Genomic DNA, 57,671 nt, shown 5'->3' with positions numbered 1-57,671 from the left:
TTGGGTATTATTGATGCAATTTGTCTCGGTGCTCAAGGAACAGTAAAGTTACCTTACTCGGCAAGTATAGGTAACCCAACGCGCTATAGTATTAATTGGGATAATTCGGCAAATGGGAGAGGGTTAGTGGATCAAGCAAATACTACTTTTGCTTTTACAGCTGGGGGGGGGATAATAAATACAATAGCTATTCCTGCAAATTTAGTTGCAGGTACCTACAGTGGTATAATGACAATTGCTAATAGTACTTGCTCCCAAAACCAGACAGTATCATTAACAGTAAATGCCTTACCAAATAGTCCAACGCAAGGAACAATTACGCCAGCAACTTGTGCAGTTCCTACAGGAAGTGTTGTGTTAAACGGGCTTCCAGCAACTGGAACATGGACAATTGTAAGTAATCCTCCTGCAGTAACAAAAACTGATACAGGAACATCTACAACAATTTCAGGGCTTGTTCCTGGAGATTATACCTTTACAGTAAGTAGTCCAACTTCATCATGTACATCTATAGCATCAGCAAAAATTACGATTCCAGGTTTGGTTACTAATACTTGGAACGGTATAGCATGGTCATGGCTTGGTGGTGCGCCAACAATAGATCAGAATGTTATTTTTACTGGAAACTACAACTCCCCAACATTAAATAATCCTAATGTAGATATAAATAGTTGTACTTGCGAGGTAAATGCAAATGTTGTGATTAAATCAGGTCGTACATTAACAGTTATTAATTCACTTAAAGTTGCTCTTACAGCTAGTTTAAGATTTGAAGATCAAGCAAGTTTGTATCAGAAAAATGATAATGCGATTAATACAGGATCAATTACTTATGAACGTCTTACTAAAGGCATGAAAGACCAAGATTATGTTTATTGGTCATCTCCTGTAGTTGATCAAAAATTTAGTAAGCTGTCATTAGGAACGAATTCTTATCATGCTTTTAACATTGACACAAATAGTTGGGTATGGACTGCTGATAACATGGAAACTGGTAGAGGTTACATTATTAAATCTCGTAATGTAGGTCCTTTTCCTTATGAGCAAACAATTGTGTTTAATGGATTTCCTAATAATGGTGCTCTTGTTCTCGGTACCCAAACTAAAGCAGATGAATATATTTTGGTAGGAAATCCATACCCTTCGGCATTATCTGCCGATGAGTTCTTGCGAGGTAATAAGGATGTTTTAGACGGGACGTTATATTTCTGGTCACATATTACACCACTTAAATATGATGGATCCAAATGGGACTATGCCTCTAATGATTATGCGACGTATAATTTAAGTGGAGGAGTTGCTGGAGGTTCAGGAGAAGGTACTGCTTCAGGATCTAAAAGTCCTAAACCATTAGGAAATATAGCAGCAGGTCAATCTTTCTTTGTTAATGCTAAAACTGGAGGAGCAAATGTTACTTTCAAGAATAGTATGCGTGTAGCAGGTAAAAATGGTGAGTTTTTTAAGCCAGGTATAAATAATAAAACAACATCTTTAGAAAAAAACCGCGTGTGGTTAAACCTTACTAATAAAGGCGGTGCTTTTAAACAAATGTTGGTAGGTTATATCGAGGGAGCATCAAATGAGTATGAAAGTATTTACGATGGTCTTTCTTATAATATGAATGCTTATATTGATTTTTATAGCATTAATAAAGGTCAACAGTTCGTTATTCAAGGACGAGCATTACCATTTAAGGAAACCGATCTGGTTCCCTTAGGTTATAGTTCAGAAATAGCAGATAGTTTTACTATAGGCATTGATAATGTCGATGGTTCATTTACAAGTCAGGGTATTTATTTAGAAGATAAAGTTGCTGGTATAATTCATAATTTACGCGAAACAGATTATACATTTACAACTGCAAAAGGTACTTTTAATGATCGTTTCGTGTTGCGATATACGAATAAAACATTAGGTACGGGAGAATTCGAATTTGCAGAAAATGCGGTTTTAGTAGCTGTTGCAAACAAAGAAATTAAAATCAATGCTTTTAGTCAAACTATAGATAAGGTATTTATTTATGATGTATCAGGTAAATTAATTTACAAGAAAGAGAAGGTAGGAAATCCTACATTGACTATCGAAAACTTAAAATCTGCCAATCAGGTTTTAGTGGTAAAAGTTGTCCTTGATAACAAACATATCGAAACCAAGAAGGTGATTTTTTAAATACAATTTAAGTTAATTTTTAAAGACCATTCCACAAAACGGAATGGTTTTTTTATTTTAAGAAGTTTTTTAGAATTTAATAATGTAGCGTAATGTTTACAAAAAATTAAGTTTTAATATTGTGTTTTGTTTTTTAAAGATTAGTTTAGCGATAAATTCCTACTAATTAATCATTTTAGAAATAACTTTTAAAAGAAGATTATCTTGAAAACAAAACAATATTATCTGCTGGTTTTGATAAGTTTTATATTTATTACTATTTGTAATGGGCAACAAGGGAATGTCGATGCTACGTTTAATACCTATGACGATGGGCATTCTGGGGATGGTTTTGATAATATTGTGAGAACAATAGCCTTACAACCAGATGGGAATTTAATTGTTGGTGGAGATTATTTTAATTTTAATGGAACTTCAGCACGTTACTTATGTAGGTTAAAACCAGATGGGAGTATAGACGAGGACTTTAATATAGGTAGTGGATTTAATGGAAAAGTATATGCTTCGCTTATACAAAAAGATGAAAAAATAATTATCGGAGGGGCATTTACAACTTATTCGGGAATAACTTCCAATCGGTTGATTCGCTTAAATCCCGATGGGTCTAGAGATAATAGTTTTAATACAAATGGAGCAGGAAGCGGAATCATATATGATATTGCACAACAAACAGATGGTAAGATTATCGTTGTTGGGAGTTTTACCCAATATAATGGAGTTGTAGTAAATAGAGTGGCTCGAATATTAGAAGACGGAAGTTTAGACACGTCATTTTCAACAGGCACAGGATCTTCAAAAAATATTACAAATATTCAAATTCAATCTGATGGAAAAATTATTCTATCTGGGAATTTTACCGTTTTTAACGGAACAGATTCAAATCATATTGTCCGCTTAAATCCTGATGGTACTATCGATACTACTTTTAATATAGATTCAGGTTTTAACAGCGATGTTGCAGCATTGGCATTACAGACAAATGGAAAAATTTTAGTAGGAGGGAAATTCACAAGTTATAATGAAATACCTGCAAATAGAATAATTCGGCTGAATAATGATGGATCTGTAGATTCTGATTTCTTGTCTGGAACAGCATTTAGTAATGATGGTGTTACAGTTATCAAGACAGATGCAGCTAATAATATAATGGTTGGAGGTTCTTTTACAGGAAAGTATGATGGAGTATCGGTAAATCGGTTGGTTTTTTTAAATTCTGACGGAACAATGAAGCCTGATTTTGATATTGGTTCAGGACCTGCATCAGCATCAGTACTTGATTTAGCAAATGATGAAGATGGTTCTTGGTTTTTTGGCGGTTCATTTGCCGTTTTTGATTCCCAGAATCAAGGAAGATTGGCTAAGATAGATTCAGAAGGAGCATTAGATATAGGATACCTTGCGGCAGGAGTTGGATTTGATAATTCGGTTTCGAAGATAATTTCTTTGGCAGATAATAAATCGATAGCCTTTGGTAATTTTACAAAATTCAATGGAGAATCAGCCCTAAGAATTGCAGGTTTGCTCGAAGATGGAGCTTTGGATGTTACATTTAATCTAAATGGAATTGGAGCAAATAATGCAATTAAAGCAGCTGTTTTACAATCGGATAATAAAATAGTTTTTGCAGGAGCTTTTACAAATTATAATGGAAAAGTTTGTAGCCGAATTACCAGAATTTTACCAAGTGGTAGTATTGATGAAAGTTTTACAATGGGAACAGGATTCAATAATCAAGTTTATGCATTGGCAGTACATTCAGATTCCAAAATTATTGTTGGGGGGAATTTCACGAGTTATAATGGAATGTTATCTGTAGGTAGAATTGTAAGATTAAATCCTGATGGAACTATAGATAAAGGTTTTGTAACAGGTTCAGGAGCCGATGCAATAATAGAGACATTGTTTGTGCAACCAGATGGAAAAATCTTGGTAGGAGGTAGGTTTGATACATTTAATGGACACTTATCTCCAGGTTTAGTTCGTTTAAACTCAAACGGAAGTATAGATACTAGTTTTAACGTAGGTGATGGTTTTGATAAATATGTTTATGCAATTGCATTACAATCTGATGGTAAAATAATCTTAGGAGGTACTTTTTTAACATACAACGGAGTTGCCCAAAAAAGAATTACAAGATTAAATCCCGACGGAAGTTTAGATACTGGTTTTACAATTGGTTCAGGATTTAGTAATGGAGATGTTCGTAGTATTTTGGTTCAAAAGGACAACCGAATTTTGGTTGGAGGAGCATTTTCGGGAACTTATAATGGAGTGCCTTCAATGCGAATGCTTCGATTATTAAAAGACGGTTTATATGACACATCTTTTGCAGTAAACTTAAATAGTACATTATTCAGTATGAGTTTTACACCCGATAATAAACTTCTTATAGGAGGTAATTTTAATTCAGTATCAGGAGAAACTAAACATAGGATTGCACGGTTAAAATTATGTATAGATAGTTCTAGTTGGGATGGGACAAATTGGTCAAACGGATTACCATCCGAAGGAAAAGAATTAATTTTTCATGATAATTATACTTTTTCAGGACAGGTTAATACATGTAATTGTAGTATTGATTCAGGAAAAAAAGTCACGATTTCTAGAGGGAATACTTTAGAATTAAGTTTAAATTATTCAGGATTGGGAACCTTGGTTCTAGAAGATACAGCAGCTTTATATCAATTGGATGATGAGGTGGTAAATACAGGATTTGTTGAGGTAAAAAGAAAGACGACTCCCATCCTAAAACATGATTATACGTATTGGTCATCACCAGTAGAAAGCCAAAACCTATTTGATGTATCGCCAAATACAGCATCCAGCAATTATTTTTCATACAATGCAACCAAAATAGCTTGGAATAAAGAAAATTCATCAACCAATATGATAATTGGTAAAGGCTATATTATAGAAGCTCCTGGAGATTTTTCAAAAAGTACTGCAACAGTTTACGAAGCTGTTTTTAAAGGAATACCAACTAATGGTAAAATTTCGGTTTTATTAGATAATCAAAATGGTTATGATTTAATAGGTAATCCATACCCTTCGGCGATAGATGCAGATGTTTTTATATCAAAAAATAGAGAGAATGTAGACGGAACGCTTTATTTCTGGACACATAATACCCCACTTATTAATAATGATTATAATTCTGATGATTATGCAGTGTATAATTTATTAGGAGGAGTTGCAACAAGACCCGCTTTGTCATCTGGAATTAATGAAACTGAACCCAACGGGATTATTGCTTCCGGACAAGCATTTTTCTTAGGTAGCAAAGGAACAGGAGAAGTTAATTTTGATAATAGTATGCGAATAATTGGTAGTAATTCAAAATTTTTTAAACCGAGTAAAGTTCAAAAACAAAATAGAGAAAGTTCAGTCGAAAGACACCGTATTTGGTTGAATCTAACGAATAAAGAAGGAGCTTTTAAACAAATTTTATTGGGATATATAAAAGGAGCAACCAATTCGTATGACTCTTTTTTTGATGGAGAAAATTTTAACGGAAACAAATTTGTGAATTTTTATAGTATCAAAAAGGGTAAAAATTTAGTGATACAAAGTAAAGGGTTACCATTTGATGAAGCTGATTCTGTACCGTTAGGTTATAGTTCAGAAATAGCAGGAAAATTTACTATAGGTATCGATAAGTCCGATGGGTTATTAGCAAACCAAATGATCTATTTAGAAGATAAATTAATCAATGAGATCCACGATTTGTATAAAACAGATTATACTTTTTCTACAGAAGTTGGAACTTTTAATGATCGTTTTGCATTGCGATATACTAATGAAACATTGAAATCTGGAGAGTTTGAAACAATAGAAAATACAATTTTTGTTTCGGTTGTAAACAAAGAGATTAGAATTAATGCTTTTAACGAAACTATCGATAAGGTATTTGTTTATGATGTATCGGGTAAGAAAATTTACGAAAAGAATAAAGTAAATTCAAATCAGTTAGAAGCAGCAAAAATTAATGTCGCATCACAAATGGTAGTAGTTAAGGTACTATTGCAAAATAAAACTACAGTTGTAAAAAAGATAATGCTTTAGCAAAGGAAGAAATCCCTATTAAAACTAATTAATAGGGATTTTTATATGTCTAAATTCGAATTATTTTGCTTTAACCGAAGCTTCTAAGTTTCTTTCGATAGAGTGTCCAGGTCTTGACCATTTTGGTTTTTCACCAAGAGGTGCAAATTGAGAATCTTCTGCTTCTACAGTTTCTGGTTGAGAAACTTTAGTAAAAGGCTTTTGAGGAATCAAACCTAATAAATCAAACATTTTCATGTCTTCGTGTACATCCGGATTTGGAGTAGTAAGTAATTTATCGCCGGCAAAGATAGAATTTGCTCCAGCAAAAAAGCACATTGCCTGACCTTCGCGACTCATATTAGTTCTTCCTGCCGATAAACGTACTTGAGTTTCTGGCATTATGATTCTAGTTGTTGCAACCATACGAATCATTTCCCAAATCTCAACTGGTTTTTCTTCTTCCATAGGAGTTCCTTCTACAGCAACCAATGCATTAATTGGCACCGATTCAGGTTGAGGGTTTAATGTAGAAAGTGCTACTAACATTCCAGCACGGTCTTCGATACTTTCTCCCATGCCTATAATTCCTCCGCTACAAACAGTAACATTGGTTTTACGAACATTCTCTATAGTTTGCAAACGATCTTCAAAACCACGAGTTGATATAACTTCTTTATAATATTCCTCAGATGTATCTAAGTTATGGTTGTAAGCATATAAACCAGCTTCGGCCAAACGTTGCGCTTGGTTTTCGGTAATCATACCAAGAGTACAACATACTTCCATGTCTAGTTTGTTAATGGTACGTACCATTTCCAGAACCTGGTCAAACTCTGATCCGTCCTTTACATTTCTCCAGGCAGCTCCCATGCATACACGAGATGAACCACTAGATTTTGCTCGTAAAGCTTGAGCTTTTACTTGACTAACTGACATTAAATCATTTCCTTCTACTCCAGTATGGTAACGAGCAGCTTGAGGACAATAGCCACAATCTTCAGGGCAACCACCTGTTTTAATAGATAACAAAGTAGATACCTGAACTACATTTGGGTCATGATTTACTCTGTGAATTGATGCTGCTTCATAAAGCAAATCCATCATTGGTTTATTATAGATAGCGATAATCTCGTCTTTCGTCCAATTGTGTTTTGTACTGTTCATCTATGCGATTTTTTGATGCTCAAAAGTAATTAAATTGTTCTAATGAATCAATGCAGTATTTTAATTTCAGTCTATTAAAAGTTTTTGCGGTTGTATTTTAAGACACAATTTACGAATGTAGGTTCGCAAGGACACCCAAAAAACAGTAATTTATCCTTTTGGAATTCTCAGATTTATTAAAAAAATAATTTTAAAAAAAGTGCTAAAACAAATTAGTCAGCAGCATATTTATTGTTCCAATACAACATTAATAGCATGGTTACAACTACAGATGAAGCGATACCTTCAAACAATAAACAAATACAGTAGGTTGGAACAGATGGGTTACCGCCAAACATAAAAGTGGCGGATAAAGTTTTTACATACGCATCTCCACCGCGAGCATAACTGTAAATAAGTAATCCGAGAATACTAAGAGAAACCCCAATTACAGATGTTGTCATGGCCGAAACAGCATTAGAAACAGCATTGGTTTCGCCTTCAGCAAGATTCATTTTTATAGTTCTGTTTACCCCATAAACAACAAAAGCTACGTTCAGTGCACGTAAGTAAAGTATATGAGAAAGACCTAAAACATTCATTAATAAAAAATAAACACCAATACCTAGGAATATAAGAATCCCATTGTATAATTCTTTTGAAAGTTTCATAACGATTATTTTTAAGAAGTTAATAGTATTTGGTTGATATACAGTATAATGCTTATCAAATTTACTAAAAAAATCACTACGTTATCATTATGAATGGCACAAATAAATTAAAGGAATTATAATTTATTTGTGAAGGCTATAGTTGTTTCTTTATCTTTTTTTAATTGTTCTTTTAAAAAGTCGAAAGAGCCAAATTTTTGTTCCTCACGAATATATTGCAATAAAGAAACGGAAATTTCTAAATCGTAAATATCTTCATCAAAATCTAAGAAATGAATTTCGATAGACTGAGCCTGACCACCCACAGTTGGGTTAAAGCCAATATTCATCATACCATAAACCACTTTTTTATTGATGATAGATTTTACAATATAGACTCCATTTTTAGGAATTAATTTGTATTCCTCCTCAATTTTTAGATTAGCAGTAGGAAAACCAATAGTTCTGCCTAATTGTTTTCCTTTTACAACAGTACCAGTTAAGAAATAATCATAACCCAAATATTCATTGGCAAGATTCATATCGCCATCGGTTAATGCTTTTCTTATTTTGGTAGAACTTACAGATACATCTTTTATTTCTTGTGCCGAAATTTGCTCTACTTCAAAACCATATTGCTCCCCAAATGCAATTAAATCATTAATATCAGCCGTTCTGTTTCTTCCAAAACGGTGATCGTGACCAATGATTATTTTCTGGATATGAAATTGATTTACCAAAATAGAACTCACAAAATCCTCAGCAGTTAATCTAGAAAAACTTTCGTTAAAAGGATGAATGACAAGGTTTTCTATGCCTGTGTTTTCTAGGAGTTTTGTTTTTTCGGCAATTGTATTCAGTAATTTTATTTCTGATTTTTCCTGTAATACCATTCTAGGATGAGGGAAAAAGGTAAGAACCAAACTCTCATATTTTCCGTCCTGAGTATTTTGGGTAATCTTTTCAAGTATTTTTTTATGACCAATATGTACACCATCAAAGGTGCCAAGAGTTAGTATTGTTTTCTTGGTAGATCGAAAATCGGTTATAGAATGAAAGAGCTTCAAAGCAAATAGTTTAAGATGTTGCAAATTTATACTATCTATTTTAAATCTAATAGTAAGGAGAATTGATTTTTTATAAAGTTGGGGATGATTTTGCTAAAAAAGCTTTATTTGACGATTTTATATAATTACTTGACGATTAAATCTTTTTATTCACATTAATTGAATTAATTTTGAACTTTAAATATTTCTCAACATGAAAAAAACTATACTTCTTTTATTAATTATCTTTAGTTCTGTCCAAATTCAGGCACAAAGTAACGAAATGTGGAAAAAAGTTAGTCAAAGTACCACTTCGATTACCGAGAGAGGAAATGTAAAGTCAGACGATAGAGAAAAGATTGTTTATAAACTAAACGAAGTTTTTTTGAAAGAAAAACTCGCTAGTGCACAACTTAAAACTGATAAAAGAACTACAGCCGAAATCACGATTCCTAATATGGATGGTGCTTTCGAAAAATATACTGTGTGGGAATCTTCAAATTTTGATCCTCAATTACAAGCAAAATACCCAGATATTAGAGCTTACGAAGGAATAAGTAGTAAAGATAAAACAGCAAAAATTCATTTTAGTGTTTCTCCAGAAGGAATCCAGACGATGGTTTTAAGAGTTGATAATGCTTCTGAATTTATCGAACCTGTTGCAGCAAATAGTGGAGAGTATTTTTTGTTTACTGCTAAAAGCAGAGATAAAGGAAGTTTACCATTAACATGTAAAACAAAAGATATTGTATTAAATAAAGAATTAAAAGCTAAGACAGCTAAAATAGCAGCAAACAATAAAGTATTTAAAACACTACGATTGGCATTGTCTTGTACAGGCGAATATGCGGCTTATTTTGGAGGTACAAAAGCAAATGCATTAGCAGGAATGAATGCTACGCTGACAAGAGTTAATGGAGTTTTTAATAAAGACTTGGCTTTAAGATTAATCATAATTGCCAATAATGAAGCTGTTATTTATACAAATGCAGCAACAGACCCTTATTCTGATGCAGCCACAGGAGCTAAAGGAGCTTGGAATCAAGAAGTTCAAACTACTTTAACAAATGTTATTGGCGAAAATGCGTATGATATTGGTCATTTATTTGGAGCATCAGGAGGTGGCGGAGATGCGGGTTGTATTGGTTGCGTATGTGTAGATAATTCTAAAGGAAGTGGGTTTACATCTCCATCTGATAGAAAACCGCAAGGAGATACTTTTGATATTGATTTTGTGTCACATGAATTTGGGCATCAATTAGGAGCAACCCATACTTTTTCTTATGCTATAGAAGGGGCAGGGGTAAATGTAGAACCGGGAAGTGGTTCTACAATCATGGGATATGCAGGAGTTATACCCGAGGATCAGTATAATATACAAGATCACTCCGATGATTATTTTACGTATGCTAGTATTTTACAAATTCAAGAAAATCTAGCGACAAAAACATGCCCGGTTAGTACACCTTTAGTAAATAACCCTCCAGTGATTAATGCGGGTGCCAATTACAGCATTCCGGTTAGTACTGCTTTTGTTTTAAAAGGGACGGGGTCTGGTAATGGTGCAGATTCGATTACTTATTGCTGGGAAGAAAACGATTCGGCAACATCAACATCAGGAGGTGCTAGCGTTGCTACCTCAAATAAATCAGATGGTCCTTTGTTTAGATCATTTCCGCCTTCGAGTTCACCGATACGTTATATGCCAAATTTAGACCTTGTTCTTTCAGGTAAAGTAACGAGTACTTGGGAGTCGGCTCCGTCAATCCCCAGAACTTTACATTTTACATTAACAGGTCGTGATAATGCTGCTGCGGGAACTGCACAAACCAATACAGCTGCAATGATTGTAAATGTAATAAAAGATATTGGGCCATTTACAGTAACATCACAAAGCACAAATGATATTGGGTGGCTTCATGGAACGAGTCAGATTATTACTTGGGATGTAAAAAGCACGAATACTTTGCCAGGATCTGCCAATGTAAATATAAAACTTTCTACAGATGGAGGTTTAACCTTTCCGATTGTCTTGGCTGCAAATACACCCAATGATGGTTCTCAAACAGTGGATGTTCCAGAGGATGTAACAGCAACAAATTGCAGAATTTTAATTGAGCCTACAGCCAATATTTATTATGCAGTAAACAGTAGATCATTTGCAATTGGATATAAAGTTGATGCAACATGTACTTCGTATCCACTTGGAGCAGCTTTTGCAATACCTAATGCATTAGCATATACAACAAGAAATATAAATGTTCCAGCCGATGCAGGAATAGTTTCAGATGTAAATGTTTCTGTAGGATTGACACATACAAGATTGTCGGATGTAGAGATGCAACTAGTAAATCCTCAAGGAGCAATTGTACGATTGTTTAATAGAAATTGTGGAGATGTAAACGCCAGTTTGTTATTAAAGTATGATGATTGGGGAACAGCTTTAGATTGCTCAATACCTACTTTACAAACTGTAACTCCTACTGATTTGCTTAACAGTTTTAATAATAAAGATGCTGCAGGAACTTGGGCATTCAAGGTAAGAGATGCTTATGTAGGGAGAGATGGTACAATAGATTCAGGCTCAATTGAGATTTGTACAAAAAAATACACTTTGCAAACAGAAGTTATTGTTATGCCAAAGGAGCTTATAGCTTATCCTAATCCTACTAAAGGAGATCTTGAGATTGCTTTTAGATGTGAATCAACAGATGGAGTTAGAGTTTTTATATACAATGATGCGGGTAAAGAGGTTTACCGTAATACATTTGAAAGTATGGCAAATTTCAAGCAAAAAATTATACTGAATAATCGTTTAGATACAGGGATTTATTTCTTGGTTGTATATGATGGAGATAGAAAAACAGTAAAAAAGATTGGTTTCGAATAAATACTTAAGCTAATTTAAGAGTGTGCCATTGCCATGCAAACAATGCTGATTTTGGCACCTGGAATTTTTAGTAATGCACGAGAACAAGCTTCAAGTGTTGCTCCAGTTGTGATTACATCATCGATAAGTAAAAAATGCTTATCGTGTTTGTCTTCGGTAAACGAGACATCAAATATTTCTTTAAGACCTTCTGATCTTCCTAAAAGATTTTTTTTAGATTGGGTTTTAGAGTATCTGGTTCTAATCAATAAAGTATCGTTGTAATCTATTTGTAAACCTTGAGAAAGAGCGCGGCCAAATGTAGTTACTTGGTTGTAGCCTCTTTCATGAAATTTCTTTCGATGCAAAGGAACTGGAATAATCATATCAAAAGGTATATCTAGTACTAATTCTTTTAAATCCTCGACATGCCATTGGCCAAGCATAGTGCCAATATTTTCGTGCCCTTTATATTTTAAGTTATGGATGAGTTCCTGCACAATTCCTTTCTTATTAAAATAAAGAAAAGCTGAAACATGTTCGACTTCAATTTTCCCGTAAAATTTTTTAAAAGCTTCGTTTTTTGGATTTAAATAATATTGGGTTAGAGGCATTTCATGTCTGCAAATGGTACAAATTATAGTTTCATTTGCCATTAAAAAAGAGTGACATCCAGCACACGCTTTTGGGAAAAACAGGTTAATAATGTAATTAAACACAAATAGAAAGAATTTAGTTACAAAAATAAAGAAATTCAGGCTTCAATCTTTGCAATTTTTCTTTTTTTTACAAGGACTTTTTATATTTTTGCATTACTATGGCAAAACAAGACGATTTATTTAAGAATGTAGTTTCGCACGCAAAAGAGTACGGATTTATTTTTCCGTCGAGCGAAATATACGATGGTTTAAGTGCAGTATATGATTACGCGCAAAACGGAGTAGAGTTAAAGAAAAACATCCGTGAATATTGGTGGAAATCAATGGTTCAGATGAATGAGAATATTGTAGGCTTAGATGCCGCAATATTAATGCATCCAACAACCTGGAAAGCTTCAGGCCACGTTGATGCCTTTAATGATCCGTTAATTGATAATAAAGATTCTAAAAAAAGATATAGAGCTGACGTTCTAGTAGAAGATTATGCTGAAAAGCTAAATCTAAAAGCTAAAAAAGAAATCGAAAAAGCGAGTGCTCGTTTTGGAGATGCTTTCAACGAACAGGAATTTGTAACTACAAATGCCAGAGTAATTGAATATTTAGCTAAAGAAAAAGAAATCAGAGAACGTTTAGGACGCTCTTTAGGTAATGGAGATTTAGAAGATGTTAAAGCTTTAATCGAAGAACTAGAAATTGCAGATCCAGAAACTGGATCTAGAAACTGGACAGATGTAAAGCAATTCAACTTAATGTTTGGTACTAAGTTAGGAGCATCTGCAGAGTCTGCAATGGACTTGTATTTACGTCCAGAAACAGCTCAGGGTATCTTTGTGAATTTCTTGAATGTACAAAAATCAGGAAGAATGAAAGTTCCTTTTGGAATTGCACAAACAGGAAAAGCGTTTAGAAATGAAATCGTTGCAAGACAATTTATTTTCCGTATGCGTGAATTCGAACAAATGGAAATGCAATTTTTTGTACGTCCAGGAGATGAAATGCAATGGTACGAGCACTGGAAAACGACACGTTTAAACTGGCATTTATCTTTAGGTTTAGGAAAAGAAAATTACCGTTTTCATGATCACGAAAAATTAGCACATTATGCTAATGCAGCTGCGGATATCGAGTTTAATTTCCCTTTTGGATTTAAAGAATTAGAAGGAATTCACTCGCGTACAGATTTTGACTTAAAAGCGCATGAAGAATTCTCTGGTAGAAAACTACAGTATTTTGATGCTGAATTAAATCAAAATTATGTTCCTTATGTGGTAGAAACTTCAGTAGGATTAGATAGAATGTTCTTGGCAGTTTTTGCAACTTCATTAAAAGAAGAAACATTAGAAGATGGTTCTACAAGAACAGTCTTGAAACTACCAGCAGTTTTAGCACCTACAAAAGCAGCAGTTTTACCATTGGTAAAGAAAGATGGCTTGCCTGAAATTTCTAAAAAAATCATCGAAGATTTAAAATGGGATTTCAATGTTTCTTATGATGAAAAAGATGCAGTAGGAAGACGTTATAGAAGACAAGATGCGTTAGGAACTCCTTTTTGTATTACAGTTGATCACCAAACTATCGAAGATCAAACAGTTACAATCCGTCATAGAGATACAATGAAACAAGATCGTGTAGCTATTGCCGATTTAAGATCAATTATCGAAAATGAAGTTTCGATGAAAAATTGGTTAATGAAAATGTAAAATAAGAATCGATTATTAGTATAATCGATAATTAAAAATAAGAAAAAAGCTTCTCATTTGAGAAGCTTTTTTTGTTTAGAAAAGGTATGTTTTAAACATGCAAAAAATAGAGATAATATATTAAAGAAGACTTTATTTTGTGCATTTCATCGGATATATTTGCAGTTCGTCTTAATGTGTTAACATTTGTTTAAAATATATTAACAATAAAATCTTTAAAAAAAGGAAATATGTAAATTTAATTGCTTTATTAAAGCTAAAAATAAGATTTTATTGTTGAAATTCCAATGAAGGAGATAAATTTGCATATAATTATCAGTTCGGTTCTTGTAAAACAATACCACTAAATCTACAAAAGCATTGAAAAATTATTCATACATTATTATTGATGATAATCAAGAAAGTGTTCTAAAAACCAAGGAATTAGCAGATGGTTTTTCAGAGCTAATTTTTGTTGCTATTGCAAATACATATCAGCAAGGATTAAATTTAGTTTTAGAGCATAATCCAAATATTATATTTCTTGAGATAGATCCAAATGATAATACAAGTAATCTTTCGTTATCATTTATAAATGAGCTTTATCATTATTTGCGGATAGTTCCTAAAGTTATTATTACAACCACCAAAAAAGATTTTGCTTTTGATGCGATTAAGTATGGCGTAATGGATTATTTGCTAAAACCACTTAAACGGGCAGATTTACTCAAAACGATTTTAAAACTAGATTGGCCTAGTTATGAGGTAAATTTAATTAGTAATCAAACCGTTCAGGATTTTAAAACCTCGCTTAAAGGAGATGCTATCGAGGTACAAAAAATAAATCAATCTTTAGTGTTATGTGTCAAATCGTATGGAGATTATCGATACATTCAAGCAAAAGATATTACCTATATTCAGGCAGATAATAATTCGACAGATATTTATTTGAATACAGGAGAAATGATAACAGCTTTTAAAACATTAAAATATTTTGAAGCTATTTTATTACACCCATTTATACGCATACACAACAGTTATATCATCAACAGAAACCATATTGCGAGGATACATACTGGGAACTCAGTTTGTTACATAAAAAACTCTACAAAAAAACTCCCATTTTCTAAGACTTATAAAAGAAATGTAGAGATAATAATTGCCGAATTTGCTAATGGAAACTATATAGAGGTCTAGCAACTAAGTATTTACACGTATTTGACCTACGTACACTACCATTTGGCAGCATTCCACCATATATGCCTTTTTACAGAGTTGAAAAGGGGATTACAGTACTAATTTTACACCATGATTTAGCAATAAGCGATCATTTAAAACGTAAAAAAATACTAACAATAAAAATCCCCAGATTATGAAAACTTCAATCACAACAATCGCATTATTTTCTTTAGCATTAGTAGCAACATCTTTTACTACTCCAGAAACAACTAAAAACATTTCATTAAATGCAAAAAGTGAGATAATACCACCTATTGATGGCGGTGGATCAGCAGGAGGAGGAAGAAAACAAGATGTCTACATTGATTTATCTATTGATGGTGGTGGGTCAGCAGGAGGAGGTAGAAAACAAGATAATGGTTATATGTTAGATTTGTCAGCAACTAACAGTTATAGACAGCCTATTGATGGTGGTGGATCAGCAGGAGGAGGAAGAAAACAAGACTAGAACAAAGAGTTTATATGTAAAAAAAGGCTGTCAATTTTTTGACAGCCTTTTTTTGTGTCTATAGTTTTAGTATTTTTGATAAAAGCCAAATGTACTATTGAAAAAAATCTACCCTATATTATTGTTATTAGTTTTTGTTTTTTTGGGCTGTACCAAGAAAAGCATTGTCGACAACAATGTGGCTTCCTCTGTAGATAGTTTGTCTCTTTATTTGTCATTGGCAAATGATATCAACGTGCCATTTAAGTCCAAACAAGAGTATAATAAAAAAGCATTCGATATAATTATCAATCAAAAAGATGATTCGGTTAATAGAGTAAATTTATTTAAAGTAGCCAATCGGTATTATAATATGAATGATTGGAATGCCTATCGGGAAACAACAAAACTCATACTAGAACGATCAAAAAGTAACCTTGATACGGTTAGTATGGCTAAGGCCTATGCTTATTTAGGAGATTACTATAGTTTTAAAACAGTTCCTGATAGTGCTTTTAGGAACTACTATAAGGCAGAGAAATTGTATATCCGGATTAATGATGACTATAATCTTGCCAGAACTTTTTTGAGTAAGGCAACTCTACAATATAACATAAGCGATTTTTTTGAGAGTGAAATAATGGTTTTTAAAGCCTTGCGGCTTTTGAAGCGTCAGAAAAAAGTAAGTTATTTATTGCATGAATCCTATAATCTTTTAGGGATTTTATACAAGGAGCGAGAAGAATATGATAAAGCTTTGGAATTTAATAATAAGGCCTTAGTTATTCTTGAAGATAAATCAATCCCATTAGATCTTCAGCTAAAAGCTACTTCGCTAAATAATATTGGCTTTGTTTATTTAAGTATGAATGATTATAAAAAAGCAAAAATATATTTTCAAAAAGGATTAGAACAAAAAAACTTATTTAAGGAGAAACTTATATTATATGCTATGTTATATGATAATTTGGCTTATTCTAAATTTAAGTTGCATGAGTCTGAAGGACTTCCAGATCTATTTTATAAATCTTTGAAAATTAGAGATAGTCTAGATCTTAAGTCGGGGGTCATATCTAGTAAAATACATTTATCTGAGTATTTTGCTTATAAAAAAGATACTTCAAAAGCAATGCAATATTGTAAAGATGCACTTAAGTTATCCCGAAATTCGAATAGATTAAGAAATACACTTGAGGCACTTAAGCAAATGGCTCTTGTAGATCCAACAAATGCATCGGTTTATTCGAAAGAATATATACAGATAAATGAAAAAGCACAAAAAGCAGAAAGAAAGATGGGAGAAAAATTTTCCCGAATAGAATATGAAACGAATGAAATAAAAGATGAAAATACGAGTTTAAATGTTCAGAACCGAACATTGATATATGTTTTTAGTATCTGTGGTTTATTAGGACTCTTTTTTTATGTTTATTTGGCACAAAAAGCCAAAAATAGAGAGCTGCTTTTTAAACAGCAGCAACAGATAGCCAATGAAGATATTTATAACCTGATGATTTCGCAACAAAATACAATTGAAGCTATTCGAATTAAAGAGAAGAAAAAGGTAGCCCAAGATTTACATGATGGTGTTTTAGGGCGAATGTTTGGGGTCAGGATAAGTCTAGACAGCTTAGATAAAGTAGATGATGCAGCAGCAGCTGTAAAGCGCAAAAAATATTTATCAGATTTAAAAGAAATTGAGCAAGATATTCGGGAAATTTCGCATGATTTAAATAAAGAGAAATCAGAATTGATTAATAATTTTGTAATGATTCTTGATAAGTTATTGGAAAATCAAAGAGTTACTTTTAAATCAAAATTAATCTCGAGTATTGATTCAAGTATAAGATGGGATTTAGTAAGTAACTCCATTAAAATAAATCTGTACCGAATTATTCAGGAAGCATTGCAAAATTGTAATAAATATGCACAAGCAGAAACAATAAAAATAGAGCTTAAAAATGAAGTAAATCATTTGGCGTTGTTGATAAGTGATGATGGAGTAGGATTTAATGTAAATAGAACCAAAAAAGGAATTGGTTTGCAAAATATTTTCTATCGAGTAAAAGAATGCGATGGAACCGTTGATATAAAATCTAATAAAGCGGATGGAACAGTTATAGTAATTAAAATTCCAATTGATCAAAAAATAAACCTTCAGCATAATGACAACTGATAAACCTCCAGTAGAAATAATTAAGAATAACATATTTATAGTAGATGATCATCCTTTTATAATTGAAGGGTACAAAAATGCGATTACGAGATATAATCCTAAAGAATATGAATTTTTAATTACTCAGGCCAAAGATTGTAAATCGGGTTACGAGGTAATTATGGATCCTGCAACAACAAGTTTTGATATTGCATTTCTAGACATTAGTATGCCCGCTTATGAAGAAATGGAAATATATTCGGGAGAAGATTTAGCAAAGCTGATTATGGAACATATGCCAAATTGTAAAATAATTTTGCTAACAATGTATACCGAATTACTAAAGATAAAAACAATTATTAGAACAATAAATCCTAGAGGATTAATCATAAAGAATGATTTAACATTTGACGAGTTGTTATTTGCTTTCGATAAAGTGATGAAAAAAAAGACTTACTACAGCCAGTCGGTTGTTGAAATGTTAGAAAAATCACCAAAAGACTCCATCGAAATTGATCAGATTGACGAACAAATTCTGTTTCATTTATCCAAAGGAACTAAAACAGACGAAATGCCACATTACATTCCTATTTCTTTGAAAGCGACAATAAGAAGAATAGAAAATTTAAAAGAATTGCTAAAAGTAACTGACGGTACAGATGATGATTTAGTACACGAAGCCAGGAACAAAGGACTTTTATAAACAGCGCTTCTATATAATAAAAAAAGACATCTGATAAGATGTCTTTTTTTATGGATATATGTAATTATTCGCTTAAAGCATCCCATCCGCGGGCTTTTAAAGCAATTTTTGTATTAGCACGAGTTACTAAATGAATCCCTTCACTTTCTTGCGTCATATGACCAATAATAGAGAAGTTTGGATTTGCTTTTATCTTTTCAAAATCTTCCATTGCAATAGTAAAAAGTAATTCGTAATCTTCTCCACCATTAATAGCAACAGTTGTACTATCGATATTAAATTCTTCGCAAACATTTATGAATTGTGGATCTAGCGGCAATTTATCTTCATATAAGTTACAACCTACTTTAGATTGTTTGCACAAATGAATAATCTCCGATGATAATCCGTCCGAAATATCAATCATAGATGTTGGTTTAATCTCCAAGGCATGTAACAAAGTACGAACGTCTTTGCGGGCTTCAGGTTTTAATTGACGTTCTATTAAATAAGTATAGGCATCTAAATCAGGTTGCGAATTAGGATTTACCTGAAAAACTTGTTTCTCTCTTTCTAGAACCTGTAATCCCATATAAGCAGCTCCAATATCGCCAGTTACAACCAATAAATCAGTTTGTTTAGCGCCATTACGATATACGATTTCATTTTCATCGGCTTCACCAATAGCAGTAATACTAATGATTAATCCTTTTTGGGATGAAGTAGTATCACCACCAATTACATCTACATTATATTCTTTGGCAGCATGCGTGATTCCTGCAAATAATTCTTCTAGAGCTTCTAATGGAAAACGATTAGAAACAGCCACAGAAACGGTTATTTGTGTTGGTTTAGCATTCATGGCACAAATGTCTGAAATGTTTACCACCACAGCTTTGTAACCTAAATGTTTTAAAGGCATATAAGCCAAATCAAAATGCACACCTTCAATTAATAAATCGGTAGAAACGACTACTTTCTTGTCTTTAAAATCTAATACAGCAGCATCATCGCCAATACTTTTTAAAGTAGATTCTTGTGTAACATCAAAGTTTCGTGTTAAGTGCTCAATTAGTCCAAATTCGCCTAATTGTGCTATGCTGGTACGTTGTGGGTTTTTATCTTCAATCATTTTGTTACGGTACTAAATTTCTTAGGTGCAAAGGTACAAAGATGCAAAGGTTTTGACTAATTAAAAAGAAGGCCATTTACGAGAGGTATTTGTTTTAAGTAAAATTTGTTTAGCCTTTTGTGTTTTTATGTCAATATAAATATTTTTTAAAGAAAAATAACATGTAAATTTTTTGTTATATTCTTGAATAGCAATTGTTTATGTTTATTTTTTGAAATAATTTTAAAAAATAAAATCACTACTGACAAACTGTTGTCACCGACTCGATTTACTTTTGAAGTAATAAAAAATCAAAACTTTAAAATTATGAAAACACTAGCGGCACAAGTTATTACTCCAGAAGATTTATTAAAACATTGGCAAGGTCATCGCGCATTGACACGTCATGTAATTGAAGCTTTTCCTGAAAAAGATTTCTTTGAATTTTCTATTGGCGGAATGCGTCCTTTTTCAAAATTGACAGATGAACTTTTGGCGATTGCGGCACCAGCCTTAAAAAGTATCGTAAATCGAGACAGTCAGCCTTTTAAAGAAGGAGAAGAGAAATTAATTTTTAAAGCACAATACCTTGAAAAATGGGATGAATCTACCGATGAGATTAATAAATATTGGGAGCAATTAAAGATAGAAGATTTCAATGAAAATTTTAATTTGTTTGGACAATATGAATTTCCGATTGTTCAGAATATCTTATATTTTATCGATAATGAAGTACACCACCGCGGACAAGGGTATGTTTATCTAAGAGCATTAGGTATTGAGCCTCCTTTTTTCTGGGAAAGATAATTAGAATTAAATAATCCTTTCAATCATCAATCAAATTATATTTTCAAATCAATTCTTATTCAGAAAAACTAAAATAAATTATCATGAGCTTAAAAAAAATAATGACAAATTATGCAGACTATAATTTATGGGTAAATCAGCAATTTGTTAATTGGCTTTCTGTAAAATCAGACGAGCTGCTTCATAAAGAAGTAGCTTCGAGTTATTCTAGTATTATTAGAACACTCAATCATATTTGGGCAACCGAAGAATATTGGTATTCGATAATAGCGGAGACTTCTGAATTTGATAAAAGAGAAAACACAGAATTGATAACTAAGGAAATATTTGAAGGATTAGTAAATAGATCAGCTCGTTTGTCTGAATATATCAAATCACTTTCAGAAGAAGAATTATCCAGAAAAATTAAAATTGAAAGTCCTTGGTTTCAATGTGAGTTGCCAATATGTGATTATTTATTGCAAGTAGTAAATCATGGTACGTATCATCGAGGGCAGATAGTTACAATTGGTCGTAATATTGGTATTACAGATGCATCAAATACAGATTATAATTTTTATAATGTTGTTCATGCTCAGCAATAAAAATTACGAATATTTGATATAGAAAAAACTCCTAAAATGAAATCTCATTTTAGGAGTTTTTTTATAAAAGTCTTTGTCTGTTAATTTCTAATAACTCTAAAGTTCGTGTTTTTAATCGCTCAGGTTCCAGAATTGTAGCGTAATCTCCAAACATTAAGAACCAGCGCGGGAAACCACTTTCAATATCTCGGCTCATAAAAGTCATTTCGATATTCCCATCGATTTCTTTTTCGGAGATGAAACCATGGTATTTTCGTTCGTGCGATAAATATCGCGCTATCTTTTTATCAATCAGAATGCGCACTTTGGTAGTTGGAATAGTTTCATTTTTATTCAAGTAAGTTTCAAGAGAATCATGTTCTAATGTAAAATCTTTTTCTGTTTTTTTTATGCTATGTACGCGGTCCGTTCTAAACTGGCGATAATCGGTGCGCAAATGGCAATATCCTATAACATACCAATTGTTGTGATCATGAAAAATGCCAACTGGTTCAATATTTCTTTCTGTAATTCCGTCTGAAGTAAAAGCTTGATAAGAAAGAATAACTTGTTTTTTTTCGGCAATACTTTCAAAAAGTAAAGCGAGCGTATTTGGAGATTTATCGTTAAAAAGTTTCTCGGTAGATTGCATTAAAACACTCGATTCAATTGTAGAAACCCAATCTTTATCGTCGCTTTTAAGCACAGATTTTAATTTATACATTGCCGAAGCATAATGATTTCCCAAAGTAGTATCAGTAAATTTTTGCATCAATTTTTCAGCAGCAATAAAACTACTAGCTTCTTCTCGGGTAAACATAACTGGCGGTAATCGATAACCATCCATCAAAGCATAACCAACACCAGCTTCGCTATAAATAGGAACGCCAGATGCTTCTAGAGTACGAATGTCACGGTAAATTGTTCTTAAACTTACTTCGAAACGATTGGCTAGTTCTTGTGCTTTAACAATCTTTTTAGATTGTAGCTGAATAAGAATTGCAACAATTCGGTCAAATCGTTTTGGGGATTCATCGAGCATTTTTCTTTTGAGTTTTTATAGGTACAGAGGTTCAAAGATACAAAGGTTTCGTTTTTATTGCTTTAAATTATAAAACTGTTAAACTAAAAAGCCCAATAACGAAAGTTATTGGGCTTTTCTATATGCTGTACTTTATTTTCTAAAACCTAGAGTAGATTTCTAAACTAGTATTAAAATTTATAAAGTAATCCAAATTTAGGTTGTGTAAAAATGTTATTAAACAAGTTGATGTTTAAGTTAAAACTACTAGTTGATGTTCCGTTTTCAGGATTTGCATTATTGTACGTTAAGATGTCGGCTAGAGCAAATGTAGCAGCCCATTTTTTTGTAAAGAAATAGTTTAGTCCTACTGTTATGTTTGCCTTAATTCCATTTGTTGTGTTTTCTACATTTAATACTTCTGTTTTAACATGACTATAACCTAATCCTGCTTCTCCATATACTTTAAGACGTCTAGAATCCAATTCTAAGAAATAGTATCTGGCAAATGCTCCAACGCCAAATCCATTGTTTTTTGTTTCTGCAGGAGTTCCTTTGCTTGTTGTAGATCCAGATACATCCAAGTCTAGCCCGATAGCTATATTGTCGGCAATAAGATATCCAAATTGAGGGTTTACGGCAAATGCGTTTGAATTATCTTTTACAGTGCTAACCGATACACCTCCCTCAATAAACATACTCCCTTTTTCGAACCGTACTCCTTTGGCAGTGCTAACTTCTTCTTCTACTTCTTTCTGTTGTGCGTTTGCAAAACAAAATGTAAATAACGCTACAAGTGTTGTGATTTTTGTTTTCATAATCATTGCTTTTAAATTGTTTAAATAAAATCTGATTAATTCATATATGTAAAAATAATTAAAAACTTACAAATAAATACTTAATAAAGTGAGATTTTATCCATTATTTAATTAACAATGCGTTGATATGTAGTGGTTTATTTAGGTTTTGTGGGCTGTAGGGATTTAAAAGAGCATAAAAAAACCTGATAATTTTCATTATCAGGTTCTATCTATATTCTATTCTCTTTCTTCTATTTTCTAAAAAAAACTAGTCGTTCAATTTTAAAACAGCCATAAATGCTTCTTGAGGAATCTCAACGTTTCCTACCTGACGCATACGTTTTTTACCTTTTTTCTGTTTTTCAAGTAATTTACGCTTACGCGAAATATCTCCACCATAACATTTTGCAGTAACATCTTTACGTAATGCTTTTATAGTTTCACGAGAAATTACTTTTACTCCAATTGCTGCTTGAATCGGAATATCAAACTGCTGACGTGGAATTAATTCTTTTAGTTTTTCACACATTTTTTTACCAATGTGGTAGGCATTATCTACGTGAATTAAAGAAGATAAAGCATCGACAATTGTAGCATTTAATAAAATATCAACTTTTACTAAGCTTGAAGTTCGCATTCCGATAGGTGCGTAATCAAACGAAGCATATCCTTTTGAAACCGTTTTAAGACGATCATAAAAATCAAATACAATTTCGGCAAGAGGCATATCAAAAGTCAACTCAACTCTTTCGGTAGTTAAATATGTTTGGTTGGTAATTAAACCACGTTTTTCTATACACAAAGACATAACATTACCTACGAAATCAGATTTGGTGATAATTGTTGCTTTGATATAAGGTTCTTCTACGTGATCTAATTTTGATGGTTCAGGTAAATCAGAAGGATTGTTTACCACAAATCCTACAGTAGGTTCTTTTTTAGTATAAGCCAAGTAAGAAACGTTAGGAACTGTAGTAATTACAGTCATATTAAACTCACGTTCTAGTCTTTCCTGAATAATCTCCATGTGTAACATTCCTAAGAATCCACAACGGAAACCAAATCCTAAAGCCGCAGAACTTTCAGGTAAAAATACTAATGAAGCATCGTTCAATTGTAGTTTTTCCATCGAGTTACGTAACTCCTCATAATCTTCAGTATCTACAGGATAAATCCCAGCAAATACCATTGGTTTTACATCCTCAAAACCAGTAATCATATTAGTTGTTGGGTTTTTCGCATCCGTTAAGGTATCCCCAACTTTTACTTCTTTAGCTTCCTTAATACCAGAAATTAAATAACCAACATCACCTGCAGAGATAACACTTTTTGGAACTTGATTTAATTTTAAAGTTCCAATTTCATCAGCAAAATATTCATTACCTGTGGCCATGAATTTAATTTTTTGCCCTTTTTTAATTTGTCCGTTTTTCACACGGAAAATAACTTCAATTCCTCTAAATGGATTGTAGTGAGAGTCAAAGATCAAAGCTTGTAAAGGCTCGTCGATTTCTCCTTTTGGAGGAGGAATTCTTTCGATAATTGCTGCTAATATATTTTCGACACCTAAACCTGTTTTACCAGAGGCGTGAATAATTTCTTCTAGTTTACATCCTAATAAATCTACGATATCATCGCTAACTTCTTCAGGATTTGCACTTGGTAAATCGACTTTGTTTAAGATTGGAATAATTTCCAGGTCATTTTCCAGAGCCAAATATAAATTTGAAATTGTTTGAGCTTGTATACTTTGTGCAGCATCAACAATTAAAAGTGCCCCTTCGCAGGCAGCAATTGATCGTGAAACTTCGTATGAAAAGTCAACGTGTCCGGGAGTATCAATTAAATTCAGGATATATTCCTCTCCTTTATAAGTATATTCCATCTGGATGGCGTGACTCTTTATGGTAATTCCGCGTTCACGTTCCAAGTCCATATTATCAAGCAATTGCGCTTTTTCTTCACGTGCAGTAACGGTTTGTGTTGCGCCTAGTAAGCGATCGGCAAGTGTACTTTTTCCGTGATCAATGTGTGCAATAATGCAAAAGTTACGTATATTTTTCATTTTCTTTTATATCAATTCTCTATACGAGTTTAAGTATTTTTTGTTGTGATTTTATAGTATGGCTGTGCCATACAGGCGCGTCATTAATCGGCAAAGATAATGCAAACTTTTGGATTGTAGAATCTTGATGTATTATTGTTGAATCTTTAAGAAATAAAAGATGGATTCGGCTGTTTTTTACACTCTTGAATGCTTATTCTAAAATTTAAGTTTAAAGCAAAACAAGTGTTTTTATAATCTAAGAATAATTATGATTCTTTAGTTGCTGAAGACTCTTTTTCGGCCTCGCTTTTCTTTAACGTATCATACCAGTTTTCTATAGATGGATAAATAAAACCAGCTATTTTTTGTATCGGATTATAAAATATCGATTTGTCTAATGTTTCTTTTTTTGCAAAAGTATGATTGAAATTTATTTTTTCGAAAAGACTAAAAACAATACTCAAAATAAGAATCGTTTTTAGAATTCTAAAAAGACCTCCGCCTAATTTGTTTAACCATCCCAGTTGAGCAAAATCAGCAATTCCGGTTAAAAATTTAGCTAATAAATATACTGCGATAACTACTAGAATAAAGGTTAGGATAAAAGCTGTAATCTGGATTGTATTTGGGTTCCATGAAACATGTTTCATGATGATTTCTTTCATTAAAGACGAAAATTTTATTGCTAGATAAATCCCAAGTAATAAAGAGATAAAAGAAGCAACTTCTACAAAAAGCCCGTTTTTAATACCTTGGTATAAACCGTATGCCAATAAAACACCCAAAATCATATCGAAAAAACTCATATTCCTGTTTTTGTTTAATAAAGGCGCAAATATAGAAGAATTATCTGTTTTTTAGGTTCGGAGGTTCAGAGATGCAAAGGTTCAGAGGTTTTAAATGTTGATGTTTTTGATTTTTCGGAATCAATAGACAAAAGCATTGTCTCAAAATGATCCTTTTTAGAACGTTAAATCTATGGATCTATACGTTTAATTTTTTAAGGTGTTTGGATTTGAAGTCCGTATCTTTGCAAACTAAATTTTATGAATTTTGAATTTATAATTCATAATTCATAATTCACACCTATAAAAATGTCAAGAGACGCACAACTTAAAGAACGCTGGGAACAGCTTGTAAATATACTTTCCGATCAATTTTCACAAGGAGAAAACCTAGATTTAGATTCCATAATTTATTTAATTGGGGTACAAGAATTAGGGAAATTACACCGTGAATTTAAAAAAGATGAAAAATTAAACCTCATGCATATTGCTATTTGTAGGTTATTAGAGCCTTATGGTTTTTATGAATTTGAGTTTTTTGATGAGGAAGGTTGGCCACATTATAAGGTAAAAGAAGAATTACCACCATTAAAAGCGGGAGAACAATCGGTTTTGATGAAAGAAGCAATTGTGAGTTACTTTTTAGAAAGAAAACTTATAGAGTAGTTTTATTAGTATTCAGTGTTCAGTCTCAGTTTTCAGCGTGTGCTAAATTGTAAACCGCGACTGAACACTTAACACTGCTACTGTAAACTAAAAAAATATGTGTAGATACGCAATGGTTTCCTATAAGCCACATTACGCTTGTTTTGATTGTCGTAAGACATTTAAAAGAAGATTGATGTGTGATATAGAAAGAGGAGAGAAATCTGTTCAGGAAGCAAAGTGTCCAGAATGTGGAGAATTAATGGCTAATATGGGACTTGATTTTGAATCACCTAAAAAAGATGATGTGAAAAAATGGGAGCATATTAAAAGTCTGTATTCCGTTGGAATTGCATTTCATTCCTGTGGTTGCAGCGGACCAGGTTATATTCCTAATTCTAAAGAAAAATTAATCGAGTATTTTGAAAACTTAAGAGATACTTATCTTAAGAATATTAATTTTTGGCGTTTAAGAACAGAGCCGACTAATAAACAGGAAAGAGAGAAAGATTATCAAAAAAATTGGCATGAATTAGGTAAGGTTTCATCTAATTCTAAAAAAGAAATTGTTAAGAATCAGGAAGGAATAACTTTTTGGTTAAATAGAGTACAGGAAATTGAAAGTAAAATAAGTTTGATAAAATAGTTATAGATTAAACTTGTTTTTGCAATAGAAAATGGATTACTACTTTAATCAAGTTTATATTTTTGTCAGGCTTACTCGTTTTATTTGTTAATATTATTACGATTTGCAAAGGAAACTTTAAACTTTAGACTTTAAACTTGAAACAAATTATGTAAATTTGTATTCTCAATTACGGAATGAAAATGATAGATAAGATAAAAGAATATATTGGGGAAGCTCAAGCTTTTTCAACTGAAAATAAGGAAGAGTTAGAAGCATTCCGCATTAAATTTCTTGGAAAAAAAGGTGTTTTAAACGATTTTTTTGCTGAATTTAAAACGGTACCAAATGACCAGAAAAAGGAATTTGGACAGGTTATAAACGCTTTAAAAACAGCTGCGGAAGATAAAGTAAAAACAATAGTTGAAGCTTTAGAAAGCAAAGAAGAAATTAAAGGTATTTACGGAGATTTAACTCGTGCTGCCGAGCCAGTAATTATTGGTTCTCGTCACCCGATATCAATCGTAAAAAACCAAATTATAGATATTTTTGCAAACATTGGTTTTAACGTTTCCGAAGGTCCGGAAATCGAAGACGATTGGCATAACTTTACGGCATTAAACCTTCCGGAATATCATCCGGCACGTGATATGCAGGATACATTTTTTATACAAACAAATCCTGATGTTTTGTTGCGTACGCATACATCATCAGTTCAGGTGCGTTATATGGAAAATCATAAACCGCCTATTCGTACTATTTCTCCAGGACGTGTTTTCCGTAACGAAGCAATTTCGTCAAGATCACACTGTATCTTCCATCAGGTAGAAGGATTGTATATTGATAAAGATGTTTCGTTTGCCGATTTAAAACAAACATTGCTTTATTTTACTAAAGAAATGTTTGGGAAATCAAAAATCCGTTTACGTCCGTCATATTTTCCGTTTACAGAACCTAGCGCCGAGATTGATATTTATTGGGGTTTAAAAACCGAAACCGATTATCGTATCACCAAAGGAACAGGTTGGTTAGAAATTGGAGGATGTGGAATGGTAGATCCAAACGTATTGAAAAATTGTGATATCAACCCAGAAGAATATAATGGTTTTGCATTTGGTATGGGAGTAGAGCGTATCGCAATGTTGTTATACCAGATTGGTGATATTCGAATGTTTTACGAAAACGACGTTAGATTCTTAGAGCAATTTAAATCAAACATATAATTTAAGTCCAAAATTTATAAAGTCGAAAGTTTCAAAATATGAAGCTTTCGACTTTATGACTTTATAACTTTTTACAACTATGAAAAAAGATATAATTATTCCAGAAGTAGAGAATATTTTTATGGCCGTTGTTCAGGAATGGAGCGACGATTTTATGGAGAAAGTATGGTATGCTTATCTTGTAAATGACAGTGATTTTAATATTGAAAGTGTAATGGTCGTTTCAAAAGCTTTTGGAACAATTGATGGCGAAATGAAAAAAACATCACTTTTGCGTCATGCCTTTGTTGAGGTTCCATCGGTTTCGGTAGTAAAAATCGAAATGGTAGAAAAAAGTGTATTAGCTTTAAATAATGAGTTTATGGTTACTTTTTTTATCGGAAACACATTATACGACAAGAAATATATTTTTAAAGCACATTCCATACATGAAGATTTCTCTGAAGAAGTGCCTATTTTGTTTGTAGATGGCGTTATAGTGAAGTAGCAGTTTTTAGTTCTCAGTTGCAGTTTACAGTCTCAGTATAAAAACAGTCTCAGTTTACAGTTACAGTAAAAACAGTAAATTGGTTAGAGAATAAAATATAAGAAAAGAGTCAAGGCGAAATAAATTAGTCTTGACTCTTTTTTTTATGCCTAAAAAAAAATAGTTGTTAATTTTTCGGTTGCTGGAGGTATAACTCCTAAAGTATTTTTGTGATAAATAATTGCGATATACTATGACAACAAAATTTGAAGAATTTAGAAAATTACATTCTGGTGAAACGCCATTATTAATCGGAAATGTATGGAATGTGCAGACAGCTTTACAATATGAAAAATTAGGATTTAAGGCTATTGGTACTTCGAGTGCAGCAATTGCAAATGACTTAGGTTATGAAGATGGAGAAGATATGCCTTTTGAAGATTATTTTTTTATGATTAAAAGAATTGCAGTTTCGACAAAGCTCCCTCTAACAGTCGATTTGGAAGCAGGATACGGAAGCACAGCCGAAGCAATAATTACTAACATTATAAGATTGCATGAAGTAGGAGTTGTCGGAATCAATATTGAAGATTCAGAAGTGAAAAAATCTGAACGTAAAATAGAAGATACGGAACATTTTACAATCAAACTAAAAGCGATTGTTGGTGGTCTCAAAAAAAGAAATATCCCAATGTTTATAAACGTTCGTTGTGATGCTTTTCTTTTAGATTTATCAAATGCATTAAATGAAAGTATACACAGAATAAAACAATATAAGACGGCTAATATAGATGGTATTTTTCTCCCTTGTATTACAAATGCGAATGATATAAAAATGATTGCAGAGACAATAGATGTTCCGCTTAATGTTATGTGTATGCCTAATCTTCCTAATTTTGAAGCATTAAAAACATTAGGAGTAAAACGTATTAGTATGGGGAACTTTATGCACGCATTTTTTAACAAACAGTTGGAAGTGGTTACAAAAGAGATAATTGAAAAAAATAGCTTCAGACCAATTTTCTAAAAATACAATTATGAAACTCACAGATGATATAATGTATCAGGCAGCAGTAAATAAAGATACTTCATTTGAAGGTGTTTTTTTTACTGCAGTAAAAACTACAGGGATTTTCTGCAGACCTACGTGTACTGCAAGAAAGCCAAAGAGAGAAAATGTAGAATTTTTTACTTCTTCAAAAGAAGCTATTTTAAAAGGATACAGACCATGTAAAGTTTGTTTTCCATTAGAAAAATATAATGAAACACCCGATTTTATAAAAGATATTCTTAGAGAATTATCTGAAAACCCATCTCTTAAATTTAAAGATTATGATTTGGTTAAACGAGGAATTGAACCCAGTAAAATGAGACGATGGTTTTTAAAAAATCACGGAATTACATTTCAGGCATATCAAAGAATGTTTCGTATTAATAGTGCTTTCAAAAAAATAAAAGAAGGAGAAAGTGTTACAGCCACAGCCTTTAACGCAGGATATGAATCATTGAGTGGATTTAATGATACTTTTAAATCTGTATTTGGAGTTTCTCCTAAGAATAGTAAAACACAGAATTTAATTGATATCAAGAGGATAGAAACTCCTCTGGGTACAATGTATGCTTGTGCCGTAAAGCAAGGAATTTGCCTGCTTGAATTTACAGATAGAAAAATGCTTGAAACTGAATTAAAAGCTTTAGCAAAAACTCTAAATGCAACTATTATTCAAGGGGAGAATGAGCATTTTAATGCATTAGAAAGCCAACTAAAAGAATACTTTGATGGAGAAAGAAAAGATTTTACAGTTCCAATTTTTTCGCCAGGTTCTGATTTTCAAAATCGAGTATGGACTGCTTTAAAAGGAATTCCTTACGGAGCCGTAAAGTCATATAAAGAGCAATCTATAATAATTAATAAGCCAGAAGCGGTTAGGGCTGTCGCCAATGCAAATGGGATGAATAGAATATCTATACTTATTCCTTGTCATCGAGTTATAGGCTCGAATGGTGAGCTGACTGGTTATGGTGGAGGTTTATGGAGAAAAAAATGGCTCCTTGAAATGGAGGAAAAGAATAAGTAGTTTTCAGTTTTTAGTCTCAGTTTTCAGTTGTAGTAAAATAGTAAAGAGGTTCAAATAAATAAAAAGAGAGTCAAGACGAAATAAATCGCTTTGACTCTTTTTTTTATTCTTTTAAAGTAGTAGATACTCTATATTTTTTATTTTTCACCGTAAACAGAGACTGAAAACCGCGACTGTTTTTACTGTTACTATTTTTCACCGCAAACAGAGACTGAAAAATGCGACTGAAAACTGTAACTAAATACTAATCCAATACATCAGTAAGTTTCTTGAAAACAGTTTTAGCATCTTTACCTTCATATAAAATAGCATAAACGGCATCGATAATTGGTGTTTTTGCACCATATCCTTGGTTTAGTTTATAAGCACTTTTGGTAGCATAATATCCTTCGGCTATCATGCTCATTTCCATCATCGCACTTTTTACAGTGTATCCTTTTCCAATCATATTTCCAAACATTCGGTTTCTCGAAAAAACAGAATATCCTGTAACTAATAAATCACCCAGATAAGCAGAGTCATTAATGTTACGTTTCATTTTATGCACTTTCTTAATGAATTTCTTCATTTCGCGAATAGCATTACTCATTATAACCGATTGAAAATTATCGCCATAACCTAAACCATGGGCAATACCGGCAGCAATTGCATAAATATTTTTAAGCATTGCAGCATATTCGGTACCTATAATATCATCAGATATCTTGGCCTTTATATAATTTCCAGATAAGTTCTTGGCAACAACACTAGCTTTAGTAGAATCTCCGCATGCAATTGTTAAATAAGATAGTCTCTCAAGAGCAACTTCTTCGGCATGACAAGGTCCTGTAATAACACCAATGTTGTAATACGGGATATCATATTTTATATGAAAATGTTCTCCAACAATTAAACTTGTTTCAGGAACAATTCCTTTAATAGCCGAGAAAATAACTTTATTTTCTAGTGAAACTGTTAATTTTTCTAATTCGGCATTTAGGAAAGCCGATGGAATAGCAAAAATAATATAATCAGCATATTCTACGGCTTCATTTATATTATTAGTAAGCTTTAATTTAGTAGTATCAAACTCTACCGAACTTAAGTAATTCGGATTGTGTTTGTATTTGTTAATGTGTTCGATAGCAGCGTCATTACGCATGTACCACGAAATTTCGGAAAGATTTACACATAACATTTTTGCAATGGCGGTTGCCCAGCTTCCACCACCAATTACTGCAAATTTTAAATTTTCGCTCATTATAATTATTAATTTTTATCAAAAGTACTAATATTATACGAATAGTACGAAAAATTCATGCTAACAAACGCTTTTGGTATGAAAAATACATATCAAAATATACAGAAACTATCTCGTTTTTTATTAGTTTAAAATCTAATAAGAAAAAAATAATTATTTTTTACAAAATATACAATAAGTAGCTGATTCTTACGTTGTAGTAGTTTATGAATTAGAATTTTAGTTAAATGAATTTACAAAGAATTGAGTTAGTTAGTTTTGTTTTAGTATTGTAAAAAGGCGTCCTTAATAAGTTTTAAGAACGCCTTTTTTTAGTTTTCAGTTTTTAACTAAGACAAAATACTGCGACTAGTAGCTCATTTCTACAATCGATTTTACTTTATCTAAAGTAACCAATTGGTTTTCTCCTAAACCTTTCCAACCTCTTTCTTCAAAACGATTTACTATAAAATCGGCTGTTTTATCATAGTCGTTTGTATATTGAGATAGTTTAGTATCCATTCCCATAGTATGGAAAAAAGCAACTGTTTGGTTAATTGCTTCTTTTGCTACTTCATCATCAGAACCAGTTAGGTTAAAAATACGTCTTCCGTATTGTGCTAGTTTTCCTTTTTTAGTTTCAAACATTACGCGATATAAACTAGGGCCAACAATTGCCAATGTTCTTGCATGATCAATACCATATAAAGCAGTTAATTCATGACCAATCATGTGAGTTGCCCAATCGCTTGGTACACCTTTTTGTATTAATCCGTTAAGCGCCATTGTACAACTCCACATAAAGTTAGAAGCTAGAGCATAATCAGTAGGGTTTTCAACTACTTTTGGACCAATTTCTATTAAGGTTTGTAAAATACCTTCGGCAATTCGATCTTGTAAATACCCTTCATGAGGATAAGTTAAGTATTGCTCCATTACGTGCGTATAAGCATCTACAACACCATTTTGTAATTGTCTTTTTGGTAAAGAAGCAATAACAGTTGGGTCACAAATAGAGAATTTAGGAAACAAAGCACTACCACCAAAAGCCAATTTTTCCTGAGTAGACTCGATAGTTACTACAGCACCAGAATTCATTTCGCTTCCCGTTGCAGGCAAAGTTAAAACTGTCCCGAATGGTACTGCATTTTCTTTAATCAATAAACGTTTTTGAAGGATATCAATCGGGTTTCCATCAAAATTAACAGCAGCCGAAATAAATTTAACTCCATCAATTACAGATCCACCACCAACAGCTAAGATAAAATCGATTTTTTCGGCTTTAATAACTGCAACAGCTTTCATCAAAGTTTCAAAATGCGGATTTGGTTCAATTCCACCAAATTCTACAATATCAAATCCTTTTAGATTATTGATTACTTGTTCGTGAATTCCGTTTTTAAAGATGCTTCCACCTCCGTAAGCTAATAATATTTTAGCTCCTTGAGGAACAAGGTCTTTTAGTTTTTCAATTTGTCCTTTTCCGAAAACTAGATTTGTCGGATTGTATAATTCAAAGTTTAACATTTTTTTTGTTTTTTAGTTACTAAGATACTAAGGCGCTGAGGTTCTAAGTTTTTTTTAATCTCAGCGACTTAGCGACTCAGTATCTTAGATTCTTATTTAGTTAATTTTTTTAATAATTTTTCAGCTACCAATTTTGATGATGCTGGATTTTGTCCTGTAATTAATAATCCATCTTCAACTGCGTATGGTTCCCAGTTTGGTCCTTTAGAATAAATTGCACCATCTTTTTGTAATACATCTTCAAGCAAGAACGGAACTATTTTGGTTAATCCTACTGCTTCTTCTTCGGCATTAGAAAATCCAGTAACTTTTTTTCCTTTTACTAAAAATTCCCCATTTACCTTAACATCTTTAAGAACGCCAGGAGCATGGCAAACAAAACTTACAGGTTTGTTTTGAGTGTAAAATGCCGTGATTAAAGCTGCTGAGTTTTTGTCTTCGGCTAGATCCCATAATGGGCCATGTCCGCCAGGATAAAATACAGCGTCATAATCGGCAGGATTTACATCTGATAATTTAATGGTATGTTTTAATTTTTCTAATAAAACTTTATCAGCATCAAATCGTTTAGTGTCTTCGGTTGCCGATGCCGGGTCTGCACTTTTAGGATCTATTGGGGGTTGCCCTCCAAGTGGTGTTGCTATTGTTATCTCAACTCCTTTATCTGCAAGAGCATAATAAGGCGCTGCAAGTTCTTCTGTCCAAAATCCGGTTTTTTCGCCTGTGTTACCCAGCTTATCATGACTAGTAACAACAAATAATACTTTTTTCATATTTTTTTTATTTACTTTTTGCGCAGTAGTTTTAGCACAATTTATAGTTAATGCGATAATAACAAATAGAGCGATTTTCTTCATAATGTATTTTATTTGATACAAAATTAGAGCAATTAAGGTATTAGTAAAAATAAAATAAATTATGTTTGTGATAAATATATTTATATCATGGTTAATCTAGAATGGTACAGAACGTTTAAATCGGTATATAAAAACGGCAATTTTTCTTTGGCTGCCAAAGAGCTTTTTATTAGTCAACCCGCAGTTAGCCAGCAGATATCAATGTTAGAAGCACACGTTGGTTATAAACTCTTTAACAGAAAATCAAAAGGAGTCGAACCAACGGATTACGCTAAGTTACTTAATAATTTGATTATAGATGCGCTTGACCGTCTCGAAAACGTAGAGAATGGGTTTCGAGCCAAAGCATCCGATGCAAATCGATTAATTTCTGTAGGCATTTCTAAAAACCTGTTCGCTAGCTTAGGTAGTGTCTTAATATCTAAATTTGATTTTATCGATTTTAGTTTTAATGATAATGATACTCTTTTTGAATTAGTAGATGCCAAAAAACTTGATTTTGCAATTATTACTAAGCAATTTGATACGTTTGATACTATTCAGGAAGTTGTTGGAAAAATTAAATTAGTTATGGTTTCGTCACCACAACTTGAGGTAAATGAGTTTAAGCAGAAGTTAAAAACTAAAGAATCCTCTGAAATAGAACAATGGCTTAATGAGCAAAAATGGTATAGTCATGATGCACGAATTCCTCATGTTAAATTATTCTGGCTGCACGTTTTTAATAAAAAAAGACCTTCGATGGTTCCTAATTATATTATTCCTAATGAAAGTGAAATGCTAAGAGTACTCTCTAAAAATAGCGGAATTGGGATAACCTGGAATTGCAATGCAAAAGAATTGATTGAGGAAGGTAAACTACAGTTATTATGGGATAGTAAGGAAATGCCAAGTATTGATGTTTTCTTGTTATCAGGAAAAAACAGTAACCTGAGTCCGATTTTTGAAATTATTGCTACAGAATTAAAGTTGTTTTTTAGTAAGATATTTTAGCCGTAATCCTTTATTTTTTATTTTTAAAAGAATAATTTTGATGGCTAAACAACTTAATTTTTGAAAAATGAATAATTTAAAAATAATTTTAATAATGATCGCTGTAGTCTTTATGAGTAATTCATGCAGTAAGAGCGAAGATGAGGCAATAGTAGATTGCTTAGGAGATTCAATTTTAATGAAATTAAAACATTCCGAAGATGAAACTGATTCTAAGAAAATTAATTATTCTATAGAATATTATGGAAGTAAAACGATAAGTTCTGTAAAATGGACTTTTGGAGATGGATCTCCTTCTGAAGTTATAAGCACTACTACGGGATCAGTAGCACATACTTACAGTGCTGCCGGAACATTTGAAGTTACAGCGGAAGTAACTATTTCCAAAGACGGAGGCAGTTGTACTACAAGCCCAAAGAAAAGTATAACGGTAAATTAAAAAAGTAGGAAGAAAACATATTTAGGAGAGTCAATTTTATAATTTATTGCAATAGCATAAATTATAAAATTGACTCTTCTTTGTTATATTTGTGTAAATTTTACGCATTAGAGTTATGATAGAAAATCAAAATATTAGAGTTGCTGTCGATGCGATTGTTTTTGGATACCAGAACAATCAATTATATGTGCTTTTAATTCAGCAAAAATTTGGAACTAAAGAATCGTATTGGGCTTTACCTGGTGGTTTAGTAAAAAATGATGAATCACTAGAACAAGCTGTAAAGCGTGAGTTAAAAGAGGAAACTAATATTACGGTAAATCACTTTGAACAATTATTTACTTTCGGTGATGATGTTTTCAGGGATCCGAGAAACAGAGTGATTTCTGTTGCTTATTTTGCATTGGTAGATCCTTCGAAGCTAAAAGTTAAAGCCGATTCTGATGCAGATAATGCACAATGGTTTCAAGTGGATGCTATTCCTGCTTTGGCGTTCGACCATAATTTGATTCTAAAAAAAGCGATTGAGCGTTTAAAAGCAAAACTTACTTACGAACCAATCGGATTTGATTTGTTACCAAAAGAGTTTCTATTCTCAGAACTGGAGAATTTGTATTGTACAATCTTGGAGAAAGAAATAGACAGAAGAAATTTCAGAAAAAAGATCTTAAGTTTTGGGATTATTCAGGAAACAGATAATTTTTCGCCTAATAAAACAGGAAGACCTGCAAAATTATTTAAGTTCAATCAGCAGAAATACAATGACTTATTGAAGGAAGGATTCCATTTTGAAATTAAGTTTGCGTAAATTTTACACAAAACAATTGTTCGTATAAATATTAAATGTATATTTGCGTATAATTAACGCAAAATAAAAAAACTATGATACTTAATTTAGACCAAAATTTCAGACCTTTTACAGGACAAAAAGAAATAGATTTTAAAAGTTTTACTTTTTCTGGAGGAGAACCACATATCAAAATTAATCCTGATTTTGATGTCAATCAAAAAATTACAATCACACATAGATTAAATTCATTCAACGATTTAGGATTGTTATGCCTAACAGTTGATGCTTTAAGAAGAATGGACGTAAAAGTTATTGATTTGTTTATTCCTTATTTTCCAGCAGCAAGACAAGATCGTGTAATGATAAAAGGAGAACCATTATCTGTAAAAGTATATGCAGATATTATCAATGCAATGCAATTAAACAAAGTATTTGTTTTTGATGCACACTCAGAAGTTACGCCAGCTTTGGTAAAAAATTGCGAAGTAATCCCTAATCATACTTTTATAGCAGCAGTAATTAAAACGATAGGAAACGATGTAAAATTGATTTCTCCTGATGGTGGTGCTTTGAAAAAAATCTACAAAGTTTCTGAGTTTTTAGGAGGAGTAGATGTTGTTGAATGTAGCAAAAGTCGTGATGTAAAAACAGGAAAATTATCTGGTTTTAAAGTTTATGAAGAAGACTTAAAAGGAATGGATTGTCTTATTGTAGATGATATTTGCGATGGAGGGGGAACCTTTGTAGGATTAGCAGAAGAATTAAAAAAGAAAAACGCAGGGAAATTATATCTAGCTGTAAGCCATGGAATTTTCAATAAAGGCTTTGAAGTTTTAGATTGTTTCGATAAAATATTCACAACAAACTCTTTCAAAGATTTTGAAGGCGAAAGTGTTGAAGTGATAAAATTAGAATTATGAATAAAAATTATAGAGTAGAAATAGCAAATAAAACTTTAGAAATCATAAAGAATGGTTTTTATGAATATAAAGGGAAAAAGATTGTCATAGATAAAGAACTTGAAGAATCTATAGAAAATACGTTTACAATTGAGCCAAACGATTGGGACGCAATCTTGAAAACCCCAATTGAAAATAAGTTTGAAACAGAGATTATAACGAAAAATTGTTCTACAATTGAAGCAATAGTCCAAGAGAAAAACGGCAAAATTTGCGTCTTGAATTTTGCTTCTGCAAAAAATCCAGGCGGTGGATTTTTAGGAGGTGCTTCGGCTCAGGAAGAAAGTTTAGCTAGATCTTCAAACCTTTATGAAACACAAATCAAAGACAAAGTGATGTATGATTTTAATAGAAATCAGTCTTCATTTCTATATTCAGATTACATGATTTATAGTCCGAATGTCTTGTTTTGGAATGATGATAGCGGAAATTATTTTGAAAAACCATTAGTTGCAGACATTATCACATCTCCAGCGCCAAATAAAGGCGCGATGCTGCAACATAATAGGAAAGAAGAAATTGCTGCAACAGAAGAGGTTTTTAAAAACAGAATGGATAAAGTCTTGGCAATTGCTTTAAAGCAAAAAAGTGATACAATAATTTTGGGAGCTTGGGGTTGTGGCGTTTTTAGAAATGAAACCAAAGATGTAGCACATTTGTTCAAGGAAATTATTACTGAAAAATACGCAGGTGCTTTTAAAAAAATAGTCTTTGCAATATTTAGTAATTCCGAAAAAAAATCAAGTTTTAAGTGTTTTGAGGATACTTTTAAAAAATAAATCATGAAATACATTATAGAAAACCTAACATCGGAAAGTAAGTTTTTATTTTTCTGGGGACATCAGCCCAATAAAGACGGAAGTATCTCTAAAACTTGTTTCAGTCAGTGGTGGTTAAGTTCTTTTGAAGTTGATAAAGTAGTTTACAAAACGGCAGAACATTGGATGATGGCTAAAAAAGCCGAACTGTTTAAAGACAATGAAGTTTTACCAAAAATTATTAAAGCAAATTCTCCAGCCGAAGCTAAAAAGTTGGGAAGAGAAGTAAAGAATTATAATGAAACTCTTTGGTTAGCCGCTAGATTTGAAATTGTAAAAGAAGGTAATTATCATAAATTCAGTCAAAATGAGGAGTTGAAGACTTTTCTGTTAAATACAAAAGACAGAGTTATAGTTGAAGCAAGTCCTGTTGATGCAATTTGGGGAATCGGGATGGCGAGCGATCATAAAGATGTTATGAATCCTGCGAAGTGGAAAGGGTTGAATCTTTTGGGTTTTGCCTTGATGGAAGTTAGAGATGAATTGAAATAGAAGACCATGAAAGATATTCAATATATAAAAGGCGATGCAACATCTCCACAATCTGAACATAATAAGATAATTGTTCACATATGTAATGACATAGGTGGATGGGGAAAAGGGTTTGTAATGGCTATTTCAAAACGATGGAAAAAACCAGAAAATCAATATAGAGAATGGTTTAAATCGAAAGTTGATTTTGAATTGGGTAAAGTTCAATTTGTCCAAGTTGAAGAGGATCTTTGGGTTGCTAATTTAATTGGTCAGCACAAAATTAATAAGGACGAGAATGGAAATGCTCCAATAAGATACGATGCTATCGAACAAGGCTTAAAAGAAGTTGCTCTTTTTGCAAACAAGAATAAAGCTAGTATTCATATGCCAAGAATTGGCTGTGGTTTAGCAGGAGGAAAGTGGGAGATGATAGAACCTATTATCTTGGAAACACTTTCTGATAATAACATAGAAACAACAGTATATGATTTTTAGATAAAATTAAAAATCAATCTGTTTTAATTAAAACAGCACAATGAACATATTGTGAGCAAAATAAAATGAAAATAGAATTAAAAAAATATGATGAGCAAATTGCAGAATGGCCAAAATCAGGTTATCACATTATGGCTCAATATGACGAGGAGGAAATAATAGTTTATCAATCATACCGAAAAGAAATAGGGGATTTTGCAGTTGAAAATCAATTTTTTGGTGGAGAGTTTAGTCTTACTAGAATGACTTGGATTAAGCCTAATTTTCTGTGGATGATGTACAGAAACGGATGGGGAACAAAAGAAGGACAAGAAGTGGTGTTGGCAATTCATCTTAAAATTTCAGCATTCAATAGGTATTTACAAAATGCAGTTTACTCGTCTTATGATTCATCACTTGGAATAAGTCGTGAAGAATGGCAAACGCAGGTAAAAACATCATCAATAAGATTACAATGGGATCCAGATCATGATCCTTACGGAAATAAGTTAGAGAGAAGAGCCATTCAGATTGGTTTAAGAGATGACTTTATAAAATCTTTTGCAAAAGAGGATATAGTATTAATCGAGGATATTTCAGATTTTGTAAAAGAACAATATGAATTTGTTCAGAATAAACAATTAGAATATTTGATGGTTCCCGCTGAGAGACCTTTCCTTTTTGAGGATGAAGAATTAAATAAGAAATTAAAAATTTCATAGAAATCATGAATGAAAAAATAGCAAAAAGCATTAGCAAATTCCTGAGTTTAGTACTCAGACATTCGCCAGAAACCATAAATTTAAAACTAGATGAAAATGGTTGGGCAGATGTAGAAGAATTGATTGCAAAATGTTCGAAAAATGGAAATACATTAGATTCAGAACTTCTGGATTATGTAGTAGAAAATAACGATAAGAAAAGATTTGCTTTTAATGAAGATAAAACTAAAATAAGAGCAAGTCAGGGACATTCAATTTCGGTTGAGTTAAACCTGAATGAAGCTGAACCTTCGGAGTTTTTGTATCACGGAACAGTTGGGAAGTTTATGGAAAGCATCAAAAGAGAAGGACTCCAGAAAATGAGTCGTCAACACGTACATCTTAGCCAGGATAGAGAAACAGCTATTAAAGTGGGGGGAAGAAGAGGAACTCCACAGATTTTATCTGTTAGAAGTGGCGCCATGCATAGAGACGGATTTAAATTTTATTTGTCTGAAAATAATGTTTGGTTAACAGATGCTGTTCCTGCAAAATATATAGAGTTTTAATTATGAAAAAGACTTTGGTAATTGGTGATATTCATGGCGGATTAAGAGCTTTAATTCAACTTTTGGAGCGAACCAATATCCATGCAAATGATAGGTTGATTTTTTTGGGAGATTATGTTGATGGCTGGAGCGAATCTGCAGCGGTAATTGATTTTCTTATCGAATTGAATAAAACACATAGTTGTATATTTATTAAAGGAAATCATGATATTTGGTGTCAAGAATGGTTACAATCAGGAAAGCCAAATAGTATTTGGTTGCAACACGGAGGAACGGCGACTATAAAAAGCTATGAAAATTATGCTACTGAGAAAATAATGGAGCATTTGTCCTTTTTCGAAAGTATGAAAGACTATCATGTCGATGAGCAAAATCGCTTATTTATTCACGCAGGATTTTCATCTATGCACGGCCCAGAGAAGGAACATTATTCGAGTAATTATTCTTGGGACAGAACATTATGGGAAATGGCCTTGATAATGGATAAACGAATAAAAAAAGATTCGCTTTTATACCCCAAAAGATTATTACTTTACGAAGAAATATACATAGGTCATACACCAACATTAAATTACAATATTCAAGTTCCTATGCAAGGTTGTAATGTTTGGAATATTGATACAGGAGCTGCTTTTTACGGGAAATTATCCTGTATGGATATTGAGACAAAAACAGTTTGGCAAAGTAATATAGTTCAGGAATTATATCCGAACGAAAAAGGAAGAAATAAATAATAATAACAATAAAACCATGAACCCACTATTATTAACAGATGGTTACAAAGTTGACCACAGAAGACAATATCCAACAGGAACATCATTAGTATATTCTAACTGGACACCAAGAAAATCTAGAATTGAAGGAGTTGATGAAGTTGTATTTTTTGGATTACAATATTTTATCAAAAAATATATTATTCAGGATTTCGATTTATACTTTTTTAAACAACCAAAAGAAGAAGTTATAAAAAAATACTCTCGTAGAATCAATAATTATTTAGGCGAAAACCAAGTTGGAACCAAACATATTGAGGATTTACATGATTTAGGATATATACCGATGGTTTTTAAAGCATTGCCAGAAGGAGCAAGCGTTCCCGTTCGTGTGCCTATGTTTACGATGTATAATACAATCCCAGAGTTTTTTTGGTTAACAAATTATTTTGAGACATTACTTTCAGCAGTAGTTTGGTTGCCTTGTAACTCTGCAACAATTGCTAAACAATACAGAATCGTACTTGATAAATACGCACAAGAAACTTCATCTGTTCCAGAGTTTGTAGATTGGCAAGGACATGATTTTTCTATGAGAGGAATGGGAGGGATAGAAGCTGCGGTAACTTCATCTGCGGGACATTTATTAAGCTTTACAGGTTCTGACACAATTCCTGCAATTGATTTTCTAGAGGAATATTATAACGCTAATTCAGATGTTGAACTAGTTGCTGGATCTGTAGCTGCAACTGAACATTCTGTAATGTGTATGGGAACTACTGAGGGAGAATGCGAAACTTTTAAAAGATTAATTTGCGAAGTGTATCCTAAAGGAATTGTTTCTATCGTTTCTGACACTTGGGATTTATGGAAAGTGTTAACTGATTATTTGCCTCGATTAAAAGAAGAGATTCTTTCTAGAGAAGGTAAAGTAGTAATTAGACCTGATAGTGGAGATCCTGTTGACATTATTTGTGGTAATCCAAACGGTAAGACAGAACAAGAAAAGAAAGGTGTTATTGAGTTAATTTGGGATGTTTTTGGAGGAACTACAAATAGCAAAGGGTATAAAGAATTAGTACCACAAATTGGGGCAATATATGGTGATAGTATTACTGTAGCGAGAGCCACTCAAATTTGCGAAAGATTAAAAGCCAAAGGTTTTGCTTCTACAAATGTGGTTTTAGGAATTGGTTCATTTACGTACCAATACAATACCAGAGATACTTTTGGTTTTGCAATGAAAGCGACTTATGGTGAAGTAAACGGAGAAGGAAGAGCAATCTTTAAAGATCCAATTACAGATGATGGAACTAAAAAATCGGCTAAAGGATTAATGAAAATTGACCTAGTAGATGGCGTATATCAATTAACAGATAATGTTTCTTGGGAAGAAGAGGGTAAAGGGGAATTAAAAGAAGTCTTTAGAGATGGAAAATTATTAATCGACCACTCATTAACTGAGATTCGCAATAATGTAAAAAAAGAAGAGCTTGCTATAAGCTAACTAACAAAGAAAAAGCCTAAATGAAATTTACATTTAGGCTTTCTTGTTTTTACTACAAATTACTTCTTATAAAAATTATTGTGGTCAATATATTCCCAGACTTTCTCGGGTAATAGTGGCTGAATATTTTTTCCTTCTTTAATATTGTTACGAATAAAAGTAGAAGATATTTCTACAATTGGCGCATCTATTAAATGAATTTTAGGATGATTTTTTAGTTCTAAATTTTCTACTTCAGATGAAATTCTTGGATAAACATAAATGTCATAATCTTGTAGAATCACTTCGTAGTTCTTCCATTTATGAAGCGTTTTCAAATTGTCTTCGCCCATAATCAATGAAAATTCATGATTAGGATATCTTTCTTGTAAATGAACTAATGTATTTACAGTATAATTAGGCTGAGAGAGTTTAAACTCAATATCCGAAGGTTTTAATTTATCAAAACTATCTGTAGCCAAATGAACCATTTGTAAACGATGGTAATCGTCTAGTAATGTATCCTTCTTTTTAAGAGGGTTATGTGGTGTAACTACCATCCAAACCTGGTCTAAATCGGCATGTTCTGCCATGTGATTGGCAATGATAAGATGCCCAACATGTATGGGATTGAAAGTTCCGAAATAAAGACCAATTTTCATAAAAAAGGTAATTTTGTTTGATAGATTAAATAGCTTTAACTACATCAGTATTTTAACTGGATGAGGTTTTGTCTTTTTTACTTTCAAAATTGTTCTAAAATAATAGCTGTTAAGCTTAAAAACGACTCTTTTTACTAATGAAATTGTCTATCGAGAATTTACCACTTCCTGTTACAAAAAGAAGTAAATAAAATAATAGATATAAAATCGCCATTTCTTTAACATCGATTGGGTCAGCTCCGTGAACAACAAATACAGCAACTAACATTGTTATTATTAAAGGAATCGAAGCTAATCTTGTTGCTAAACCTATTGCAATAAGAAATGAACAAACAACTTCGGCAAAAACAGCAAGACCTAAAGAAAACGTACTTCCTACTCCCAGAGGATCCGGAAATTGAATTTCACCTCCGGCTAAAAGTGTATTTAACTTTGGTAAACCATGAAAAATCATCAATGTTGCAATTGATAATCGGATTATAAGAATAATAAAATCGACTTTGTTTTCGCTTCTTTTTACCTGAAATAATCTGTTCATAATAGTACTGTTTTTTATTTTTAAAATAATTGGCGTTTATATTGCTTTTTAGAGCGTGATCTTATTTATTAATAAACTCTTTTACCAGTTGGTAAGCTTCTTCTTTGGCAGTATCCAAATCGTAGTTCTTGATGATTTTATCAAATTGCGGAGCAGTTGCAAGTTCTACAGATGCTTTTGCAATACGCATATTGATTTTGTCTTCACTTTCGGTCGAGCGTTTTTTCAAACGAATTTTCAGCTCATCGATACTTGGTGGTTTTACAAAAACGGCAAGAGTTTCTTCAGGAAATTTATGTTTAATACGTAATCCTCCAGAAACATCAATGTCAAAAATCACATTTTTTCCTAAAGCCCAAATGCGTTCGATTTCGCTTTTTAAAGTCCCATAAAAGTTATCACGGTACACTTCTTCCCACTCCAGGAAATTTTCGGCTTTAATATGCTTTTTAAATTCTTCTAATGAAATAAAGTAATAATCAGTTCCATGAACTTCCTCTCCGCGAGGTTCACGTGAGGCTGCTGAAATAGAAAATTCTAAGTTTAAATCTTCTTTACTTAATAAATGTCTAACGATGGTTGTTTTTCCTGAACCGGAAGGTGCTGAGAATACGATTAATTTCCCTTTTTTCATTACTTATGCTTTTGGCCTTAAGCATTACGCTTTAAGCTTTTATTTAGTATATCTTTTTTGGTTTCTAGTTTTTACAAAACATTCAAAACCTGCTCTTTAATTTTCTCTAGTTCATCTTTCATCATCACGACCAATTTTTGCATTTGAGCATGATTAGACTTAGAACCCATAGTATTGATTTCACGTCCCATTTCTTGAGTTATAAAACCTAATTTTCTACCATTGGCTTCAGTACCATCGATAGTTTGAAGGAAATAATCAAGATGATTGGTTAAGCGTACTTTTTCTTCAGTTATATCTAGTTTTTCTAGATAGTAGATAAGTTCTTGCTCAAAACGATTTTCATCAACATTTACTTTAAGTTCAGAAATTGCAGTTTGCAAACGGTCTTTAATAGCCTGAACACGTTCTGGGTCTAATGCTAAAGCATCTGTCATGTACTGACGGATATTACCTATTCGTAATTGAAATTCTTTTTCAAGAGACTCACCTTCATCTTTTCTAAAATTCAAGATGTTTTGTAAAGCTTCTTCGATTACAGTTTGAATTTGCTCCCAATCATTTTCATCAATTTCTTCACGTTCCGTTTTTAATGTATCTGGCATGCGAATAGCCATTTTCATTAATTCAGTTTCATCTGCTTCAGGATAAACTTCCTTCAGTTGGTTGATGTAAATTCTCACGATAGGAACATTTACTTTCGTAGATGTTTGTTCGGAAGTACTTTCGATAAAAATAGAAAAATCGACTTTACCTCTTTCTAGTTTCAGTGCAATCTGATTGCGTAAACCCAACTCCATTTCTCTGTAAAGTGAAGGCATTCTCACATTAAGGTCTAAACCTTTACTGTTTAACGATTTTACTTCTACAGTAATTTTTTTTGTTGGTAATTGCAAAGAAGCTTTGCCGAACCCTGTCATGGATTGTATCATATAAATTGGATATAGAGGGGCAAAGATAATGAAATATTTGGTGTATTGTTGATGATGGTTATTTGGTTAAAACCTTCATTACCTGTAAGATATTTTGTTGCGAGTTGCCAATGTATATTTTTTCGTCAATAATAAAGACAGGACGACTCAAGAAAGTATAATGTTCTAATATGTATTTCTTAAAATCGGCTTCGGTCAGGGATTTGTTTTTTAAATCCATAGATTTATATAATTGAGCCTTTTTGCTAAATAAAGCCTCGTAACTACCAGATAGTTGGTGCATTTCCTCAAGCTCAGTTTCAGTAATTGGATTTTGCTTGATGTCATGAAAAACCAAGTCATTATCTTTAGGTAATCCTTTTATAATTTTACGACAAGTATCGCAAGAAGCGAGGTAGTATATTTTGTTCATAGTATCAAAGTTTTGAGTGCAAAGAAAATTCATTTAATATTTAAATTGTTTATTTTTATAAAAAAAAAACATAATCATGAATCAAGCATTTGAAGCAACTAGAGTAAGCAGAAATTTAATTTTACAATTTTTAGATAATTATTCATTAGAGCAATTAAACAAAGTTCCTCAGGGATTTAATAATAATATAATTTGGAATGTTGCGCATATTGTTGTTACACAGCAGCTTCTGGTTTATAAATTATCAGGACTGCCAATGATGGTGTCGGACGAGTTGGTTGCAAAATATAGAAAAGACACCAAGCCTGAAGGTGATGTATCACAAGCAGAACTTCAAGAAATTAAATCTTTGCTTTTTGAAACTATAAAGAAAACAGAAGCAGATTATAATGCTAATGCGTTTAAAACATATAATGAGTTAACAACAAGTCTTGGTTTTATCTTTAAAAATATTGAAGATGCATTGTCTTTTAACAACTACCACGAAGCACTCCATGTTGGAATAATGATGAGTATCCGAAAATTTATTTAAAATATCTGCTTAAATCAAGGAGGGGACTGAATGAGTCTCTTAAACAGTAAAAATGAAAATAACCAAAAAGGAACTAAACTTTATTGTTTTAGCTCCTTTTATCTATTATAAGATACTATATCTTAGGAAATTAAATTTGAATGAAAAAAGGCAAAAAATAAATTTAATGCCTTATTTAGTCGTTTTTTTAATTGTTTTTGAAAATGGGTAGCTTTTCTAGTGCTCTCTAAATAAATTTAGTTTCTTTTGTTTATTTTAAACTTATAAAACCGCCATAAAAGATCATAGCATACCAATTCATGGATTCGATTATTTGAATAATACAATCTATTAAGTGACATATGTATGAAACTGGATATTAAATAAGTTAATTTGTTTTCTTCTATTAAATCTCTGCTCGTTATGTTTAAAATTTTCTCTAGGTTTTTTTTTATTTCAATGTTTATTATCGAATTGCTATGATTCAGTAATTCATTATAAATAGAGTCTTTATGTTCAATATATACTTTCTCTATTTGTTTTTTATTTTCTTTGTTAATTTCAAATTCTTTGTAAAATGAATTTCTAAGGGTTTCTATGAATTTTAACTTTTGAAAATCAGATAATTTAAAATTATTCAGATAAGAATCAATAAGCTTTAGGCTAAAAATAGGTTTGGAAATTTTAGAAAGTGCATTGTCGTCGTTTGTAGGTATAGATAGAAAATTAATTATTTCAGTACTATCATTAAAAAAAACATCTTCTGCTAATTCCATTATTGCAAGTCCGTACCTCTCAATCTCTCTATCATAGCAATCTATTTGTAAAGACCATATTGATTTAGAGTTTATGTAATCTTGTAATAGATTATTAAAGTTATGTATGATATAGCCTATGTTCTTTTTGTCTATTAGTTTAATCCTAAATCTTATGTGATTATTAGGATCAGCATATCTGATAAAGAACCATTTTTCTATATAACCATCTTTTATTAGATTTTCTGTAAATGGTTTAATAATTTCAATTAGTACTGTGTCAGATGTCTTATAGCCACAGTATATTTTATAATATAACCATTCATCGCCAACAAAAAAACGTCTTTTTAGTGTGTTAATCATCGTTAAGTAGTTTACTTGTTTTTATAAATTGCAATAATAACTTGATTTGTAAAACTATCTTCTACTCTTTTTACAATTTGATTTTTATCAGAAAAAAGAAACTCTTCAAAAAGAATTTTGTCTTTTTTCAAAATGACATCTAACATCATGGTAAAAGATCTACTGTTTTCAAGATCAACTAGAAGTTCGTTGTCTCCCTCAATTATATTTATGTAGCGAGGAATTTTCCATTCGTTTCTAAAAATTTGTATGTCATTTTTTAACTCATCAAAAGATACTTTTTTGAAAAAAGTAGAAATGTCTTTTTGGGTGAAAATCCAACTGGCTTTCTTTAAGATAATATCTTTATATTCTATTCTGGGGATATATTTGAATACTCTTGAAAGACCACTTAGAGTTAGAGCTATTCCCCTTCTCTTGCCTTGCATCTGCAAATCTGATAAGAAATGATAAATAGGAGTACTGTTATTACTAAAACTATGTGCGTTTATTAATCTAGGGAGAACCTTTTTATTTTTAGAAATCGAGCGTAGTATAATTTCTCCGTAATGGTTAACTGATACTGCTAGATCACTAATGGGTATTTGATTATCAAATTCTTTTATTGATTGGGCAAGATATGGTATTTCATAGTCGTAAAAGCTTGATCTTGAAACGACATTTCCGATTCGTGCTTCTGGTAAATGAGCAATTTCTGCTAGAATAGTATTTTCATCATTTTTTTTATCGGCTTCAGTTATTTGTTTGCAAAAGGCATCAATCTCAGTATCAGCTAAAGAAAATCTTCCAAAGAGATTTGCGCCAGTTGAGCCTCCACCGCCAGTTAATAATACCTTTTGTTTGCCGTCTGTAATTATAAATTCAGTAATAAAAGATATTGTTTCTGGGAGATTATTCCATTCATCATTAATTAGTGGTAGTTTATCTTTATCAAGAGTGATGCTTAAATAGTCTTTCTTATAGGCTGTCAAGATTTTTTCATGTAGATATAGCTCTAATTTATTTAAACTTACATCATCAGTTGTATTTTTTTTGTTTAATATAATTTGATTAATAAAGGAATCGTCGGGTAGAATGTTATGAAAAGGACTCTCTTTGTATAAAATTCCAGAATCTGAATCTAAGGCCATCGATAACGAAACTTCTGATTCTCCAAATTTTTCAATAAATTGTTTTTTAAAATTTTGTAAGAAACCGCTTTCCATTCTAGGAGAGAGATGATTCAATATCATGATTCCTTCTCTAATGTTTTTTATGACTTTTTTATCTAATGTATTTGTTTCGGCTGCAATTTTTAAATCCGTTTGAAATAGATATTTTGCATCAAATCTTGTGTCGAGCTCAAGTAAAAGTTTTGCTATTTCATTATATTCAGAAATCTGACTCTCAATGTTTGTATCGAGTTTTTCAATCTTATCAGCAACCCCTTTAATTACATTTTTTATTTCATCTATGTCTTCTATGTTAGATATTATTTTTCGTAGATGAGTAAAATAATCCGACCCTACGACTAATGGTTCTAATTCGCTTAATAGTAATTGATTTTCTATTATTTCAGATATATAATCTAAAGCTTCCTGATATTCTACATCGGGATATTTTTTAATCAGTTCATTTGTTATTTCAGTAATTAAGCAACCTTCTTTTGAGAAATCAAGTAAAAAATCTAGTATTTCCGATTTTTCAACTGAAACAATTTCATGACTTCTTTTTAAACCATAATATTTATATTCAATATATCTTAGTTCTTTATTATGAGAATATATCGTTGTGTTAGTATAAAAACGTACGCTATTTTTGATTTTCTCATTTTTAATTAAATTATTAGTTAAAGAAACTAAATAAAACATGTCCAGCTTAGTGTATTTTATGTGCTTGTTATTATTGCTGATTGATATATTATTTTCATCTGAAAATGTACCTAGTGAATATCCTGCGTAAAGCCCAAAAGGGGTGCATCTCGATGACATTCGAGTTAAATATTTGGTAAGTGAGTTTTTTAGTTTTTCTATTTTTTTTATGTCTGTTAACTCTCCGTTCATCCATTTTTTCAAAATGAGGTATAAACTAGGTGAGGCTACAAAGATCGCTTCTTGTACCAAGCTTTCGGTAAATTTTTTCTTAAAAATAGACTCATCTTCGTTTATTTTATCTAGAAAAGAGAATAGATCTGATATTGGATATAAAGGTGTTCTAAGAACATAGTTTGGGAATAATTTGTAAGGGAATTGGCTCATTTGTTTTTTATAGTTTAAATTACTTGAAATAGATTTGTAAAACTCATTTTATGTTTTTTTTAATAAATTATTATAAAAATAAACATTCATCCCAATTAAGTTTTTTTGAATCAAAAATGTCTAATAATGTGAGACCAATACCCGATAGTCCATTTAAAATAGTTAAATCTGAATTATTATTTATTGTAATATTTTTTATTCCTAGATCTAGCCAATAGTTGCTGGTTTCAAGGAACTCTTCTTTTTTTGTTATTTTATAAGCATCTAAGAAAATTTTGTAGGCACCTAAGTAGCCATGACAGAGACAGTCTGATTTTAAAAAAGATTTCTCGAAAGATGTTCTGCATGATGCATGTTCTAGAATTTCTATCCCAGCAAGCTTATAATTGTCATTATGATTATAACGAATAGATGTGTTTAATAAATTAATACCAATACCAATATCTCCAGTGCACCAAGTAAGAGCACTCTGATATTTCACAGCCCCTTTTTGGCTCATGAAATTCGGAAAAAGTGATATACCGGAATTTGTATCATCTTTATATTTTAATAAATATGCAATATATTGATCTGATAATAATTGTGCCTCTAAATTGAATTTTGGTATTGTTGAGATTTTATTAAGAATGAATATAATGCTTGAAATTCCATGTGCTGAGCCAAAAAAAACATTGTTTTCGAAACCCATTTTTATATCGGTCTTTTTTGATCCATTTGGGAATAATTCTATTTTTGGAAGTAATTCTGATAAAAAATTCAATAAAAGTATAATTGATTCTTTAATTTTTTCTAAGGTTTTAATATCAGTTAAATTATTATAGCGATCAATAGAGTAATTTACATATCCAATTGCACCATGAAAAAAATCAAAATTATTATCTTTTAATGAGGATTGAATCCAGTAATGATTATAGTTGTCTATGTCAAGAAGAACTTCATTATTACTAACATCTATAAAGTTTTCTTTTATTAAATAGTTTATGACCCAGGCTAATCCAATTATTCCATTGCAGTAGGTTGGTTTTGTGTATCCTTCATTAATTTTCAGGATGCATTTTTCTAATATAGTACTGCCAATTGTACTTTCTGTATTAAAAACTCTGGAATAGTGAAAATTAAATAAAGCCAAACCAGATAGACCTGTTAAAACACCAATTTCGTTTGTTTTTTGAAAGTTTAAACTAATTTGATCATTAATTAAATGAATTTTTGACTCTATAAAATCCATAAGATGTTAAGTGTTGAATAAAAAATCCAAAACTTTTCAGTTTTGGATTTTTTATTTTATTATAAATACAAAGAATTATGATAGCTTAGTGTTACAATATGTGCTAAGATTAAAGTTACAACTAGAATAAGATGATGTATCATTCCATCCTCCTCCAATTGTTATAATATCAACAGGTCCACCACCTGAAGGACCGGTTCCATTACTTGTATCTGACGGTGTAGCAGTGTTTGTGAAAGTTGTGACTTCTCCACCTCCTTTTACATTTTGTAATTCGCCATTTTCAAGTGGTTTGATGTTAAGATTGTCAAGTTTTGAAATCGTAACTTTCGTTAATTTAAGATTAGTTTTCATAAATTTAAAATTTTGATGTGTATAGTATTACAAATATATTAATATTATTGTTCTTTCCATGAAAAAGCATCATTTTTTGTGTTAAATTTTATGATTTTTTTCTGTAAAAAATCAAACATTTTTGAAAGATGATATTTGTTGGTTTTTCCAATTGAAATGCAGTTTTGCCAAAGCAATGCAAACTCTTCATCAGGAAATTTACTCCAATTACATTTATCTCTAAATAAATCGTTTGTGAATAGTTTTTCAAGTTTTAAATCTGATACTATTTCGAAATTTAAAAAGTGGGAATAGAAAGTCAAACTTATTTTCATAAATGACATATAAGTGTAGATAAAATAGGTAGAGTCTTCATCTAGAGTTTCTAGGTAACTCTTATAGTTGTATAAAAGATATATGTTTGATTTTAAAGTTTCATCGTCAATTTTTCTTATTATAAAGTCACTTTTTTGATAATAATTAGCAAGTTTTTGAAGTTCAGAAACGATACCATCTTTTTCGAAAATAATCCTACCCATACTGATTGTGGTGGCTTCAAATCTATTATTCATAGAGAATTCTTTTCTGAATCTACTTTCTATAATATTATGGCTTCTCACTAAATATGAAAATTTGAATCCATCAATCTCAATTAAACCTTTAGTTGTTTTGGAATCTCCTGCAAGAAATATCCGAATGTCAACATCCGAACTTTTATGGTTCATTTCAATTGCATGACTTCCGGTTAAAAGTATACCAACAACATCTTTATTATTGTACCAATTTTTTAAAAATTTATCAAGAGCTTTTTCCATCTATTTACATATAATACTACTAAGGTAAATTAAACTTTGAAAAGACAAAATAAAAAACAAAATATTTTCTTACTATTTTTCAAGTAAGCTAACTTTTGATTTATAGATTTTTTGTCTTAATGAATGGACAGCTTTAAATTATCTGTTTTTTTTAAACGCAATAGTTTGAGTATCTCTTTTAAGATTTTATATAAAGTTTCTTTGGTAAATGATGTTTAATTTGAGGAGTATGGCAGGCCTTTTTCATAAAACTGCCTCCAAATAGTGTTTGACTTTTTGGAGGCAGTTTATTTTATCAGGATTCTATTATTCTACTATTGTTTCTATAGTTACAGTCATTGCTCCGGCACCTTTGTGTTTAGTGATGTCCATAAAAGCACGTTTTGATAAGTCTATTTCACGTGTTCTTACAAATGGGCCTCTATCTGTGATTTCTACAATTACAAATTTTCCATTGGCTTCGTTTGTAACTTTTACTTTAGTACCAAACGGAAGTTTTTTGTGAGCAGCAGTATATTTATTGTTGTAGAAACGACTTCCGTTTGCAGTTTTTCGACCATTAAAACGATCTGAATAATAGGAAGCGTGAGCAGATTTTTTGTAAAGTTTTAATCTGGAATTTTTATCTATTGTTATAGAGTCATTTTGTGTATTAGTAGGAGAGGCAACAGTTTTATTTTTTTGGTTTTTTAAACTATCCTGGATTACTTTAGAGGCTACTGGTTTGGTTTGACTGTTTAAATATGAAAAACCACAGCTTAAAAAAGTAATGATTAGGATAGATAGTATGATGGTTGTTTTATTACTCATAAATTTTATTTTTAAGATGGATATACTTACACAAATAATATGCCGAAATTAAAAAAAGCCCTGTAATTAGGGCTTGATTTGTGTTTTTAGAACCATAACTTCCATGGTAATCTACTTAGAATCAGTACTAATCCTAATCCGTAAAAAATTGCAAATGTTTTGAATTTTGACTCGCTTGTAGTCAGGTTTTTATGTTTTGACCATCCGATAGTTATCAAAATGATAGCTATAATATTGATTAATGGGTGTTCTAATGATGTAAGTCTAAGGTCTGCGTTTGACATTTGTCCGAAAGCAGCTTTTCCAAGAGGAGAAACAAAATAAAGGATTAATCCGATTAGTAATTGCGTATGAGTTGCGATTAATGTAAAAAGACCAATTTTACGATCTGTTGGTGTAAAATCTTTTTTTGAGGTAAAACCAATAATTGCATTTATAACTGCAACTAATAGAAGGATTAAGGCAATATAGGCCCATCCTGAGTGAAATTTTTGTATGAATTCGTACATAGAATTAAAGTTTTTTAACAAATATAAACAAAATTATGGCATAAAAAAACGGCATTAAGCTAAAAAGCCAATGCCGTTTTTGTAAATATTATGTTGTGATTTTTTTAGAAATCGTAACGTAATGTAAAGTTCCAAGTTCTTCCGAAACCAAAGAATACTTGGTTACCTGTTGCTACACCGTCATATATTTTTCCAGCTGAAGCATAAGTAGGTCCATTTTTTCCATTAATGAAATCGTCAGTAAAATAATTAGTTCTAGATTCAGCAATGTAAATTTTGTCTAAAACGTTGTTTACGTTTAATCTAAAGTTCATTGATCTGTTTTTGTCTTTACCTACAAGCATTTTGTATGAGAAACCAGCATCCATTACTCCGTAATTAGGTAACTCTAATGCTCCTTTGTTGTCTGGAGATGCAAAGTTAACAGGTGTTAATCCTGCATATAAGTTGTCATTGTAATTGTAATTAGCATCAACAGTAACTCTTGGTAATACTTCGTAAGAAGCTCCTAAAGAAGCTGTCATTTGTGCTGCATCACCTACTTTTACTTTGTCCATGTAAACTGTAACGCCTGTATATGCTGGAATTGGAGTATTATCTGCTTGCCAATAAGCATTTACAGTAGCATTTCCTTTATATTCCCAAATTCCGTAAGAGAACATAGCGTTAACTTTTAATTTATCTGTTATGTTAGAATTTGCTTCAAACTCAATTCCAGAGTGAACTTCATTAAGTCCTAAATATTCTGTATAAGTTGTATTTGAAGGGAATTCAGTGGTAGTTGGAAGTGGGTTACCTTTTAAGTATCTGTCATTCCAAGTTGTGTTGTAAACGTTTACAGTAGCATTAAAGAAACGAGAACGGAATCCGTATCCAGCTTCAAAACCAATAATCTTTTCGTTTGTAAGGTTAGGGTTTACTATAGATCTGTTATTTGGGTAAACTGAGTTAAAGAATGGTTGTTTAGAGTAATAACCTGCATTTACATACACATTGTTTTTCTCATTAATGTTGTAGTTTGCACCACCTTTTACGTTACCACCTAAGATGTTTTTATAATCTGTAGAGGCTAATGGGTCTGTAGATTTATATACAAAATCATCTTCTCTTTGGTATCCTTGTTGAGAGATTGCTCCTTGAACGAAAGCTGTTAAATTGTCTTTAGAGTACTCAAGTTGAGTAAAAGCTCCGTACCATCTTACATTTCCAGTACTGTTAAATGCAATTTTGTCATAATCCTTATTTTGGAAAGGATTCCATTGTACAGCAGTTGAGTAAGTAGAAGTAAGGTGTCTACCTTCTGGTTTTAAATCTGCAATCATATTGTCATAGAATTCTCCACCACCTAATAAGTCATTTACTACAGTAAAGTGGTATCCTTTGTAAGTTCTAGCGTCAACTCCAAAATCTAAAGTTAATGTATTGCTTAATTTTTTGTTCAAGTTGATTACTGCTCCATACCAGTCATGAGAGTTGATAGAAGAAGTTTGCGAAATCCCAGAAGTACCAGTAGTAGCGCCATCAGGAGCATTAGTTCCAGAACTAGAAGTATTTTGGTAAACTCCATTTACTCCGCCAACTTTAGCTCTAGTTTGAGGCCCAGTAAAACCATTGATGAAAACTGGTTGACCAGAGTTGTATGCTACGATTTTATCATAATCAACTAATCCGTTAGCATCTCTAAAAGCAACAGCATCGCTATAAACTTTTCCTCTAATTCCTCCTGTAGCACTTGCTCCAGCTCCACGTCCCCATGAAGCATAAAGGATACTAGATAGTTTAGTAGTTTCGTTTATTTTATAATCCCAGTTGATAGATGCAACAGGCTTGTGGTAGTAATTTTTTTTGATATTGTATCTCTCACCATTTAAGTACCCATTATCAGCGTTGTATCTTGTATTTGGGTTTTCAAGAGAACCGTATTTTTGGTAAGTTTCAATTGATATGTTTGTTGATCTTTGGTTGTGCCATTGTGGCGCACCAGTTACAGTAAATTGAAAATCGTGTTTGTTATCTTTTGTAGCATATCCTAAAGCTACGAAGTAGTTAGTTCCTTCAAATTCAGTTCCGTTAATATATCCGTCTCCCATTGTTTGAGATAATAATACAGAAGCAGAAAGTCCGTTATCTAATTTTCCAGTATTGTAAGATCCTTGTAATTTTAAATAATTTGCATTACCAAATCCAGAAGAAAAAGAACCTCCTTGTTTGATGTCAGAAGATTTAGTTACAATGTTTATTGTTCCCCCTACAGATGAAACAGCAAGTTTAGAAGAACCTAAACCTCTTTGTACCTGCATTGCAGAAGTTACATCAGAAAGTCCAGCCCAGTTACTCCAGTAAACAGTTCCACCTTCCATGTCATTAATTGGCATACCATTAACCATTACGGCAATGTTTTTTTGGTCAAATCCACGAATGTTGATTCTTGAGTCTCCGTATCCACCACCACCTTTTGTAGCGTAAACTGAAGGAGTATTTCTTAAAACCTCAGGAAATTCTTGAGTTCCTAATTTTGCTTGGATTTCTGAAGCTTTAATAGTAGAAACAGCAACAGGAGTTTTTCTGTCCTTAGCGATATCAACTACAGTACTTTTTACAACAATCTCGTCTAGTTGGTTAGAGTTTGATGTTAAAACGATAGCTCCTAAATTAACAGTTCCTCCATTAGAAACAGAAAATTTAATTGTTTTAGAGTCGTAACCTAAGTAAGAAACAACTACTTCTCCAGAGGCTACTGAAGTTGTAATAGAAAATTTACCATCAAAATCGCTTGAGCCAGCGTCTGATGACCCTTTAACTACAGCATTAGCTCCAGGTAAAGAATTAGAACCATCGGTAATTGTACCTGTGATTTTTCCTTGCGAAAATACGGTTGAAACCATCATGAACAATAGTCCCGTGAGTAACCAATTTTTCATTGTCTTCATTTGTTATTTAGTTAATTGTTTTTGGCAAAATTATAACATTTTAATCGGATAATGTTATCAAAACGTTAAGAAAATATCGTTTTGCGTAATCTCTTGAGTATTAAAGTGATTTTGTTGATTTATACTAAGGAAAATGGCATTTTTTTAAATTTTATGGATGGTTTTTTGTTAAAATATCAAAAAATAAAATCAATAAAAAGCGAGCGTATGTTAATTTTAGATAAAGCGAATAACTTGAGGATTAGTATTATAAGAAAAAGCTTATTGATTGCCAGAATCAATAAGCTTTTTGTGGATTATGTACTATAAGTTTCTAGTTCTTACTTATTCTTCAAAAAATGATTTAATAAGAAAGAGGTTGAACTATCGTGATTTTTTACTGTTTTTGTATTGATCTCATCTAATATAGAATTGGCCAATTGTTTACCTAATTCTACTCCCCATTGGTCATAGCTAAATATATTCCAGATAAGTCCCTGAACAAATATTTTGTGCTCATATAAGGCAATTAATGAACCCAGAGATTTTGGAGTTAGTTTTTGTATTAAAATAGTATTTGTTGGTTTGTTACCAGTAAAAACTTTAAAAGGCAATAAGAATGCGGCTTTATCTGCAGCAAGTCCTTGTTTGTCAAATTCAGCCTGAACTTGTGCTGCCGTTTTTCCGTGTAATAAAGCTTCGGTTTGTGCAAAGAAGTTTGACATCAATTTATTATGATGATCTTCGTTACCATATAAAGGCTCTACATATCCAATAAAGTCTGTTGGGATTAATTTTGTCCCTTGGTGTATTAATTGGAAAAATGCGTGTTGTGAGTTTGTTCCAGGTTCTCCCCAAATAATAGTTCCTGTTTGGTAGTTAACAGGTTTTCCGTCACGACCTACACTTTTTCCGTTGCTTTCCATTGTTGCTTGTTGCAAGTACGGAGCAAGTTTTTGTAAATATTGAGTGTAAGGAATTAGTGCTTCGCTTTCGGCTCCAAAGAAATTATTATACCAAACACTTAATAAAGCTAGAATTACAGGTAAGTTTTGGTTAAATTCGGCTGAT

General features: G+C 31.9%; 54 protein-coding genes (2 of these 54 running past the window's edge). 28 read left to right on the top strand and 26 right to left on the bottom strand.

The window, feature by feature from the left end:
* A protein-coding gene (locus ACJ6WR_RS09390) for a LamG-like jellyroll fold domain-containing protein (protein ID WP_409417670.1) crosses the window boundary here: on the top strand, window positions 1-2,169 show its 3' portion. The gene continues 2,175 nt to the left of window position 1, outside the view; 2,169 of the gene's 4,344 nt are visible here — the last part of the coding sequence; its start codon lies off the left edge, out of view; its stop codon occupies window positions 2,167-2,169.
* 204 nt (window positions 2,170-2,373) lie between these two features.
* Window positions 2,374-6,231 carry a T9SS sorting signal type C domain-containing protein gene (locus ACJ6WR_RS09385; RefSeq protein ID WP_409417669.1) on the top strand — a complete coding sequence of 1,286 codons (3,858 nt, stop codon included), beginning with the start codon at window positions 2,374-2,376 and terminating at the stop codon, window positions 6,229-6,231.
* Window positions 6,232-6,291: 60 nt separating this feature from the next.
* Here ACJ6WR_RS09385 and bioB read toward each other — a convergent pair whose 3' ends face one another.
* From bioB to ACJ6WR_RS09370, 3 genes are all read right to left on the bottom strand, one after another.
* Window positions 6,292-7,377 (bottom strand): biotin synthase BioB, encoded by a 1,086-nt coding sequence (gene bioB, locus ACJ6WR_RS09380; RefSeq protein ID WP_409417668.1) that lies wholly within the window; start codon window positions 7,375-7,377, stop codon window positions 6,292-6,294.
* Between the two features lie 212 nt (window positions 7,378-7,589).
* On the bottom strand, window positions 7,590-8,027 hold the full coding sequence (locus ACJ6WR_RS09375; protein WP_409417667.1) for a hypothetical protein: 438 nt from the start codon (window positions 8,025-8,027) through the stop codon (window positions 7,590-7,592).
* A 116-nt stretch (window positions 8,028-8,143) separates the two neighbouring features.
* Complete coding sequence (locus ACJ6WR_RS09370) at window positions 8,144-9,073, bottom strand: bifunctional riboflavin kinase/FAD synthetase (protein ID WP_409417666.1); 930 nt, start codon at window positions 9,071-9,073, stop codon at window positions 8,144-8,146.
* Window positions 9,074-9,266: 193 nt separating this feature from the next.
* On the opposite strand from ACJ6WR_RS09370, the gene ACJ6WR_RS09365 reads away from it, so the two are divergent.
* Window positions 9,267-11,942 carry a reprolysin-like metallopeptidase gene (locus ACJ6WR_RS09365; RefSeq protein WP_409417665.1) on the top strand — a complete coding sequence of 892 codons (2,676 nt, stop codon included), beginning with the start codon at window positions 9,267-9,269 and terminating at the stop codon, window positions 11,940-11,942.
* A gap of 14 nt (window positions 11,943-11,956) precedes the next feature.
* Here the strand turns inward: ACJ6WR_RS09365 and ACJ6WR_RS09360 are convergent, their stop codons facing one another.
* Window positions 11,957-12,640, bottom strand: a complete 684-nt coding sequence (locus ACJ6WR_RS09360; protein ID WP_039117939.1) for a ComF family protein — start codon at window positions 12,638-12,640, stop codon at window positions 11,957-11,959.
* A 98-nt stretch (window positions 12,641-12,738) separates the two neighbouring features.
* Here ACJ6WR_RS09360 and ACJ6WR_RS09355 point away from each other — a divergent pair, with 98 nt between their 5' ends.
* The 5 genes from ACJ6WR_RS09355 (at window position 12,739) to ACJ6WR_RS09335 (ending at window position 18,783) form a co-directional block, all read left to right on the top strand.
* Window positions 12,739-14,280, top strand: a complete 1,542-nt coding sequence (locus tag ACJ6WR_RS09355; RefSeq protein ID WP_039113222.1) for a glycine--tRNA ligase — start codon at window positions 12,739-12,741, stop codon at window positions 14,278-14,280.
* 360 nt (window positions 14,281-14,640) lie between these two features.
* Window positions 14,641-15,456: a LytTR family DNA-binding domain-containing protein gene (locus ACJ6WR_RS09350; RefSeq protein ID WP_039113221.1), complete on the top strand. Its 816-nt coding sequence runs from the start codon at window positions 14,641-14,643 to the stop codon at window positions 15,454-15,456.
* A 175-nt stretch (window positions 15,457-15,631) separates the two neighbouring features.
* Window positions 15,632-15,946: a hypothetical protein gene (locus tag ACJ6WR_RS09345; RefSeq protein ID WP_052250000.1), complete on the top strand. Its 315-nt coding sequence runs from the start codon at window positions 15,632-15,634 to the stop codon at window positions 15,944-15,946.
* A 97-nt stretch (window positions 15,947-16,043) separates the two neighbouring features.
* A complete protein-coding gene (locus tag ACJ6WR_RS09340) occupies window positions 16,044-18,101 on the top strand; it encodes a tetratricopeptide repeat protein (RefSeq protein ID WP_409417664.1) in 2,058 nt (685 codons plus the stop codon).
* Window positions 18,091-18,783, top strand: coding sequence for a response regulator (locus ACJ6WR_RS09335; protein ID WP_039113219.1), 693 nt, complete (start codon window positions 18,091-18,093; stop codon window positions 18,781-18,783). The genes ACJ6WR_RS09340 and ACJ6WR_RS09335 overlap by 11 nt, the downstream gene beginning before the upstream one ends.
* Window positions 18,784-18,847: 64 nt before the next feature.
* On the opposite strand, the gene thiL is transcribed toward ACJ6WR_RS09335, so the two are convergent.
* Complete coding sequence (gene thiL, locus ACJ6WR_RS09330; RefSeq protein WP_039113218.1) at window positions 18,848-19,894, bottom strand: thiamine-phosphate kinase; 1,047 nt, start codon at window positions 19,892-19,894, stop codon at window positions 18,848-18,850.
* 306 nt (window positions 19,895-20,200) lie between these two features.
* Here thiL and ACJ6WR_RS09325 point away from each other — a divergent pair, with 306 nt between their 5' ends.
* Both ACJ6WR_RS09325 and ACJ6WR_RS09320 read left to right on the top strand, forming a co-directional pair.
* Window positions 20,201-20,680, top strand: coding sequence for a DinB family protein (locus tag ACJ6WR_RS09325; RefSeq protein ID WP_409417663.1), 480 nt, complete (start codon window positions 20,201-20,203; stop codon window positions 20,678-20,680).
* A gap of 83 nt (window positions 20,681-20,763) precedes the next feature.
* The gene (locus ACJ6WR_RS09320) at window positions 20,764-21,264 is read left to right on the top strand and encodes a DinB family protein (protein WP_409417662.1); all 501 of its coding nucleotides are present in this window, start codon (window positions 20,764-20,766) and stop codon (window positions 21,262-21,264) included.
* A gap of 61 nt (window positions 21,265-21,325) precedes the next feature.
* Here the strand turns inward: ACJ6WR_RS09320 and ACJ6WR_RS09315 are convergent, their stop codons facing one another.
* The 4 genes from ACJ6WR_RS09315 to ACJ6WR_RS09300 form a co-directional block, all read right to left on the bottom strand.
* Entirely contained in the window at window positions 21,326-22,285 is a 960-nt protein-coding gene (locus ACJ6WR_RS09315; RefSeq protein ID WP_409417661.1) for a helix-turn-helix transcriptional regulator, read from the bottom strand.
* Window positions 22,286-22,455: 170 nt separating this feature from the next.
* On the bottom strand, window positions 22,456-23,082 hold the full coding sequence (locus ACJ6WR_RS09310; RefSeq protein ID WP_409417660.1) for an outer membrane beta-barrel protein: 627 nt from the start codon (window positions 23,080-23,082) through the stop codon (window positions 22,456-22,458).
* A 250-nt stretch (window positions 23,083-23,332) separates the two neighbouring features.
* On the bottom strand, window positions 23,333-25,129 hold the full coding sequence (lepA, locus tag ACJ6WR_RS09305; RefSeq protein WP_039117945.1) for a translation elongation factor 4: 1,797 nt from the start codon (window positions 25,127-25,129) through the stop codon (window positions 23,333-23,335).
* Between the two features lie 248 nt (window positions 25,130-25,377).
* On the bottom strand, window positions 25,378-25,917 hold the full coding sequence (locus ACJ6WR_RS09300) for a CvpA family protein (protein ID WP_086894949.1): 540 nt from the start codon (window positions 25,915-25,917) through the stop codon (window positions 25,378-25,380).
* 288 nt (window positions 25,918-26,205) lie between these two features.
* Here ACJ6WR_RS09300 and ACJ6WR_RS09295 point away from each other — a divergent pair, with 288 nt between their 5' ends.
* The 6 genes from ACJ6WR_RS09295 to ACJ6WR_RS09270 all read left to right on the top strand — a co-directional run bounded on the left by ACJ6WR_RS09295 (window position 26,206) and on the right by ACJ6WR_RS09270 (window position 30,933).
* Window positions 26,206-26,562, top strand: coding sequence for a hypothetical protein (locus ACJ6WR_RS09295; RefSeq protein WP_039113210.1), 357 nt, complete (start codon window positions 26,206-26,208; stop codon window positions 26,560-26,562).
* A 175-nt stretch (window positions 26,563-26,737) separates the two neighbouring features.
* The gene (locus tag ACJ6WR_RS09290; RefSeq protein WP_409417659.1) at window positions 26,738-27,187 is read left to right on the top strand and encodes a hypothetical protein; all 450 of its coding nucleotides are present in this window, start codon (window positions 26,738-26,740) and stop codon (window positions 27,185-27,187) included.
* A gap of 182 nt (window positions 27,188-27,369) precedes the next feature.
* On the top strand, window positions 27,370-28,389 hold the full coding sequence (gene pheS / locus ACJ6WR_RS09285) for a phenylalanine--tRNA ligase subunit alpha (protein ID WP_039113263.1): 1,020 nt from the start codon (window positions 27,370-27,372) through the stop codon (window positions 28,387-28,389).
* Between the two features lie 79 nt (window positions 28,390-28,468).
* The gene (locus ACJ6WR_RS09280; RefSeq protein ID WP_039113207.1) at window positions 28,469-28,876 is read left to right on the top strand and encodes a hypothetical protein; all 408 of its coding nucleotides are present in this window, start codon (window positions 28,469-28,471) and stop codon (window positions 28,874-28,876) included.
* 232 nt (window positions 28,877-29,108) lie between these two features.
* Window positions 29,109-29,882, top strand: a complete 774-nt coding sequence (locus ACJ6WR_RS09275; RefSeq protein ID WP_409417658.1) for an isocitrate lyase/phosphoenolpyruvate mutase family protein — start codon at window positions 29,109-29,111, stop codon at window positions 29,880-29,882.
* Between the two features lie 10 nt (window positions 29,883-29,892).
* A complete protein-coding gene (locus tag ACJ6WR_RS09270; RefSeq protein WP_409417657.1) occupies window positions 29,893-30,933 on the top strand; it encodes a bifunctional transcriptional activator/DNA repair enzyme AdaA in 1,041 nt (346 codons plus the stop codon).
* A gap of 244 nt (window positions 30,934-31,177) precedes the next feature.
* On the opposite strand, the gene ACJ6WR_RS09265 is transcribed toward ACJ6WR_RS09270, so the two are convergent.
* From ACJ6WR_RS09265 to ACJ6WR_RS09255, 3 genes are all read right to left on the bottom strand, one after another.
* Complete coding sequence (locus ACJ6WR_RS09265; protein ID WP_039117949.1) at window positions 31,178-32,173, bottom strand: NAD(P)H-dependent glycerol-3-phosphate dehydrogenase; 996 nt, start codon at window positions 32,171-32,173, stop codon at window positions 31,178-31,180.
* 348 nt (window positions 32,174-32,521) lie between these two features.
* Complete coding sequence (locus tag ACJ6WR_RS09260; protein WP_039117950.1) at window positions 32,522-33,679, bottom strand: iron-containing alcohol dehydrogenase; 1,158 nt, start codon at window positions 33,677-33,679, stop codon at window positions 32,522-32,524.
* Window positions 33,680-33,771: 92 nt separating this feature from the next.
* Window positions 33,772-34,536 carry a type 1 glutamine amidotransferase domain-containing protein gene (locus tag ACJ6WR_RS09255; protein ID WP_409417656.1) on the bottom strand — a complete coding sequence of 255 codons (765 nt, stop codon included), beginning with the start codon at window positions 34,534-34,536 and terminating at the stop codon, window positions 33,772-33,774.
* 87 nt (window positions 34,537-34,623) lie between these two features.
* On the opposite strand from ACJ6WR_RS09255, the gene ACJ6WR_RS09250 reads away from it, so the two are divergent.
* The 11 genes from ACJ6WR_RS09250 to ACJ6WR_RS09200 all read left to right on the top strand — a co-directional run bounded on the left by ACJ6WR_RS09250 (window position 34,624) and on the right by ACJ6WR_RS09200 (window position 42,973).
* Window positions 34,624-35,529: a LysR family transcriptional regulator gene (locus ACJ6WR_RS09250; RefSeq protein WP_323491163.1), complete on the top strand. Its 906-nt coding sequence runs from the start codon at window positions 34,624-34,626 to the stop codon at window positions 35,527-35,529.
* A gap of 67 nt (window positions 35,530-35,596) precedes the next feature.
* Complete coding sequence (locus ACJ6WR_RS09245) at window positions 35,597-35,968, top strand: PKD domain-containing protein (protein ID WP_039113201.1); 372 nt, start codon at window positions 35,597-35,599, stop codon at window positions 35,966-35,968.
* A gap of 115 nt (window positions 35,969-36,083) precedes the next feature.
* Complete coding sequence (locus ACJ6WR_RS09240) at window positions 36,084-36,776, top strand: NUDIX hydrolase (RefSeq protein WP_409417655.1); 693 nt, start codon at window positions 36,084-36,086, stop codon at window positions 36,774-36,776.
* Between the two features lie 74 nt (window positions 36,777-36,850).
* Complete coding sequence (gene prs, locus ACJ6WR_RS09235) at window positions 36,851-37,678, top strand: ribose-phosphate diphosphokinase (protein WP_409417654.1); 828 nt, start codon at window positions 36,851-36,853, stop codon at window positions 37,676-37,678.
* Entirely contained in the window at window positions 37,675-38,496 is an 822-nt protein-coding gene (locus ACJ6WR_RS09230) for a TIGR02452 family protein (protein ID WP_409417653.1), read from the top strand. Before prs ends, ACJ6WR_RS09230 begins: the two co-directional genes overlap by 4 nt.
* A gap of 3 nt (window positions 38,497-38,499) precedes the next feature.
* Complete coding sequence (locus ACJ6WR_RS09225; protein ID WP_409417652.1) at window positions 38,500-39,027, top strand: NADAR family protein; 528 nt, start codon at window positions 38,500-38,502, stop codon at window positions 39,025-39,027.
* A 6-nt stretch (window positions 39,028-39,033) separates the two neighbouring features.
* Window positions 39,034-39,504 carry a macro domain-containing protein gene (locus tag ACJ6WR_RS09220; RefSeq protein WP_039117954.1) on the top strand — a complete coding sequence of 157 codons (471 nt, stop codon included), beginning with the start codon at window positions 39,034-39,036 and terminating at the stop codon, window positions 39,502-39,504.
* Window positions 39,505-39,569: 65 nt separating this feature from the next.
* Window positions 39,570-40,205, top strand: coding sequence for a DUF4291 domain-containing protein (locus tag ACJ6WR_RS09215; protein ID WP_409417651.1), 636 nt, complete (start codon window positions 39,570-39,572; stop codon window positions 40,203-40,205).
* Window positions 40,206-40,210: 5 nt separating this feature from the next.
* Complete coding sequence (locus tag ACJ6WR_RS09210) at window positions 40,211-40,753, top strand: RNA 2'-phosphotransferase (RefSeq protein WP_409417650.1); 543 nt, start codon at window positions 40,211-40,213, stop codon at window positions 40,751-40,753.
* Window positions 40,754-40,755: 2 nt separating this feature from the next.
* Window positions 40,756-41,487: a metallophosphoesterase family protein gene (locus tag ACJ6WR_RS09205; protein ID WP_409417649.1), complete on the top strand. Its 732-nt coding sequence runs from the start codon at window positions 40,756-40,758 to the stop codon at window positions 41,485-41,487.
* 16 nt (window positions 41,488-41,503) lie between these two features.
* Window positions 41,504-42,973 (top strand): nicotinate phosphoribosyltransferase, encoded by a 1,470-nt coding sequence (locus tag ACJ6WR_RS09200; RefSeq protein ID WP_409417648.1) that lies wholly within the window; start codon window positions 41,504-41,506, stop codon window positions 42,971-42,973.
* 59 nt (window positions 42,974-43,032) lie between these two features.
* Here the strand turns inward: ACJ6WR_RS09200 and nadD are convergent, their stop codons facing one another.
* The 5 genes from nadD to ACJ6WR_RS09175 form a co-directional block, all read right to left on the bottom strand.
* Window positions 43,033-43,614 carry a nicotinate (nicotinamide) nucleotide adenylyltransferase gene (gene nadD, locus ACJ6WR_RS09195; protein WP_039113189.1) on the bottom strand — a complete coding sequence of 194 codons (582 nt, stop codon included), beginning with the start codon at window positions 43,612-43,614 and terminating at the stop codon, window positions 43,033-43,035.
* Window positions 43,615-43,729: 115 nt separating this feature from the next.
* Window positions 43,730-44,152, bottom strand: coding sequence for a DoxX family protein (locus ACJ6WR_RS09190; RefSeq protein WP_039113188.1), 423 nt, complete (start codon window positions 44,150-44,152; stop codon window positions 43,730-43,732).
* A gap of 61 nt (window positions 44,153-44,213) precedes the next feature.
* Window positions 44,214-44,786: a guanylate kinase gene (gene gmk / locus ACJ6WR_RS09185; RefSeq protein WP_409417647.1), complete on the bottom strand. Its 573-nt coding sequence runs from the start codon at window positions 44,784-44,786 to the stop codon at window positions 44,214-44,216.
* Window positions 44,787-44,857: 71 nt separating this feature from the next.
* A complete protein-coding gene (locus ACJ6WR_RS09180) occupies window positions 44,858-45,718 on the bottom strand; it encodes a YicC/YloC family endoribonuclease (protein ID WP_039113187.1) in 861 nt (286 codons plus the stop codon).
* Window positions 45,719-45,776: 58 nt separating this feature from the next.
* Window positions 45,777-46,130, bottom strand: a complete 354-nt coding sequence (locus tag ACJ6WR_RS09175) for an arsenate reductase family protein (RefSeq protein WP_039113186.1) — start codon at window positions 46,128-46,130, stop codon at window positions 45,777-45,779.
* A gap of 76 nt (window positions 46,131-46,206) precedes the next feature.
* Here ACJ6WR_RS09175 and ACJ6WR_RS09170 point away from each other — a divergent pair, with 76 nt between their 5' ends.
* Entirely contained in the window at window positions 46,207-46,662 is a 456-nt protein-coding gene (locus ACJ6WR_RS09170) for a DinB family protein (protein ID WP_086894936.1), read from the top strand.
* A 236-nt stretch (window positions 46,663-46,898) separates the two neighbouring features.
* Here ACJ6WR_RS09170 and ACJ6WR_RS09165 read toward each other — a convergent pair whose 3' ends face one another.
* The 9 genes from ACJ6WR_RS09165 to pgi form a co-directional block, all read right to left on the bottom strand.
* Window positions 46,899-47,759: a thiopeptide-type bacteriocin biosynthesis protein gene (locus tag ACJ6WR_RS09165; protein ID WP_409417646.1), complete on the bottom strand. Its 861-nt coding sequence runs from the start codon at window positions 47,757-47,759 to the stop codon at window positions 46,899-46,901.
* 11 nt (window positions 47,760-47,770) lie between these two features.
* Window positions 47,771-49,996 (bottom strand): lantibiotic dehydratase family protein, encoded by a 2,226-nt coding sequence (locus ACJ6WR_RS09160; protein ID WP_409417645.1) that lies wholly within the window; start codon window positions 49,994-49,996, stop codon window positions 47,771-47,773.
* A 70-nt stretch (window positions 49,997-50,066) separates the two neighbouring features.
* A complete protein-coding gene (locus tag ACJ6WR_RS09155; protein WP_409417644.1) occupies window positions 50,067-51,224 on the bottom strand; it encodes a lanthionine synthetase LanC family protein in 1,158 nt (385 codons plus the stop codon).
* Between the two features lie 75 nt (window positions 51,225-51,299).
* Window positions 51,300-51,578, bottom strand: a complete 279-nt coding sequence (locus ACJ6WR_RS09150) for a hypothetical protein (protein ID WP_409417643.1) — start codon at window positions 51,576-51,578, stop codon at window positions 51,300-51,302.
* 44 nt (window positions 51,579-51,622) lie between these two features.
* Window positions 51,623-52,372, bottom strand: coding sequence for a nucleotidyltransferase domain-containing protein (locus ACJ6WR_RS09145; RefSeq protein ID WP_409417642.1), 750 nt, complete (start codon window positions 52,370-52,372; stop codon window positions 51,623-51,625).
* Between the two features lie 306 nt (window positions 52,373-52,678).
* Complete coding sequence (locus ACJ6WR_RS09140; RefSeq protein ID WP_409417641.1) at window positions 52,679-53,182, bottom strand: septal ring lytic transglycosylase RlpA family protein; 504 nt, start codon at window positions 53,180-53,182, stop codon at window positions 52,679-52,681.
* Window positions 53,183-53,268: 86 nt separating this feature from the next.
* On the bottom strand, window positions 53,269-53,691 hold the full coding sequence (locus tag ACJ6WR_RS09135; protein WP_039117962.1) for a hypothetical protein: 423 nt from the start codon (window positions 53,689-53,691) through the stop codon (window positions 53,269-53,271).
* Between the two features lie 104 nt (window positions 53,692-53,795).
* Entirely contained in the window at window positions 53,796-56,621 is a 2,826-nt protein-coding gene (locus ACJ6WR_RS09130) for a TonB-dependent receptor (RefSeq protein ID WP_409417640.1), read from the bottom strand.
* Between the two features lie 320 nt (window positions 56,622-56,941).
* Window positions 56,942-57,671 carry the 3' end of a glucose-6-phosphate isomerase gene (gene pgi, locus ACJ6WR_RS09125; RefSeq protein WP_409417639.1) on the bottom strand. The gene runs 914 nt beyond the window's last position, so only the last 730 of its 1,644 coding nucleotides appear in the window; the start codon falls outside the window, past its right edge — the gene reads right to left on this strand; its stop codon occupies window positions 56,942-56,944.

This window comes from Flavobacterium sp. PS2 (genome assembly GCF_046250155.1).
Classification (GTDB): Bacteria; Bacteroidota; Bacteroidia; order Flavobacteriales; family Flavobacteriaceae; genus Flavobacterium.
This window is presented reverse-complemented; position numbering and strand designations above follow the sequence as displayed.

Coding starts and splice junctions, on each gene's coding strand:
- bioB (WP_409417668.1), bottom strand. CDS start 7,377: ATGAACAGTACAAAACACAATTGGACGAAAGACGAGATTATCGCTATC.
- ACJ6WR_RS09375 (WP_409417667.1), bottom strand. CDS start 8,027: ATGAAACTTTCAAAAGAATTATACAATGGGATTCTTATATTCCTAGGT.
- ACJ6WR_RS09365 (WP_409417665.1), top strand. CDS start 9,267: ATGAAAAAAACTATACTTCTTTTATTAATTATCTTTAGTTCTGTCCAA.
- ACJ6WR_RS09355 (WP_039113222.1), top strand. CDS start 12,739: ATGGCAAAACAAGACGATTTATTTAAGAATGTAGTTTCGCACGCAAAA.
- ACJ6WR_RS09345 (WP_052250000.1), top strand. CDS start 15,632: ATGAAAACTTCAATCACAACAATCGCATTATTTTCTTTAGCATTAGTA.
- ACJ6WR_RS09335 (WP_039113219.1), top strand. CDS start 18,091: ATGACAACTGATAAACCTCCAGTAGAAATAATTAAGAATAACATATTT.
- thiL (WP_039113218.1), bottom strand. CDS start 19,894: ATGATTGAAGATAAAAACCCACAACGTACCAGCATAGCACAATTAGGC.
- ACJ6WR_RS09325 (WP_409417663.1), top strand. CDS start 20,201: ATGAAAACACTAGCGGCACAAGTTATTACTCCAGAAGATTTATTAAAA.
- ACJ6WR_RS09320 (WP_409417662.1), top strand. CDS start 20,764: ATGAGCTTAAAAAAAATAATGACAAATTATGCAGACTATAATTTATGG.
- ACJ6WR_RS09315 (WP_409417661.1), bottom strand. CDS start 22,285: ATGCTCGATGAATCCCCAAAACGATTTGACCGAATTGTTGCAATTCTT.
- ACJ6WR_RS09310 (WP_409417660.1), bottom strand. CDS start 23,082: ATGAAAACAAAAATCACAACACTTGTAGCGTTATTTACATTTTGTTTT.
- lepA (WP_039117945.1), bottom strand. CDS start 25,129: ATGAAAAATATACGTAACTTTTGCATTATTGCACACATTGATCACGGA.
- ACJ6WR_RS09300 (WP_086894949.1), bottom strand. CDS start 25,917: ATGAGTTTTTTCGATATGATTTTGGGTGTTTTATTGGCATACGGTTTA.
- ACJ6WR_RS09295 (WP_039113210.1), top strand. CDS start 26,206: ATGTCAAGAGACGCACAACTTAAAGAACGCTGGGAACAGCTTGTAAAT.
- ACJ6WR_RS09290 (WP_409417659.1), top strand. CDS start 26,738: ATGTGTGATATAGAAAGAGGAGAGAAATCTGTTCAGGAAGCAAAGTGT.
- pheS (WP_039113263.1), top strand. CDS start 27,370: ATGATAGATAAGATAAAAGAATATATTGGGGAAGCTCAAGCTTTTTCA.
- ACJ6WR_RS09280 (WP_039113207.1), top strand. CDS start 28,469: ATGAAAAAAGATATAATTATTCCAGAAGTAGAGAATATTTTTATGGCC.
- ACJ6WR_RS09275 (WP_409417658.1), top strand. CDS start 29,109: ATGACAACAAAATTTGAAGAATTTAGAAAATTACATTCTGGTGAAACG.
- ACJ6WR_RS09270 (WP_409417657.1), top strand. CDS start 29,893: ATGAAACTCACAGATGATATAATGTATCAGGCAGCAGTAAATAAAGAT.
- ACJ6WR_RS09265 (WP_039117949.1), bottom strand. CDS start 32,173: ATGAGCGAAAATTTAAAATTTGCAGTAATTGGTGGTGGAAGCTGGGCA.
- ACJ6WR_RS09260 (WP_039117950.1), bottom strand. CDS start 33,679: ATGTTAAACTTTGAATTATACAATCCGACAAATCTAGTTTTCGGAAAA.
- ACJ6WR_RS09255 (WP_409417656.1), bottom strand. CDS start 34,536: ATGAAGAAAATCGCTCTATTTGTTATTATCGCATTAACTATAAATTGT.
- ACJ6WR_RS09250 (WP_323491163.1), top strand. CDS start 34,624: ATGGTTAATCTAGAATGGTACAGAACGTTTAAATCGGTATATAAAAAC.
- ACJ6WR_RS09245 (WP_039113201.1), top strand. CDS start 35,597: ATGAATAATTTAAAAATAATTTTAATAATGATCGCTGTAGTCTTTATG.
- ACJ6WR_RS09240 (WP_409417655.1), top strand. CDS start 36,084: ATGATAGAAAATCAAAATATTAGAGTTGCTGTCGATGCGATTGTTTTT.
- prs (WP_409417654.1), top strand. CDS start 36,851: ATGATACTTAATTTAGACCAAAATTTCAGACCTTTTACAGGACAAAAA.
- ACJ6WR_RS09230 (WP_409417653.1), top strand. CDS start 37,675: ATGAATAAAAATTATAGAGTAGAAATAGCAAATAAAACTTTAGAAATC.
- ACJ6WR_RS09225 (WP_409417652.1), top strand. CDS start 38,500: ATGAAATACATTATAGAAAACCTAACATCGGAAAGTAAGTTTTTATTT.
- ACJ6WR_RS09220 (WP_039117954.1), top strand. CDS start 39,034: ATGAAAGATATTCAATATATAAAAGGCGATGCAACATCTCCACAATCT.
- ACJ6WR_RS09215 (WP_409417651.1), top strand. CDS start 39,570: ATGAAAATAGAATTAAAAAAATATGATGAGCAAATTGCAGAATGGCCA.
- ACJ6WR_RS09210 (WP_409417650.1), top strand. CDS start 40,211: ATGAATGAAAAAATAGCAAAAAGCATTAGCAAATTCCTGAGTTTAGTA.
- ACJ6WR_RS09205 (WP_409417649.1), top strand. CDS start 40,756: ATGAAAAAGACTTTGGTAATTGGTGATATTCATGGCGGATTAAGAGCT.
- ACJ6WR_RS09200 (WP_409417648.1), top strand. CDS start 41,504: ATGAACCCACTATTATTAACAGATGGTTACAAAGTTGACCACAGAAGA.
- nadD (WP_039113189.1), bottom strand. CDS start 43,614: ATGAAAATTGGTCTTTATTTCGGAACTTTCAATCCCATACATGTTGGG.
- ACJ6WR_RS09190 (WP_039113188.1), bottom strand. CDS start 44,152: ATGAACAGATTATTTCAGGTAAAAAGAAGCGAAAACAAAGTCGATTTT.
- gmk (WP_409417647.1), bottom strand. CDS start 44,786: ATGAAAAAAGGGAAATTAATCGTATTCTCAGCACCTTCCGGTTCAGGA.
- ACJ6WR_RS09180 (WP_039113187.1), bottom strand. CDS start 45,718: ATGATACAATCCATGACAGGGTTCGGCAAAGCTTCTTTGCAATTACCA.
- ACJ6WR_RS09175 (WP_039113186.1), bottom strand. CDS start 46,130: ATGAACAAAATATACTACCTCGCTTCTTGCGATACTTGTCGTAAAATT.
- ACJ6WR_RS09170 (WP_086894936.1), top strand. CDS start 46,207: ATGAATCAAGCATTTGAAGCAACTAGAGTAAGCAGAAATTTAATTTTA.
- ACJ6WR_RS09165 (WP_409417646.1), bottom strand. CDS start 47,759: ATGATTAACACACTAAAAAGACGTTTTTTTGTTGGCGATGAATGGTTA.
- ACJ6WR_RS09160 (WP_409417645.1), bottom strand. CDS start 49,996: ATGAGCCAATTCCCTTACAAATTATTCCCAAACTATGTTCTTAGAACA.
- ACJ6WR_RS09155 (WP_409417644.1), bottom strand. CDS start 51,224: ATGGATTTTATAGAGTCAAAAATTCATTTAATTAATGATCAAATTAGT.
- ACJ6WR_RS09150 (WP_409417643.1), bottom strand. CDS start 51,578: ATGAAAACTAATCTTAAATTAACGAAAGTTACGATTTCAAAACTTGAC.
- ACJ6WR_RS09145 (WP_409417642.1), bottom strand. CDS start 52,372: ATGGAAAAAGCTCTTGATAAATTTTTAAAAAATTGGTACAATAATAAA.
- ACJ6WR_RS09140 (WP_409417641.1), bottom strand. CDS start 53,182: ATGAGTAATAAAACAACCATCATACTATCTATCCTAATCATTACTTTT.
- ACJ6WR_RS09135 (WP_039117962.1), bottom strand. CDS start 53,691: ATGTACGAATTCATACAAAAATTTCACTCAGGATGGGCCTATATTGCC.
- ACJ6WR_RS09130 (WP_409417640.1), bottom strand. CDS start 56,621: ATGAAGACAATGAAAAATTGGTTACTCACGGGACTATTGTTCATGATG.